The 55,594-nt window shown below is 73.3% G+C and carries 54 protein-coding genes, 1 tRNA gene and 2 pseudogenes (1 of these 57 only partly in view); 33 read left to right on the forward strand and 24 right to left on the reverse strand.

The genetic code is table 11. The annotated features are described in order from the left end of the window. Positions 1 to 91: 91 nt before the first annotated feature. Positions 92 to 574, forward strand: coding sequence for an SRPBCC family protein (locus O7618_RS27990; protein WP_278110179.1), 483 nt, complete (start codon positions 92 to 94; stop codon positions 572 to 574). Positions 575 to 772: 198 nt separating this feature from the next. Continuing rightward, positions 773 to 2,026 (forward strand): PQQ-binding-like beta-propeller repeat protein, encoded by a 1,254-nt coding sequence (locus tag O7618_RS27995; RefSeq protein WP_278109130.1) that lies wholly within the window; start codon positions 773 to 775, stop codon positions 2,024 to 2,026. Between the two features lie 88 nt (positions 2,027 to 2,114). Here O7618_RS27995 and hisC read toward each other — a convergent pair whose 3' ends face one another. The 4 genes from hisC to hppD are packed head-to-tail and all read right to left on the reverse strand — an operon-like array spanning position 2,115 to position 6,138. Then, positions 2,115 to 3,218 carry a histidinol-phosphate transaminase gene (gene hisC, locus O7618_RS28000; RefSeq protein ID WP_278109131.1) on the reverse strand — a complete coding sequence of 368 codons (1,104 nt, stop codon included), beginning with the start codon at positions 3,216 to 3,218 and terminating at the stop codon, positions 2,115 to 2,117. Further along, positions 3,215 to 4,216 carry an RDD family protein gene (locus tag O7618_RS28005; protein ID WP_278109132.1) on the reverse strand — a complete coding sequence of 334 codons (1,002 nt, stop codon included), beginning with the start codon at positions 4,214 to 4,216 and terminating at the stop codon, positions 3,215 to 3,217. The genes hisC and O7618_RS28005 overlap by 4 nt, the downstream gene beginning before the upstream one ends. 22 nt (positions 4,217 to 4,238) lie before the next feature. Beyond that, positions 4,239 to 4,922 (reverse strand): RDD family protein, encoded by a 684-nt coding sequence (locus O7618_RS28010; RefSeq protein WP_278109133.1) that lies wholly within the window; start codon positions 4,920 to 4,922, stop codon positions 4,239 to 4,241. Between the two features lie 10 nt (positions 4,923 to 4,932). Then, complete coding sequence (gene hppD / locus O7618_RS28015) at positions 4,933 to 6,138, reverse strand: 4-hydroxyphenylpyruvate dioxygenase (protein ID WP_278109134.1); 1,206 nt, start codon at positions 6,136 to 6,138, stop codon at positions 4,933 to 4,935. Between the two features lie 138 nt (positions 6,139 to 6,276). Between hppD and O7618_RS28020 the strand changes: the two genes are divergently transcribed. The 5 genes from O7618_RS28020 to O7618_RS28040 all read left to right on the forward strand — a co-directional run bounded on the left by O7618_RS28020 (position 6,277) and on the right by O7618_RS28040 (position 14,698). Then, the gene (locus O7618_RS28020; RefSeq protein WP_278109135.1) at positions 6,277 to 6,765 is read left to right on the forward strand and encodes an Lrp/AsnC ligand binding domain-containing protein; all 489 of its coding nucleotides are present in this window, start codon (positions 6,277 to 6,279) and stop codon (positions 6,763 to 6,765) included. A gap of 171 nt (positions 6,766 to 6,936) precedes the next feature. Continuing rightward, positions 6,937 to 8,319 (forward strand): PQQ-binding-like beta-propeller repeat protein, encoded by a 1,383-nt coding sequence (locus O7618_RS28025; RefSeq protein ID WP_278110180.1) that lies wholly within the window; start codon positions 6,937 to 6,939, stop codon positions 8,317 to 8,319. A gap of 76 nt (positions 8,320 to 8,395) precedes the next feature. Next, complete coding sequence (locus tag O7618_RS28030) at positions 8,396 to 10,063, forward strand: fumarate hydratase (RefSeq protein ID WP_278109136.1); 1,668 nt, start codon at positions 8,396 to 8,398, stop codon at positions 10,061 to 10,063. Positions 10,064 to 10,262: 199 nt separating this feature from the next. Next, entirely contained in the window at positions 10,263 to 13,244 is a 2,982-nt protein-coding gene (locus tag O7618_RS28035) for an AfsR/SARP family transcriptional regulator (RefSeq protein ID WP_278109137.1), read from the forward strand. 44 nt (positions 13,245 to 13,288) lie between these two features. Further along, entirely contained in the window at positions 13,289 to 14,698 is a 1,410-nt protein-coding gene (locus O7618_RS28040; RefSeq protein ID WP_278109138.1) for a class II fumarate hydratase, read from the forward strand. A 1-nt stretch (position 14,699) separates the two neighbouring features. Here O7618_RS28040 and O7618_RS28045 read toward each other — a convergent pair whose 3' ends face one another. Further along, a complete protein-coding gene (locus O7618_RS28045; protein WP_278109139.1) occupies positions 14,700 to 14,963 on the reverse strand; it encodes a hypothetical protein in 264 nt (87 codons plus the stop codon). 257 nt (positions 14,964 to 15,220) lie between these two features. On the opposite strand from O7618_RS28045, the gene O7618_RS28050 reads away from it, so the two are divergent. From O7618_RS28050 to O7618_RS28060, 3 genes and pseudogenes are all read left to right on the forward strand, one after another. Beyond that, on the forward strand, positions 15,221 to 16,033 hold the full coding sequence (locus O7618_RS28050) for a helix-turn-helix transcriptional regulator (protein WP_278110181.1): 813 nt from the start codon (positions 15,221 to 15,223) through the stop codon (positions 16,031 to 16,033). Then, positions 16,024 to 16,209 (forward strand): DUF397 domain-containing protein, encoded by a 186-nt coding sequence (locus tag O7618_RS28055; protein ID WP_278109140.1) that lies wholly within the window; start codon positions 16,024 to 16,026, stop codon positions 16,207 to 16,209. The genes O7618_RS28050 and O7618_RS28055 overlap by 10 nt, the downstream gene beginning before the upstream one ends. A gap of 41 nt (positions 16,210 to 16,250) precedes the next feature. After that, positions 16,251 to 16,846, forward strand: a pseudogene (locus tag O7618_RS28060) (GNAT family N-acetyltransferase). Here O7618_RS28060 and O7618_RS28065 read toward each other — a convergent pair. Further along, entirely contained in the window at positions 16,813 to 17,358 is a 546-nt protein-coding gene (locus O7618_RS28065) for a CGNR zinc finger domain-containing protein (protein WP_278109141.1), read from the reverse strand. The pseudogene O7618_RS28060 and the gene O7618_RS28065 sit on opposite strands and share 34 nt — an antisense overlap. 72 nt (positions 17,359 to 17,430) lie before the next feature. Between O7618_RS28065 and O7618_RS28070 the strand changes: the two genes are divergently transcribed. The 3 genes and pseudogenes from O7618_RS28070 to O7618_RS28080 all read left to right on the forward strand — a co-directional run bounded on the left by O7618_RS28070 (position 17,431) and on the right by O7618_RS28080 (position 20,865). Next, positions 17,431 to 18,393 carry an EamA family transporter gene (locus O7618_RS28070; protein WP_278109142.1) on the forward strand — a complete coding sequence of 321 codons (963 nt, stop codon included), beginning with the start codon at positions 17,431 to 17,433 and terminating at the stop codon, positions 18,391 to 18,393. After that, positions 18,390 to 19,087, forward strand: a pseudogene (locus tag O7618_RS28075) (HAD family hydrolase). Before O7618_RS28070 ends, O7618_RS28075 begins: the two are co-directional and overlap by 4 nt. A gap of 89 nt (positions 19,088 to 19,176) precedes the next feature. Then, entirely contained in the window at positions 19,177 to 20,865 is a 1,689-nt protein-coding gene (locus O7618_RS28080) for a S8 family serine peptidase (protein WP_278109143.1), read from the forward strand. 257 nt (positions 20,866 to 21,122) lie between these two features. Here the strand turns inward: O7618_RS28080 and O7618_RS28085 are convergent, their stop codons facing one another. Further along, a complete protein-coding gene (locus O7618_RS28085; RefSeq protein ID WP_278109144.1) occupies positions 21,123 to 22,277 on the reverse strand; it encodes a hypothetical protein in 1,155 nt (384 codons plus the stop codon). 201 nt (positions 22,278 to 22,478) lie between these two features. Then, a complete protein-coding gene (locus O7618_RS28090) occupies positions 22,479 to 23,126 on the reverse strand; it encodes a helix-turn-helix domain-containing protein (RefSeq protein WP_278109145.1) in 648 nt (215 codons plus the stop codon). Between the two features lie 63 nt (positions 23,127 to 23,189). On the opposite strand from O7618_RS28090, the gene cysS reads away from it, so the two are divergent. Together cysS and rlmB are read left to right on the forward strand one after the other, a co-directional pair. Continuing rightward, entirely contained in the window at positions 23,190 to 24,605 is a 1,416-nt protein-coding gene (gene cysS / locus O7618_RS28095; protein ID WP_278109146.1) for a cysteine--tRNA ligase, read from the forward strand. Continuing rightward, positions 24,605 to 25,729: a 23S rRNA (guanosine(2251)-2'-O)-methyltransferase RlmB gene (rlmB, locus tag O7618_RS28100; RefSeq protein WP_278109147.1), complete on the forward strand. Its 1,125-nt coding sequence runs from the start codon at positions 24,605 to 24,607 to the stop codon at positions 25,727 to 25,729. Before cysS ends, rlmB begins: the two co-directional genes overlap by 1 nt. Before the next feature lie 55 nt (positions 25,730 to 25,784). On the opposite strand, the gene ugpC is transcribed toward rlmB, so the two are convergent. Further along, positions 25,785 to 26,876 (reverse strand): sn-glycerol-3-phosphate ABC transporter ATP-binding protein UgpC, encoded by a 1,092-nt coding sequence (gene ugpC / locus O7618_RS28105; RefSeq protein WP_278109148.1) that lies wholly within the window; start codon positions 26,874 to 26,876, stop codon positions 25,785 to 25,787. A gap of 362 nt (positions 26,877 to 27,238) precedes the next feature. Between ugpC and O7618_RS28110 the strand changes: the two genes are divergently transcribed. Next, positions 27,239 to 27,315 (forward strand) — tRNA-Thr (locus tag O7618_RS28110). A 262-nt stretch (positions 27,316 to 27,577) separates the two neighbouring features. Here the strand turns inward: O7618_RS28110 and O7618_RS32295 are convergent. Both O7618_RS32295 and O7618_RS28115 read right to left on the reverse strand, forming a co-directional pair. After that, positions 27,578 to 27,712: a hypothetical protein gene (locus O7618_RS32295; RefSeq protein ID WP_347405396.1), complete on the reverse strand. Its 135-nt coding sequence runs from the start codon at positions 27,710 to 27,712 to the stop codon at positions 27,578 to 27,580. Beyond that, complete coding sequence (locus O7618_RS28115; RefSeq protein ID WP_278109149.1) at positions 27,676 to 28,230, reverse strand: DUF4386 domain-containing protein; 555 nt, start codon at positions 28,228 to 28,230, stop codon at positions 27,676 to 27,678. Before O7618_RS28115 ends, O7618_RS32295 begins: the two co-directional genes overlap by 37 nt. A 416-nt stretch (positions 28,231 to 28,646) precedes the next feature. Between O7618_RS28115 and O7618_RS28120 the strand changes: the two genes are divergently transcribed. The 3 genes from O7618_RS28120 to O7618_RS28130 all read left to right on the forward strand — a co-directional run bounded on the left by O7618_RS28120 (position 28,647) and on the right by O7618_RS28130 (position 30,167). After that, a complete protein-coding gene (locus tag O7618_RS28120; RefSeq protein WP_347405397.1) occupies positions 28,647 to 29,015 on the forward strand; it encodes a helix-turn-helix transcriptional regulator in 369 nt (122 codons plus the stop codon). Between the two features lie 35 nt (positions 29,016 to 29,050). Then, the gene (locus tag O7618_RS28125) at positions 29,051 to 29,485 is read left to right on the forward strand and encodes a VOC family protein (protein ID WP_278109150.1); all 435 of its coding nucleotides are present in this window, start codon (positions 29,051 to 29,053) and stop codon (positions 29,483 to 29,485) included. A gap of 67 nt (positions 29,486 to 29,552) precedes the next feature. Then, positions 29,553 to 30,167, forward strand: a complete 615-nt coding sequence (locus O7618_RS28130; RefSeq protein WP_278109151.1) for a histidine phosphatase family protein — start codon at positions 29,553 to 29,555, stop codon at positions 30,165 to 30,167. 98 nt (positions 30,168 to 30,265) lie between these two features. Here O7618_RS28130 and O7618_RS28135 read toward each other — a convergent pair whose 3' ends face one another. Beyond that, positions 30,266 to 30,922 (reverse strand): type 1 glutamine amidotransferase domain-containing protein, encoded by a 657-nt coding sequence (locus O7618_RS28135; RefSeq protein ID WP_278109152.1) that lies wholly within the window; start codon positions 30,920 to 30,922, stop codon positions 30,266 to 30,268. 86 nt (positions 30,923 to 31,008) lie between these two features. Here O7618_RS28135 and O7618_RS28140 point away from each other — a divergent pair, with 86 nt between their 5' ends. Further along, the gene (locus O7618_RS28140; protein ID WP_278109153.1) at positions 31,009 to 31,473 is read left to right on the forward strand and encodes a LysR substrate-binding domain-containing protein; all 465 of its coding nucleotides are present in this window, start codon (positions 31,009 to 31,011) and stop codon (positions 31,471 to 31,473) included. Positions 31,474 to 31,483: 10 nt separating this feature from the next. Here O7618_RS28140 and O7618_RS28145 read toward each other — a convergent pair whose 3' ends face one another. Beyond that, positions 31,484 to 31,939 (reverse strand): protealysin inhibitor emfourin, encoded by a 456-nt coding sequence (locus O7618_RS28145; protein ID WP_278109154.1) that lies wholly within the window; start codon positions 31,937 to 31,939, stop codon positions 31,484 to 31,486. 170 nt (positions 31,940 to 32,109) lie between these two features. Between O7618_RS28145 and O7618_RS28150 the strand changes: the two genes are divergently transcribed. From O7618_RS28150 to O7618_RS28160, 3 genes are all read left to right on the forward strand, one after another. Beyond that, positions 32,110 to 34,509, forward strand: a complete 2,400-nt coding sequence (locus tag O7618_RS28150; protein ID WP_278109155.1) for a M4 family metallopeptidase — start codon at positions 32,110 to 32,112, stop codon at positions 34,507 to 34,509. A 77-nt stretch (positions 34,510 to 34,586) separates the two neighbouring features. Further along, a complete protein-coding gene (locus O7618_RS28155; RefSeq protein ID WP_278109156.1) occupies positions 34,587 to 35,354 on the forward strand; it encodes an enoyl-CoA hydratase-related protein in 768 nt (255 codons plus the stop codon). Positions 35,355 to 35,414: 60 nt separating this feature from the next. Further along, entirely contained in the window at positions 35,415 to 36,035 is a 621-nt protein-coding gene (locus O7618_RS28160) for a hypothetical protein (protein ID WP_278109157.1), read from the forward strand. Between the two features lie 142 nt (positions 36,036 to 36,177). Here the strand turns inward: O7618_RS28160 and O7618_RS28165 are convergent, their stop codons facing one another. The 3 genes from O7618_RS28165 to O7618_RS28175 form a co-directional block, all read right to left on the reverse strand. Further along, positions 36,178 to 36,618 carry an HNH endonuclease gene (locus O7618_RS28165; protein WP_278109158.1) on the reverse strand — a complete coding sequence of 147 codons (441 nt, stop codon included), beginning with the start codon at positions 36,616 to 36,618 and terminating at the stop codon, positions 36,178 to 36,180. Between the two features lie 335 nt (positions 36,619 to 36,953). Then, positions 36,954 to 38,495 carry an FAD-dependent oxidoreductase gene (locus tag O7618_RS28170; protein WP_278110182.1) on the reverse strand — a complete coding sequence of 514 codons (1,542 nt, stop codon included), beginning with the start codon at positions 38,493 to 38,495 and terminating at the stop codon, positions 36,954 to 36,956. A 206-nt stretch (positions 38,496 to 38,701) separates the two neighbouring features. Further along, the gene (locus tag O7618_RS28175; RefSeq protein WP_278109159.1) at positions 38,702 to 39,178 is read right to left on the reverse strand and encodes an MSMEG_6728 family protein; all 477 of its coding nucleotides are present in this window, start codon (positions 39,176 to 39,178) and stop codon (positions 38,702 to 38,704) included. An 88-nt stretch (positions 39,179 to 39,266) separates the two neighbouring features. Between O7618_RS28175 and O7618_RS28180 the strand changes: the two genes are divergently transcribed. Continuing rightward, positions 39,267 to 41,039: an NAD-binding protein gene (locus tag O7618_RS28180; RefSeq protein ID WP_278109160.1), complete on the forward strand. Its 1,773-nt coding sequence runs from the start codon at positions 39,267 to 39,269 to the stop codon at positions 41,037 to 41,039. Between the two features lie 6 nt (positions 41,040 to 41,045). Here the strand turns inward: O7618_RS28180 and O7618_RS28185 are convergent, their stop codons facing one another. Both O7618_RS28185 and O7618_RS28190 read right to left on the reverse strand, forming a co-directional pair. After that, a complete protein-coding gene (locus O7618_RS28185; RefSeq protein ID WP_278109161.1) occupies positions 41,046 to 42,251 on the reverse strand; it encodes an APC family permease in 1,206 nt (401 codons plus the stop codon). A gap of 121 nt (positions 42,252 to 42,372) precedes the next feature. Further along, the gene (locus O7618_RS28190; protein WP_347405430.1) at positions 42,373 to 43,110 is read right to left on the reverse strand and encodes a phosphatase PAP2 family protein; all 738 of its coding nucleotides are present in this window, start codon (positions 43,108 to 43,110) and stop codon (positions 42,373 to 42,375) included. Positions 43,111 to 43,240: 130 nt separating this feature from the next. Here O7618_RS28190 and O7618_RS28195 point away from each other — a divergent pair, with 130 nt between their 5' ends. Further along, positions 43,241 to 44,449, forward strand: coding sequence for a DUF4032 domain-containing protein (locus O7618_RS28195; protein WP_278109163.1), 1,209 nt, complete (start codon positions 43,241 to 43,243; stop codon positions 44,447 to 44,449). Between the two features lies 1 nt (position 44,450). Here the strand turns inward: O7618_RS28195 and nagA are convergent, their stop codons facing one another. From nagA to O7618_RS28215, 4 genes are read right to left on the reverse strand one after another with little or no spacing between them, the layout of a single operon-like run. Beyond that, positions 44,451 to 45,560 (reverse strand): N-acetylglucosamine-6-phosphate deacetylase, encoded by a 1,110-nt coding sequence (gene nagA, locus O7618_RS28200; protein ID WP_278109164.1) that lies wholly within the window; start codon positions 45,558 to 45,560, stop codon positions 44,451 to 44,453. Continuing rightward, positions 45,557 to 46,489 carry an ROK family protein gene (locus O7618_RS28205; RefSeq protein ID WP_278109165.1) on the reverse strand — a complete coding sequence of 311 codons (933 nt, stop codon included), beginning with the start codon at positions 46,487 to 46,489 and terminating at the stop codon, positions 45,557 to 45,559. Before O7618_RS28205 ends, nagA begins: the two co-directional genes overlap by 4 nt. Further along, positions 46,486 to 46,614 carry a hypothetical protein gene (locus O7618_RS28210; protein WP_278109166.1) on the reverse strand — a complete coding sequence of 43 codons (129 nt, stop codon included), beginning with the start codon at positions 46,612 to 46,614 and terminating at the stop codon, positions 46,486 to 46,488. The genes O7618_RS28205 and O7618_RS28210 overlap by 4 nt, the downstream gene beginning before the upstream one ends. After that, positions 46,611 to 47,540 carry a sugar isomerase gene (locus tag O7618_RS28215; protein WP_278109167.1) on the reverse strand — a complete coding sequence of 310 codons (930 nt, stop codon included), beginning with the start codon at positions 47,538 to 47,540 and terminating at the stop codon, positions 46,611 to 46,613. Before O7618_RS28215 ends, O7618_RS28210 begins: the two co-directional genes overlap by 4 nt. A 199-nt stretch (positions 47,541 to 47,739) precedes the next feature. Here O7618_RS28215 and O7618_RS28220 point away from each other — a divergent pair, with 199 nt between their 5' ends. The 4 genes from O7618_RS28220 (at position 47,740) to O7618_RS28235 (ending at position 51,293) form a co-directional block, all read left to right on the forward strand. Then, positions 47,740 to 48,525 (forward strand): DeoR/GlpR family DNA-binding transcription regulator, encoded by a 786-nt coding sequence (locus O7618_RS28220; RefSeq protein ID WP_278109168.1) that lies wholly within the window; start codon positions 47,740 to 47,742, stop codon positions 48,523 to 48,525. Between the two features lie 143 nt (positions 48,526 to 48,668). Further along, positions 48,669 to 49,670: an ATP-binding cassette domain-containing protein gene (locus O7618_RS28225; RefSeq protein ID WP_278109169.1), complete on the forward strand. Its 1,002-nt coding sequence runs from the start codon at positions 48,669 to 48,671 to the stop codon at positions 49,668 to 49,670. Then, entirely contained in the window at positions 49,667 to 50,680 is a 1,014-nt protein-coding gene (locus O7618_RS28230; RefSeq protein WP_278109170.1) for an ABC transporter permease subunit, read from the forward strand. Before O7618_RS28225 ends, O7618_RS28230 begins: the two co-directional genes overlap by 4 nt. Positions 50,681 to 50,807: 127 nt before the next feature. Then, entirely contained in the window at positions 50,808 to 51,293 is a 486-nt protein-coding gene (locus O7618_RS28235) for a DUF3263 domain-containing protein (protein ID WP_278109171.1), read from the forward strand. Between the two features lie 6 nt (positions 51,294 to 51,299). Here O7618_RS28235 and O7618_RS28240 read toward each other — a convergent pair whose 3' ends face one another. Continuing rightward, entirely contained in the window at positions 51,300 to 51,512 is a 213-nt protein-coding gene (locus tag O7618_RS28240) for a hypothetical protein (protein WP_181570637.1), read from the reverse strand. 145 nt (positions 51,513 to 51,657) lie between these two features. Between O7618_RS28240 and O7618_RS28245 the strand changes: the two genes are divergently transcribed. The 4 genes from O7618_RS28245 (at position 51,658) to O7618_RS28260 (ending at position 55,056) form a co-directional block, all read left to right on the forward strand. Then, positions 51,658 to 52,605 (forward strand): hypothetical protein, encoded by a 948-nt coding sequence (locus O7618_RS28245; RefSeq protein WP_278109172.1) that lies wholly within the window; start codon positions 51,658 to 51,660, stop codon positions 52,603 to 52,605. Between the two features lie 104 nt (positions 52,606 to 52,709). Further along, a complete protein-coding gene (locus O7618_RS28250; RefSeq protein WP_278109173.1) occupies positions 52,710 to 53,219 on the forward strand; it encodes a GNAT family N-acetyltransferase in 510 nt (169 codons plus the stop codon). Between the two features lie 227 nt (positions 53,220 to 53,446). After that, complete coding sequence (locus tag O7618_RS28255; protein WP_278109174.1) at positions 53,447 to 53,911, forward strand: hypothetical protein; 465 nt, start codon at positions 53,447 to 53,449, stop codon at positions 53,909 to 53,911. A gap of 2 nt (positions 53,912 to 53,913) precedes the next feature. Continuing rightward, positions 53,914 to 55,056: an SRPBCC family protein gene (locus O7618_RS28260; protein ID WP_278109175.1), complete on the forward strand. Its 1,143-nt coding sequence runs from the start codon at positions 53,914 to 53,916 to the stop codon at positions 55,054 to 55,056. 41 nt (positions 55,057 to 55,097) lie between these two features. On the opposite strand, the gene O7618_RS28265 is transcribed toward O7618_RS28260, so the two are convergent. After that, positions 55,098 to 55,594, reverse strand: partial view of a hypothetical protein gene (locus tag O7618_RS28265; protein ID WP_278109176.1) — the 3' portion only. The gene runs 16 nt beyond the window's last position; the window shows 497 of its 513 coding nt (coding positions 17–513); its start codon lies off the right edge, out of view; the stop codon is at positions 55,098 to 55,100.

The following is a 55,594-nucleotide window of genomic DNA, read 5'->3' on the forward strand; positions in this document are numbered from 1 at the left end:
CGCCCCGTACGGGGCGCCGGTGGTGGAAATGTCACTCTGAGGCTCCCCTGGACCGGTGACGGCCCGTACCGTGGACGACACGGGAGGTGCCATGTCGACGGTGACCGTTTCCGCCTTCATCGAAGCGCAGGACGCCGATCTGTGGCGCCTGCTCACCGACCTTCCGGCCCGTGCCGACTGGCTCTCCGCGGTGGGCGAGGTCGAGGTGCTCACCGGCGGCGGGTTCGCCGCCGGCACCTCCTGGCGGGAGACCCGGGTCCGGCCGGACGGCGGGTCCGAGCCGGAACAGTTCGAGGTGATCGAGGCGATCGCCCCGCGCCGGGTGGTGCTCTGCTCGCGCGGTGCCGGCGTCGACTACCGGATCACCTGGGCGCTGCGCACGGTCGAGCGGCGGCGACGCGGCTGCACCGAGGTCACCGTCCGGCAGGAGGCGGTGCCGACCCGACCGTACGGCCGGGTGTTGGCCCTGATCCTCGGCGGCCTGGCCGCACGGGCGGTGGAGGGGGCGCTCCGACGCGACCTGGCCGATCTGGCCCTGGCCGCCGGTCCCGCCCGCTCCACCGAGGCCGCCTGAGCCGGCCCACCGCTTGCCGACGCTGCGCGTCGCCGTGCCGTGCCGGCGTCCCGGTGTCGGGCTCTGGGTGCGTTTGTGGTCGCCGGGGCAACCACGAGCGCACCCAGAGCTTCCGGGAGCCGCCGGCCCGCGGCGGTGAGCGGGCGATCGGCTCGCGCTCCGGCCGGGGCCGGTAGGGTGCCGGGGCGGAGGTGGCGGATGGCGAAGGCCGGCAGGCGGCGGGCCGTGGTGGCGATGGCGGCGGTGCTGGCCGTCGCGGCGTCGGTCGCCGTGGTCGCCCGGGTGTTGGCCCCGGCCGAGGTCGAAACCGTGGCCCGCGAGCCCTACCCGGCGGCGCCCGCGCCGACCGCCGGGGTGATCGGGCGGCTGCCGGTGGCGCCGCTCGTCGTGGACAACCGGCTCCGCGTCTACGCCGGCGCCCGCCAGGTGTACGCGGACCAGCCGGTCACCGGCCGGCACCGGGTCACCCCGTTCTGGTCCTACCGCCGCTGGCCGGCGAAGCTGGTCGGGGTGCTCGCCGAGGGCACCACCGTGGTCAGCCGCTGGTCCGACGGGAAACTGGTGGCGCTGGACGCGCGTACCGGACGGGTGTCCTGGCGCGCCGACGGGCCGCCGCCGGGCTCGGTGCCGAAGCCCCGCCGCACGTTCGCCGCCACGGTCTGGGACCCGGCCGGCCTGCACCTCGCGCGCACCGCCGAGGGTCTCGACGTGCTGCTCGCCGCCGGTCCGGGAGCGGTCGGCGGATACGCCCTGGCCGACGGTCGGCGGCTCTGGCGCGCCGACGTCGAGCGGGACTGCCGGGTCGACGTGGGCAGCACCGCGAGCGGTGAGATGGTCGGGGTGGACACCTGCGCGGGGCCGCCCTCGGTCGAGTTGCGGGACGCGGGGACCGGCGTGGTCCGCACCCGCTGGCGGCCACCGGACGCGCCCGGGCACCTCGTGGTCACTGCGGTCGGCTGCCGCGACGGGCACTCCGGCTGCCGCGGCCTGCGTACCGCCGGGCCGGACGGGGCGAACGGCCGCGGCTGGCTGGTGACCGATCCGGGCGAGCCGACGGCCGCGCCCGGCCTGGACGCAGCGGACGCGGTGCTGGACGGCGAGCGGGTGGTGGAAACCTCCGGCGGTGTGGTGACCGCGCGGTCCGCGCGCACCGGCGAGGAACTGTGGCGGCGGGCGGACATCCACCCGGCGCGGGTGCTCGCCACCGAACCGGGCCGGGTGCACCTGCTGACCGACCGGCGTGAGTTGGTCACGATCGACCCGCTCACCGGCGCGACCCGGTCCGAGTTCGTGTTCACCGCCGGGCGGGACGGGATCGGCTGGCAGCCGGGCCGGGCGTACGCGGTGGGCGGCTACGTCGCGGTGGAGCGCGCCCGGGAGGACGCCACCCCGGACGACGACGACCAGGGCTGGTTCCTGATGGCCGAGCCGGTCCTGCTCGCCGCCACCTGAGCAGCCGGCCGGCGCCGGCCGGTGTCGTTCTGTCGTTCGGTGAGAAGGGGCCCCTTCTCGACGCCAGGCGTTAAGAAGGGGCCCCTCCTTACGCCAGGGCGGCTTCGGCTGCGGCGAGGAACGCGTCGTTCTCGGCCGGGGTGCCGATGGTGACCCGGACGCCGTCGCCCGGGAACGGCCGCACGATCACGCCGCGCGCCTCGCACGCCTTGCCGAACGCCACCGCCCGCTCGCCCAGCGGCAGCCAGACGAAGTTGGCCTGGCTCTCCGGCACGTCCGGCACGAACTTGCGCAGCGCCTCGGTGACCCGGTCCCGCTCGGCCACCACGAGCGCACAGCGCCGCTCCACCTCGTCGGCCTGGGCCAGCGCGGCCAGCGCGCCGGCCTGGGCGGCCGTGCTGGTGGAGAACGGGGTGACCACCTTGCGCACCGCGGCGGCCACCGCCGGCGCGGCGACCAGCCAGCCGATCCGCAGACCGGCCAGGCCCCACGCCTTGGAGAGCGTGCGCAGCACCGCCACGTTCGGCCGGTCCAGGTAGCCGAGGCCGTCGGGCACCTCGGCGTCGGTGACGAACTCCCGGTAGGCCTCGTCGATCACCACGAGCACGTCGTCCGGCATCGCGTCGAGGAAGCGGTCCAGATCGGCCCTGCGCACCGCCGTGCCGGTCGGGTTGTTCGGGTTGCAGACCAGGACCATCCGGGTCCGGTCGGTCACCGCCGCGGCCATCGCGTCGAGGTCGTGCCCGTGGCCGGCGTCGTTGGGCACCCGCACGCTCGTCGCGCCGCTGGTCGCCGCGATGATCGGGTACGCCTCGAAGGAGCGCCACGAATAGATCAGCTCGTCGCCGGGCAGGCAGGTGGCCCGCACCAGGTGCTCGGCCAGCGCCACCGAGCCGCAGCCGGTGGCGATCCGGTCGGCGTCCACGCCGTAGCGTTCGGCGAGGGCCTCGCGCAGCGCCACCACGCCCATGTCGGGGTAGCGGTGCGAACCGGCGACCGCCTCGGCGACCGCCTCCACCACGCCCGGCAGCGGGCCGTACGGCACCTCGTTGCTGGCCAGCTTGATCGCCTCGGGCAGGCCCAGCTCGCGGGCCAGGTCGGCCGGGCTGCGGCCGGGCACGTAGTTGGGCAGCGCGTCCAGGTCGGCGCGGGTGAGCCGCAGCGGAGGCCGGTGACGTCCGGTGTCGGTCATGGGGTGTCTCCCGGGGGGTCGGCGCGGTCGTGCGGGGTGGTGCGGGGGTCGGGGCGGGTGCGGGGGAGCTGGACCACGACGGTCTGCGCCCGCTTGTCGTGCAGCGCCTGGCGCAGCGGCTGGTCGAACAGCGGCGAGACGGCGTCGACGAACTGGAGCACCAGCCCCAGCCCGCAGCAGTACCAGAGCAGCGTGGGCATGCCGAGCGTGCTCCAGCGCCGGAAGGCCCGGCCGAAGCCGAGCGGTTGGTTCGCCTCGACCGGCAGCGCGCGGATGCCGGCCATCCGCTTGCCGAAGGTCTGCCCGCGCGCCGCCATCGACGGCACCTCGTAGGCGAACCAGAGCGCGGTGGCGATCAGCAGGATGACGACCTGCAATCCGCCGGCCTGGTCGTCGATCTGGGGCAGCCCCTCGGTGGAGGTGTCACCGTTCACCGCCCGGCGCATCGTCTCCCGTAGGTAGGGCGAGATCGCCTCGAAGTAGCGCCAGACGAACCACCCGTTGACCAGGGCGTTGAGGAGGAACACCACGCCCAGGTCGATCAGGCGGGCGACCAGCCGCGCGCCGTACGAGGCGAGCGGCAGCCCGTGCGGGCGCGGGATCGGCGGTCGGCCCGGCCACTGCGGGTACGGCCAGCCCGGCGGCGGCCCGTGCTGGCCCTGCTGCCCCGGCTGACCGGGCTGCCCCGGCCACGATCCGGCCTGGCCCGGCTGGTCCGGCCACGATCCGGCCTGGCCCGGCCACGGCCCGGCCTGGTCCGGCCGCCCGGGTGCGCCGGACGTCGAGACCGGCTCGGGCGAGCCGGCCGCGCCCGAGGTCGGCCGGTCGTCGGTCGCACCGGGGGCCGGCGTGGTGGCCGGCTCGGGCTCGGCCGGCGGCGGACCGTCGGGCGGGGTGACGTCGACCGGAATCGGCGCGCCGATCCACCCCTCCCCGTCCCACCAGCGGCGGGTCTCCGGCTCGGCGGGGTCGACGTACCAGCCGGGTTCCAGACTCACGGTCGTGCCTCGCTGCGCTCGCTCACGGTCCAACCTTAACGACGACCGTGTTCGCGAACTTGTCGTGGAGGCACTGCTGCCAGGGCTTGTCCCAGAGCTGCCAGAAGCCGTCGAGGTAGCTGAGGAACGGCACCAGCGACCCGGCGACGAACTCGACGAGGTAGCGCTTGCCGAGCATGCCCCGGGTCAGCGTGGCGCCGGGCCGCGCCGGCACGATCCGTAGCTTCATCACCTTCTTGCCCAGCGTCTGCCCGCTCCGGCGGGCGTACTCCACGTGGTAGAGCCAGTAGAAGACCAGCACCACCAGGAAGAGTCCCAGCTCGGCGGCGAGGAGCGGAAGGAAGATCTCCGTCCAGACCGTGGCCGGATCGGGCCCCTCCGGGCCGGCGGCGCTCAGGTCGTCGACCACCCGGAAGACGATCCACAGGAAGACCGGCAGGAACAGCACCATGGCCACCGCCGAGGCCACCGCGGTGTCGATCAGCCAGGCCAGCAGCCGGTCGCCGAAGCTGGCCAGCGGCCGTCCGTCCGGCGCGACCGGGGGCGGGGCGAGCGGCGGGTACGGCGCGTACCCGGGCGGGGGCGGCGGGTAGCCGGGCACGCCCGCGTACGTCGGCGGGGTGCGCTGCGTGGGCGGCGCGAAGCCGCCGCCCACGGGCGGGGGCCCGGCAGGCGGCGGCGTCGGGTTCGGGGGAGGCTGGGTCACGCGGACAGTGTCACAGATTGCCGCGCTTCTCCTGCTCCCGCTCGATCGCCTCGAACAGGGCCTTGAAGTTGCCCTTGCCGAAGCCGAGGGAGCCGTGCCGCTCGATCAGCTCGAAGAAGACGGTCGGGCGGTCCTGCACCGGCTTGGTGAAGATCTGGAGCAGGTAGCCGTCCTCGTCCCGGTCGACCAGGATCTTGCGGGACTGAAGCTCCTCGATCGGCACCCGCACGTTGCCGATGCGGGCGCGCAGCTCCGGGTCCTGGTAGTAGGAGTCCGGGGTGTCGAGGAACTCGACGCCGGCCGCCCGCATGGCGTCGACGCTGGCCAGGATGTCGTTGGTGGCCACCGCGACGTGCTGGGCGCCGGGGCCCCGGTAGAACTCCAGGTATTCGTCGATCTGCGACTTCTTGCGGGCCACCGCCGGCTCGTTGAGCGGGAACTTCACCTTCCGGGTGCCGCTGGCGACCACCTTGCTCATCAGCGCGGAGTAGTCGGTCGCGATGTCGTCGCCGACGAACTCGGCCATGTTGGTGAAGCCCATGACCCGCTTGTAGAACTCGACCCACTCGTCCATCCGGCCCAGCTCCACGTTGCCGACCACGTGGTCGACGGCCTGGAAGAAGCGCTTCGGCTGGAGGCCGGCGTCGATCATCGGCTGCCGGTCCACGATCGGGCCCCGGGCGACGAAGCCGGGCAGGAACACGCCGGTGTAGCGGGACCGGTCGACGAGCGTGTGCCGGGTGTCCCCGTACGCGGCGATGGACGCCATCCGGACCGTGCCGTGCTCGTCGCTGACGTCGTGCGGCTCGACCAGGCCGGTCGCGCCCTGCGCGGTGGCGTGCGCGTACGCGGCGTCCACGTCCGGCACCTCCAGCGCGATGTCGGAGATGCCGTCGCTGTGCTTGGCCACGTGCTCCGCGCCGTCGGCGTCCGGGCGGACCACGCCGGTCAGCACGAACCGGGCCGAGCCGCTGGTCAGCACGTACTGCGCGTGGTCCCGGTAGCCCTGCTCCGGGCCCCGGTAGGCCACGCAGGTCATGCCGTAGGCGGTGGAGTAGTAGTGCGCCGCCTGCTTGGCGTTGCCGACCAGGAAGTGCAGGTGGTCGAGGCCCTTGACCGGGAAGGGGTCCCGGCTGATGTCGTGGTCGACGACGCCGACGAGAACGTCGGCGTCGGCCTCGTCGGTGGACTGGGGTCGGTCGATCGCCTGGGTCATGGTGGCCTCCCTCGCGTACCGGCCGGCCTCGTGGGCCGCCGTGGATGTGCTTCCGGCGAGCATCTCCGGACCGCCTCGGGTTGGGCAATAGTTGGCGAAATTCCTGGTCAGGTTGCGCATTCGGTACGGTGGATCACCATGAACACTGGTCAGGATGCACAGCTGGACGAGCTGGACGCCCGCTTGATCGAACTCCTCGCCGAGGAACCCCGAATCGGCGTGCTGGAGTGTTCGCGGCGGCTCGGGGTGGCCCGGGGCACGGTCCAGGCGCGGCTCGACAAGCTCGTCGGGCGCGGCGTGGTGGGCGGGTTCGGGCCGCAGATCTCCCCGGCCGCGATCGGCTTCGGGGTGACCAGCTTCGTCACCCTGGAGATCAGCCAGCGACACGGCCACGACCAGGTGACCGCGCACCTGGCCGCCATCCCGGAGGTGCTGGAGGCGCACACCATCACCGGCTCCAGCGACCTGCTCTGCCGCATCGTGGCCCGCTCGAACACCGACCTCCAGCGCGTCATCGACCAGATCGTCGCCTCGGAGGGCATCCGGCGCGCCTCGACCATCATCGCGCTGGCGGAGCAGATCCCCTACCGCACGTCGCCGCTGGTCCGCTCCGCGGCCCAGCGGTAAGGAGGGGCCCCCGCTTAACGCATTCGGCAGAGCAGGGGCCCCCTCTTAACATTCGAGCCCGGGCAAGAAGGGGCGCGACACGCCCCGCGTGGAGCCCGAGGGAACGGTGATCGTCGCTACCGTGTCGGTGTGAAGGGCCTAGGCGTACGCGGCTGGTTGCTGCTCGGGCTCATCACCGTGGTCGTGCTCGCCGCCACCGGCGTGTGGAATCCGTTCCCCCGCCTGTGGGACTGGGTCGACCGGAGCGAGCCGATCTCCGAGCCGGACGTGGCCTGGCAGCAGCGCGTCGGCGGCACCCCGCGCAGCGTCACGATCGCCGGCGACACCGTGATCGTCGAGCAGCGCACCCGGATCGAGTCGCGCAAGCTCGCCGACGGCAGCCAGCTCTGGGAACGCAAGGCCGACTGGTCGGCGGTGGCCGGCAGCGGCCGGGAGTCGGTCGTCGCCGTGGGCAAGCTGCTGGACAAGGGGTACGAGGTGCTCGACCCGGCGTCCGGCGTCACCCGTCGGCGCGACGATCGCGCGATAGCCGTCTGGACCTACCGCAACCTGCTGCTCGACGCCTACTGCGTGCAGCCCACCGACTGCACGTTGCGGGCCTGGGAGCCGCGTGGCACCACCCCGTTGTGGAGCGCGTTCCTGCCCGGCGTACACAGCGGCGTGCTGGCCGACAACCCGGAGCTGCTCGGCACCCGGCGGCTGGGCGCGACCCGGATCGACGGCGGGGTGGCCGGGCCGGAGTCGGTCCCGCCGCTGCTCGGCTTCCCGGTCGACGGCCGGGTGCACGTGGTGGACACCGCGACCGGTCGGGTGTTGCAGAACGTCCAGCCCGGGCGGGACGAGCGGCTCGCGGTGGTCGGCGGCCGGCTGCTCCGGATCGCGGCCACCTCCCGCGACGGGAGCTGCTACTTCGTCATCATCGCCGTCGACCCGGCCACCGGGCAGCAGGTGTGGCGCCGGGCCGGGATCAACCTGCGCACCGCGGACTCCGCCGGCTGCGTGCAGCGGGAGGACCCGCAGGGCGCCCGGAACGTCCTCATCGGGGTGGCCCCGGACGGCCGTGAGGCGGTCCTCGACGGCTACGACGGCCGGCTGCTCCAGGTCGGCGCGGACGGGGAGAAGCTGCTCGCGGTCGACGACCGCTACGCGGTGGTGCGCAGCGCCGACAAGGACTCGCTGTTCGGCCGCGAGCTGTCCGCCGACCGGACCCGGTGGACCCGCCCGGCCGGCGGCAAGACCGGCGCGGCGCTCACCCCGTACGCGGCGGTGATCACCGAGGAGAAGCCGTCCCGGCTGGTCGCGGTCGAGCCGCGCGGCGGCCGGGTGCTGGTCGAGCTGCGCACCGCGGCGAACGCGCTCGCGGTCGGCCCGAACGGCATGATCATCGGCGAGGGTCGGGAGATCGGGTACGTCCGCTGGGGCGCCGCCGACGCCGGCGTGCCCCCGCCGGACCAGGGCGCGGTGCCGGTGCCCGATCCGGCCGACACCTGGCGTCCCCCGAGCGACCAGGGCAGTTGCGGGCCGAAGAAGGAGCTCTGCGCCGACGGGAAGTGACGCCCGGTGAGATCGGCGTCCCACGACCCACCGGCGGGTGTCACCGATCGACCGCTCTGCCCTAGGCTTTTCGGTCATGAGCAGTGCCGCCGCCTTCTCGTACGCACCCCTGCTGCCGACCGGTCCCGACCAGACGGAATACCGCCTGGTCACCGACGAGGGCGTGGACGTCGTCAACGGCCCGGGTGACCGCCGGTTCCTCACCGTGGAGCCGGCCGCGCTGACCGCGTTGACCGCCGAGGCCATGCACGACATCGCCCACTTCCTGCGCCCGGCGCACCTGGCCCAGCTCCGGTCGATCATCGACGACCCGGCGGCCTCGCCGAACGACCGGTTCGTCGCGCTCGACCTGCTGCGCAACGCCAACATCGCGGCCGGTGGGGTGCTGCCGATGTGTCAGGACACCGGCACCGCGATCGTGATGGGCAAGCGTGGCCGGCACGTGCTCACCGACGGCACCGACGCCGAGGCGATCTCGCGCGGCGTCTACCAGGCATACACCCGGCTCAACCTGCGCTACTCGCAGCTCGCGCCGTTGACCATGTGGGACGAGCGCAACACCGGCAGCAACCTGCCGGCGCAGGTGGAGCTCTACGCCGAGGATCCGGACGGCCACCCCGACGCCTACAAGTTCCTGTTCATGGCCAAGGGCGGGGGCTCGGCCAACAAGTCCTACCTCTACCAGGAGACCAAGGCGCTGTTGAATCCGACACGGATGATGCAGTTCCTGGAGGAGAAGCTGCGGTTGATCGGCACCGCCGCCTGCCCGCCCTACCACCTGGCGATCGTCATCGGCGGCACCTCCGCGGAGTACGCGTTGAAGACCGCCAAGTACGCCTCGGCGAAATATCTGGACGCGTTGCCGACGCAGGGCTCGATGAGCGCGCACGGCTTCCGTGACCTGGAGTTGGAGGCCGAGGTGCTGGAGTTGACCCGCAACTTCGGCATCGGGGCGCAGTTCGGCGGCCGCTACTTCTGCCACGACGTGCGGGTGGTCCGGCTGCCCCGGCACGGCGCCTCCTGCCCGGTGGCGATCGCGGTGTCCTGCTCGGCCGACCGGCAGGCGGTCGCCAAGATCACCCCGTCGGGCGTCTGGCTGGAGCGACTCGAGACCGACCCGGCGCGGTTCCTGCCCGATGTCACCGACGAGACGCTGGACACCGAGGAGGTGGTCCGCGTCGACCTGAACCGGCCGATGGCCGAGATCCGCGCCGAGCTGTCGAAATACCCGGTGAAGACGCGCCTGTCGTTGACCGGTCCGCTGGTCGTGGCGCGCGACATCGCGCACGCGAAGATCGCCGAGCGGCTGGACGCCGGTGAGCCGATGCCGCAATACCTGCGCGACCACGCGGTCTACTACGCCGGCCCGGCCAAGACCCCCGAGGGTTACGCGTCCGGGTCGTTCGGCCCCACCACGGCCGGTCGGATGGACGCCTACGTGGAGAAGTTCCAGGCCGCCGGCGGCTCGATGGTGATGCTGGCCAAGGGCAACCGGTCCACCCAGGTCACCCGTTCCTGCGGCGCCCACGGCGGGTTCTACCTCGGCTCGATCGGCGGCCCGGCCGCGCGGCTCGCCCAGGACTGCATCAAGCACGTCGAGGTGCTCGAATATCCCGAGCTGGGGATGGAGGCGGTCTGGAAGATCGAGGTGGAGGACTTCCCGGCCTTCATCGTGGTCGACGACAAGGGCAACGACTTCTTCGCCGAGGTCACCAAGCCGGTGCTCACGGTCGGCCGCCGCTGAGCGACATCGGTGCGCTCGCCCGGCCTCGCGGCCCGACGAGCGCACCGCCCCCGTCGGATGCCGTCACCGACGGCAACCCGGGACGAGTGTGGACGCCGCCGCTCTCGATCGTCTATCAGATCTCTATCACCACCGCGCGGCGTTCGGTGACCGCCGCGTTACGCTCCAGGAAGTGCACAAAGGGCGTACGGGGGCGCGCATGCGGTTCGGGATCCTGGGACCACTGCGGGTGGGCGGCGGCGAAGCCACCGTCACCGCAGGTCGGGACCGGACCGTGCTCGCCCTGTTGCTGCTGCGCGCCGGCCGGGTGGTGCCGTTCGACGAGCTGATCGACGCGGTCTGGGAGGAACGCCCGCCGGCCACGGCCCGGGCCCAGTTGCACATCTGCGTCTCGCGGTTGCGGCACCGGTTCGTGGTGCTGGGGCTGCCCGCCGAGACCATCGTCACCGATCCGGCCGGCTACGGCATCCGGGTCGAGCCGGACGACCTGGACGCCGAGGTGTTCGCCCGGACCGTGGAGGCCGCCCGCGCGCAGGTGGTCGCCGGCCAGGTGGGCGAGGCGTGCCAGCGCTACCGGTCCGCGCTGGCGCTCTGGCGCGGTCCCGCGCTCGCCGGCATCCCCGCCCGGAGTGTGCGGCGGCGGGCGCAGACCCTCGACGAGCAACGGCTCGCGGTGCTGGAGGAGTGCGTCGACGTCGAGCTGCGGCTGCGCCGGGCGGCCGAACTGATCGACGAGCTCACCGACGCCGTCGAACGCAACCCGCTGCGCGAACGGCTGCGGGGGCAGTTGATGCTGGCCCTGTCCGCGGTCGGCCGCCAGGCCGACGCGCTCGCCGTCTACCGCGAGGGCCGGCGCATCTACGCCGACGAGTTGGGCATCGAACCGGGTACGGCGTTGCAGGAGCTGCACCAGCGGGTGCTCGCCGGTGACCTGGCGCTGGGCGGGACGGAGAGCCGGGCCACCGGCCCGGTGCGGGCGCTGCCCCGGGCGATCAGCGACTTCACCGGGCGGCAGCAGACCGTGGCACGGCTGGTCAAGGAGATCGAGCAGGACGGGGTCCGGGTCCAGTTGGTCGACGGCATGGCGGGCAGCGGCAAGACCACGCTCGCCGTCCAGGTGGCGACCGCCCTGAGTGACCGGTTCCCGGACGCGCAGCTCTTCGTCGACCTGCACGGGCACAGCGAGCGCAGCCCGCTGACCACCGCCGCGGCGGCGGCGACCCTGCTGCGGCAGCTCGGCGTGCCGGCCGAACGGGTGCCGGTGGACCCCGCCGACCGGTTGGCGATGTGGCGCTCCGAGCTGGCCGAGCGGCGGGCGGTCGTGGTGTTGGACAACGCGGCGGACGCGGCTCAGGTCGCGCCGCTGCTGCCGAACGGCCCGGACTGCCTGGTGCTGATCACCAGCCGCCGGCGCCTGATCGGTCTGGACGAGGGTCGGCCGTCGTCGCTGCCGCTGCTCGACCTGGACGAGGCGGTCGAGTTGCTGGCCCGGGTGGCCGGCGGGGAGCGGATCACGGCCGAGCCGGCGGCGGCCGCGGAGGTGGCCCGCCGGTGTGGCCTTCTCCCGCTCGCGTTGCGGCTGGCCGGGGCGCGGCTGGCGCACCGACCGCGGTGGCGGGTGGCCGACCTGGCCGAGCGGCTGAGCAGCGCGGCAGACCCGCTGGCCGAGCTGGCCGCCGGGGAACGGTCGGTGGCCCAGGCGTTCGCCCTGTCGTACGAGCAGGTGTCGCCGGCCGCCCAGCGGGTTTTCGCGTTGCTCGGCCTGCACCCGGGGGCCCGTGCCGACAACCGCGTCGCGGCGGTGCTCGCCGATCTCCCGCTCGCCGACGCGCAGGACGCGCTCGACGAGCTTGTCGACGCGCACCTGGTCGAGGAGGTGGAACCGGGTCGTTACGGCCTGCACGACCTGATCCGGGAGTACGCCCGTACCCTCGGCGCGGAGCGCGAGACGGCCGCGGGGCGGCAGGCGGCGCTGGCCCGGCTCCTCGACCATCACCTCCAGGTCGCCGCGACCATCGCGTTGTCGCTGGAACTCGCCGTGCCGCGCGATCTGTTCGCGCTGGCGGACCCACTGCGGCCCGACCTGGTGGCGGCCACGGTCGGGCTGGGCCGCACCTGGATCGAGGAGAACCGGGCGACGCTGGCCGCGCTGGTGCGGTTGGCCGAGGCGGAGGGCTTCCTGCAGCAGAGCTGGCAGCTCGCCCGCGCCGGGTGGGCGGTCAACTTCGACGGCGGTCACCTGGACGACCTGATCGAGACGCACCGGGTCGGCCTGCGGGCCGCCGAGCGGCTGGGTGACGACAAGGCCGTGGCGACCATGCACAACTATCTCGCCTCGGCCAACTACCGGCGGGCGCGCTTCGCCGAGGCGATCCGGCAGATGGAGGTGGCGGTCGGGATCTACCGGCGGCTCGGCCTGACGGGGGAGCTGCGGGGCGCGGTGGCCAACCTCGGCACGGCGTACGCGGTGGGTCTGCAGTTCCGGCGGGCGATCGAGACGTTCGAGGCGTCCCGGGAGTTCTTCCGGGAGTCGGACGGCCCGGCGCCCCTGGCCAATCTGCTCAACAATCTCTCGCTCACCCTGCTGTGGAGCGGGCGCACCGACGAGGCCGTCCGGATGTGCCGCCACCACCTGGGCGTCGCCCGGCAGAGCGGCGACCTGCGCCAGATCGGAAACGCCATCGGCCATCTCGGCATGGCCCGGCGCCAGCGCGGGGAACGGGAGCCGGCGCGGCGGCTGCTGCGGGCCGGGCTGACCGTGAAGCGCCGGACCGGCAACCGGTTCGGCGAGGGTGAGCTGCTCAACGAGCTGGGCGTGATCGAGCGCGAGGAGGGCCGGCCCGACCTGGCCGCGGCCCTGCACCGGCAGGCGCTGGTCGCCATCAACGACGCCGGTGACCTGGTCGGGCAGTGCGCCTCCCGGAACCTGCTCGCCCGGGCGATCCTCGACCAGGGCGACGAGGCGAGCGCGCTGGACCTGCACCGCCGGGTGCTCACCGACGCGACCCGGCTCGGCGCCCGCTACGAGCAGGCCCGGGCGCTGGACGGCATGGCCCGCTGCCTGCGGTGGACGGACCCGGAGCAGGCGCACCGGTACGCCAGCCGGGCGCTGGCGCTGTTCGTCCAGATCGAGTCGCCGGACCGGCGGGCCACCGCGGAGTTGCTGACCGAGCTGGGCTGAGACCGGCGCGCGTTCCGCTGCACGTCGGCGGGCGGCGCGGCAGGATGGGATGCGTGACGACTCCAGAGGCGACCGGCTACCGGATCGAACGCGACTCGATGGGCGAGGTGGAGGTGCCCGCCGAGGCGCTGTGGCGGGCGCAGACGCAGCGCGCGGTGCAGAACTTCCCGATCTCCGGGCGCGGGCTCGAACCGGCCCAGATCAAGGCGCTGGCGCAGATCAAGGGTGCGGCGGCTGAGGTCAACGGCGAGCTGGGGGTGATCGACGCGGACGTGGCCGAGGCGATCACGACGGCCGCGGCGCACGTCGTCGCCGGCGGCTACGACGACCAGTTCCCGGTGGACGTGTTCCAGACCGGGTCCGGCACGTCGTCCAACATGAACACCAACGAGGTGATCGCCTCGCTGGCGAGCCGTGAGCTGGGCCGGGACGTCCACCCCAACGACCACGTCAACGCGTCGCAGTCCAGCAACGACGTGTTCCCCACCTCGATCCACCTGGCCGCCACCCAGTTCGTGGTGGAGGATCTGCTGCCCTCGTTGACGCAGCTCGCCATGGCGTTGGAGGCGAAGGCAGCCGAGTTCGAGACCGTGGTCAAGTCTGGCCGGACGCACCTGATGGACGCCACCCCGGTGACGCTGGGGCAGGAGTTCGGCGGCTACGCCGCGCAGGTCCGCTACGGCGTGGAGCGGCTGGAGATGGCGTTGCCCCGGCTGGCCGAGCTGCCGCTGGGCGGCACCGCGGTGGGCACCGGTATCAACACACCGCTCGGCTTCGCGGGCAAGGTGATCGGGCGACTGCGCGACTCGACCGGCCTGCCGTTGTCCGAGGCGCGTAACCACTTCGAGGCGCAGGGCGCGCGGGACGCGCTGGTGGAGACGTCGGGTCAGCTCCGCACCGTCGCGGTCGGCCTCTACAAGATCGCCAACGACGTACGCTGGATGGGGTCCGGCCCTCGTGCGGGCCTGCGCGAGCTGCGCATCCCCGATCTCCAGCCGGGTTCGTCGATCATGCCCGGCAAGGTCAACCCGGTGGTGGCCGAGGCGATGCGCCAGGTCTGCGCCCAGGTGATCGGCAACGACGCGGCGGTGGCCTTCGCCGGCTCGCAGGGCGACTTCGAGCTGAACGTGATGCTCCCGGTCATGGGCCGCAACCTGCTGGAGTCGATCAAGCTGATCGCCGCGTCCAGCCGGCTCTTCGCCGAACGCCTGGTGGCCGGCCTGGTCGCGGACGCCGAGGTCTGCCTGGCGTACGCGGAGGGCTCGCCGTCGATCGTCACCCCGCTCAACCGCCACCTCGGCTACGACGAGGCCGCCTCGATCGCCAAGGAGGCGCTGGCCAAGCAGGTGTCCATCCGCGAGGTGGTGATCTCCCGTGGCCACGTCGACTCGGGCAAGCTCACCGAGACCCAGTTGGACGAGGCGTTGGACCTGCTGCGGATGACGCACCCCTGAGTCAGGGCGTCGCCCGCCGCCGGGCCCAGCCGAGGAAGCGGTCGAACAGGGCGGCCGGGTCGAGCCGGTGGTCGGGGTGGAGGCGGTGCAGGTCGGCGGTCGCCTCGTGGAGCACGCCGCAGAGGTAGACGCTCAGCCCGACGGGGTCGGTGGCGTACTCACCGACCAGGGTGAGGCGTGCCTGCGGGCACGGCCAAGGGGTGCCGCAGGTTCGGCAGAGCCAGAGCGGGCGTAACGCCAGGTGCGGCCGGTCGGGTGGGGGCATGCCAGTCCCTTTCGAGCTGAGTCGTTGGTGATGTCGCCGCCCCGGCGGGTGTGGGACCGCCCGGCCGGGGGAGCGGGCGGTCCCACCGCGACACCGTGCCCGGGGATCGGAGCACCGGACGTCGCGCTTCACAGTCTGCTGACGACGCGACTACGCTCGGAAGGCTTTGCGCGCGCTGCGCGAGGCACGCTGCGGTGCGCCGCCCGGTCGGTGGCGCACCGTCGGAGTTGACCGACCCGGCGTTGGAGGGCGACTGGATGGCGGACGGGCAGATGACGGCGGCGGCGTTCCTGGTCGCCGAGCTGCGCCGAGCCCGGGTTCGACGCGGCTTGAGCCAGGAGGAGCTGGCCCGGGCGGTCAACTATTCGGCGTCGATGGTGAGTGCGGTGGAGCTGGGTCACCAGCCGCCGACCGCGAAGTACGTGGAGCTGGTCGATGAGGCCCTCGACACCGGCGGTCTCTTCGGCCGCATGCTCACCGAGCTGGTCAGCCTGGACCGCGCCCAGCCCTGGTTACGCGGATGGCGGGCGATCCTGGCGCAGTCATGGGCCATGCGGTGGTTCGAGCCGCTGCACGTTCCGGGTCTGCTCCAGACCGAGGCTTATGCCCGGGCGGTGTTCGAGTCCGATCCCTTGCTCGATCCGGATGAGGTGGAGCGCCGGCTCAGCGACCGGATGGACAGTCAGAAGGTGCTCTACGCCGAACGTCCACTCCGACTCGTGGCCGTGGTGGATGAAGCCGCGCTGCATCGACGGGTGGGCGGGCGAACGGTGATGTCCGACCAGGCGCTGCACCTTGCCCGTATGACATCCGAGCACCCGCACGTCCGAGTGCAGGTTGTACCCAGTGCCGCAGAGGAGTACCCGGGTCTGAACGGCCCCTTCATCCTTGCCAGCATCGTGGACGGCAACGAACTGGCGTTTCTCGGAGGCCAGGTCGGCGGGCAGGAGCTGGATCGACCGTCCGATCTGATCCGATTGCAGCGGACCTGGGAGGCTACCCTCGCCGTGGCGCTGCCACCACCGGAGTCGCTGGAACGGTTGAGGGGATTGGCGGAGTCATGGAGTTGATTGGTGCTCGCTGGCGCAAGAGTCGCCGGAGTGGTTCCAATGATCAGTGTGTCGAGGTCGCCGTGAACCTGCCGGGCGTGGTCGGGGTGCGGGACAGCAAGGACCCGGCCGGACCGGTGCTCACCTTCGACGCGTACCCCTGGCGGGTTTTCGTCGCCGCGCCACCGCGGCGGTAAATGCCTCGCTCGGGCGCCGGGGACGGCGGGATGATCCGACCGTGGCTGACGACGACGGGGTGTTGCTGGAGACCGCGCGGCTGACGCTGCGCCGGTTCACCGCCGACGACGTGGACCTGTTGGGCGAGCTGGACGCCGACCCGGAGGTGATGCGGTTCCTCACCAACGGCGCGGCGACGCCGGTCGAGACGATCCGGGGCGAGATGCTGCCCCGGCTGCTCGCGCGGTACGACCGCCATCCCGGTCTCGGCTGCTGGGCCACGCTCGACCGGTTCACCGGGGAGTTCCTCGGTTGGCATGCGCTCGACCCGTCCGAGGACGGCGCCGAGGGGGAGTTGGGCTACCGGCTGCGTCGCGCGGCCTGGGGGCACGGGCTGGCCACCGAGGGGCGCGGGCGCTGGTGCGGCACGCGTTCGACACGGTCGGGGTGCGGCGGGTGTGGGCGCAGACGATGGCGGTGAACGACAGGTCCCGCGCGGTGCTGGCCCGGGCCGGGTTGCGCTACGTCCGCACGTTCCACCTGACGTTCGACGACCCGATCCCGGGTACGGAGCACGGCGAGGTGGAGTACGAGCTGGCCCGGTCGGACTGGCCGGGGGTGCGTCAGGAGTGGGACGCGGCCCTGCGTGCCCGGTAGGCGCTGACCGCGGCCCGGTTGCCGCAGCCACCGTCACAGAACCGGCGGGACCGGTTCTTCGACAGGTCGACCAGCACGTCGTCGCAGTCCGGGTGGTCGCAGTGGCGCAGCCGGGTCAGCTCGCCGGACCGGACCAGGTCGGCCACGGCCATCGCGGCCTCGACCGCCATCCGGGCGGCCAGCGGCGCGTCGCGGGGCACGGCGTGCAGATGGTACGGCTCGTCGTCGTGCCGGATGAGCTGCGGCAGCGCGCGGGACTCGCGGAGCAGCGCGTTGACGATCTCCACCACCTCGTCGGTGCCGGCTTCCCAGATCCGGCGCAGCCGGGGTCGTAGCGCGCGGACCTGACGCAGCTCGGCGTCGGTGTGCTCGTGCCGGCCGCTCCAGCCGTAGGCGGTGAAGAACGCGTCGAGCGCGGCCACGTCGGGCAGGCCCTCCCGGCCCGGGCCGGCGGTGTTCACCAGCGCGGCGGCGGCGACCAGCCCGCACTCGGTGTCATGAGCGAAAAGCAACTTGACTCCTGTCGGACGCTGCCCCTAGCGTCATCAGCGTAACGCCTATTCACCCATGACCAGGAGTTGCCGATGCGTGAACGGTCCGGTGTCGGGCTCGGCCTGGCCCTGCTCTCCGCGCTCACGTTCGCCACCTCGGGCACGTTCGCCCGTCCGTTGATCACGGGAGAGTGGTCGGCCGTGGCGGTGGTGATCGCCCGGGTCGGCATCGCCGCCCTGGTGCTGGCCGTGCCCGCCCTGCTGGCGCTGCGCGGCCGGTGGCCGGTGCTGCGCCGCAACGCGTTCACGGTGACCCTGTTCGGGCTGCTCGGCGTGGCCATGGCCCAGGCGTGCTTCTTCAACGCCGTCCGCTACCTGCCGGTCGGCGTCGCGCTCCTGCTGGAATACCTCGGCATCGTGCTGGTCGTCGGGTGGACGTGGCTGGTCCACGGCCAGCGCCCCCGCCGGTTGACCGTGGCCGGCTCGCTCACCGCCCTGGTGGGCCTGGTGTTCGTCCTCGACCTCACCGGCGCCGGCCGCCTCGACCCGGTGGGCGTGCTCTGGGGGCTCGGCGCCGCGGTGGGGCTGGCCGGCTACTTCGTCATCGCCGGCCGCCTCGACGACGAGCTGCCGTCGGTCGTGATGGCCAGCGGCGGCATGGCCGTCGGCGCCCTGGTGCTGCTGCTGCTCGGTGCCGTCGGGGCGCTTCCGCTGGCCGCCGGCACCGCCGACGTCAGCTTCGCCGGCCACCGGGTGAGCTGGCTGGTGCCGATCGCCGGGCTGTCGCTGATCGCCGCCGTGGTCGCCTATCTGTCCGGGGTGGCCGGCACGCGGCTGCTCGGCGCCCGGCTCTCCTCGTTCGTGGGGCTGACCGAGGTGATGTTCGCGGTGCTGATCGCCTGGCTGGTGCTGAACGAGCTGCCCACCCTGGTCCAACTGGCCGGCGGGGTGCTCATCGTCGGTGGCGTCGCGCTGGTCCGGGTGGACGAGCTACGGTCCGCCCCGGCTCCGGTCGCGCCGGTCCTGGCGGAGCCGGCGCTGAGCGGCGACCGATGAGCGGCCACCGCACCGCGGTCGTCTTCGACGCCGACGAGACGCTCGTCGACCTGCGCCCGGCGGTCACCGGCGCGCTGGCGGCCGTACTCGAGGAGATGCGGCGGCGGACCCCGGTGGCGGCCGAGGTCTCGCTCGCGGACCTGGAGGGCGACTGGGGTTCGGTCTTCGGCGCGCTCAGCGCGGCCCCGGTGCAGGAGATCCGGCGGGCCGCGCTGGCCCGGTCGCTGGAGCGGGCCGGGCTCGGCGCCCACCTCGACGAGTTCGCCGCGCTCTTCTTCGCCCGCCGGTATGCCCTGAGCCGGCCGTTCCCGGACGCGTTGCCGGCCCTGGCCGCCCTGCGCCCACACCACCTGCTGGGCTTCGCCACCAACGGCAACAGCCGCGCCGAACGCTGCGGCCTCGCCGGCCAGTTCGCCTTCGCGTTGTACGCCCACGAGGGCGGCCTGCCGAAGAAGCCGGCACCCGGTTCTTCGCCGCCGTGGTGGCGGCCGCCGGGTTGCCCGCCGGCCGGATCGTGCACGTGGGCGACTCGCCGGAACACGACGTGGTCGCCGCCCAGCGAGCCGGCCTGCGGGCCGTCTGGCTCAACCGGGGCGGACTGCCGCGCCCGCCCGGCCTCGAACCCGACGCGGAGGTGTCCACGTTGACCGACCTGCCGGCTGTACTCGTCGATATGACGGACGCGAATGCCTGATTGGGTGCTATTCCGGACGGGCCCCTGGCGAAACCCGCGTCCATGTTGTGGGATGACTGCCACGTCCCTCAACGAGAGGATCTGATGTGGTGAGCAAGCGCTTCACCGCCGGCGCGGTCGCGGTCGCGGCTTCGCTGGCACTCACGGTGACCGGCCTGGGTGTCCCGGCGACCGCCGCGCCGTCGCAGACCCGGACCTTCACCGTGCTGGCCGAGAACGGTGTCTCCACCGACGCCGCGATCGCCGCGATCAAGGCGGCCGGCGGCACGGTCGTCTCCCGCACCGACGACGTCGGCCTCTTCCAGGTGACCAGCGACCGGGCGGACTTCGCCAGCCGTGCCAACGCCGCCGGGGCGCTGGTCGGCGCCGCACAGGAGAAGGCGATCGGCCGCAAGCCGAAGCTGGACCGGGTCGAGCAGGAACACCTGCTGGCCGCCGCCGCAGCCAAGGGCAAGGCGGCCAAGGGCAAGGCCAAGAAGATGGACCCGCTGGACGACAAGCTCTGGGGTCTGGACATGATCCGGGCCGACCAGGCCCGCAAGATCGAGCCGGGTGACCGTCGGGTGACCGTCGGCGTGCTGGACACCGGCGTCGACGCCAGCCAGCCGGACCTGGCCCCGAACTTCAACTGGGCGCTGTCGCGCAACTTCGCGACGGACATCCCCGACGTCGACGGGCCCTGCGAGGTGGCGAGCTGCCTCGACCCGGTGGGCACCGACGACGGCGGGCACGGCACCCACGTGGCCGGCACGATCGGCGCCGCCGCCAACGGCTTCGGCCTCTCCGGCGTGGCCCCGAAGATCTCCCTGGTCGAGCTGAAGGGTGGCCAGGACAGCGGCTACTTCTTCCTCAACCCGGTGGTCAACGCGCTGGTGCACGCCGGTCGCTCCGGGCTGGACGTGGTCAACATGTCCTTCTACGTCGACCCGTGGCTCTACAACTGCGCCGCCAACCCGGCCGACTCGCCGGAAGCGCAGGCCGAGCAGCGGACCATCATCGAGGCCATGAAGCGGGCGCTGACCTTCGCCCACCGCAAGGGCGTCACGCTCGTCGGCGCGCTCGGCAACAACCACGAGGACCTGGGCGACCCCCGCACCGACGTGAGCAGCCCCGACTACGGCGCCGACCCCTACCCGCGGCCGATCGACAACGCGAGCTGCTGGGACCTGCCCACCGAGGGCCCGCACGTGATCAGCGTGTCGGCGGTCGGGCCGTCCGGTAAGAAGGCCGACTACTCGAACTACGGCACCGAGCAGACCGCGGTGGCGGCTCCGGGCGGCTGGTTCCGGGACGGCTTCGGCACCGACACCTACCGGGCCGACGCCAACATGATCCTCTCCACGTACCCGAAGAAGGTGCTCCAGGAGGAGGGGTCGGTCGACGAGAACGGCAACATCGTGGCCGGCTTCGAGAACTCGGTGTTCAAGCAGTGCACGGCCAAGGGTGAGTGTGGCTACTACACCTACCTCCAGGGCACCTCGATGGCGTCCCCGCACGCCGCCGGCGTGGCCGCGCTGATCGTCAGCAAGTTCGGCAAGAAGCAGGGCCGGGACGGCTACGGCATGGCGCCGGACCTGGTCGAGCAGCACCTCTACCGGACGGCGGCCGAGCACGCCTGCCCGGAGTCGCGGCTGCAGACCTACACCAACGAGGGCCGGAGCGACGAGTTCAACGCTTACTGCGCGGGCTCGCTGAACTTCAACGGCTTCTACGGCTACGGCATCGTCGACGCCTACGCGGCGGTGAAGACCCCGCTGAAGCCCAACGCGCGGCCGTAACACCCCGCACCACCGGGAAGCCCGGGCGACGCGTGTCGCCCGGGCTTCTCCGCGTCGGCGAATGCGTACGGTGGCCTTCCCGCCGGACGCTGCCCGGTTGGCGTGAGCTGGCATTTGCACAGCTCGAAACCGTTTCGATGAATGGCCGCGAGAGGGTTGCATCCGGTCCGGCACTCCGGTGATCGCCGCCCAGTCGGACGAGACCCGGCCGGGGCACGCCGCCCGCGGTCGGCCCCGAACGGGCCGGGCCGGGCAGGTCATGGGCGCCACCCCCGGGCCACCAGGGCGGCCCGGATCTCGCGGACCAGAGCGGGAAACTCCTGCCGCAGGCGGCGCCCGGTCACGTGCAGCACGAGCCAGCCGGCCTCGACGAGCTGATTGAGCCCCCGCCTGTCGAGGTGCATCCGGTCGGGATCGGCGTGCCACTGACCGTCGTACTCCACGGCGACCCGAAAATCCGGCCAGGCCAGATCGGGGTGCAGAAGGAGGCCGGTGGACACGCGTATCGGATGCTGCGCCACCGGACGCGGCAGCCCGGCGAACATGAGCCGAACCCGCAGGTGGGACTCGGGTGGCGACTGGGCGCAGCCGTCGGTCAGGCCGAACACCCAGGACGCCCGCCGGCCGCCCGGTCGACCGGCGTTGCGAGCCGCCTCCGCGGCCAGCCCGGACCGGCTGACCGCCCCGATCCGCAGCAGCCCGTCGACGATGCCCACCGCCCTGACCGGATCCGACCAGACTGCGGTCTCCCAGGCACAGGCGGCCGGTCCGGTGCGGGGTGGCGGCCCGGGCGGACGGGTCGGTTCGGGCGGGAGCGGCGCGCCGGCGAGGCCGGACGGACGGCGCGGATCTGGCGTCCGGGTCAGAGTCGCCTTGTCCGACGGACCGACCGCCAGTGGCGCCCCGCCGACGTCCGTCGACAGCAAGGTGGTGGCGGTCGGGGAGGCACCGGAACGGGCCGGTCCGAGCCCGCCTGCTTCGGGACCGCGACCGACGGGAGCGCCTGCGCGGGGACCGCCGGCCGTGGCAGCGCCGGCGGGGACCGGCAAACCACGCGAGAAGTCGGCAATCGGGGCGTGGTGCACCCGGACGCCCGGCTGGGAGTCGGCCCGAATCGTGGCCGGAAGCAGGACGTGCACGTCATCGGTGAAGTCGGCGGCGTGCTCGACACCGTGCAGGTAGGCCGCGGACGGCCCGGCGATCAGGGTGCCGGGCGGCATCCGGAGCAGCACGGCCCGGCAGGCCAGCGCATGATCGCGGTCGAGGCGCGCGTCGGCGTAGACGTCCTGCCGGAGCCGGACCCAGGACGCGCCACGGAGATGGTGCCGGGACAGCAATCCGCGCCGGACCGCGTCCGAGCCGCGGAAGACCTGCCCGGCCAACTGCTGCGGACGATGTGGATGAGGTGGCATGTGCCAAGCGTGAGGTGACGCCGCGACCGTAGGACAGCCCTGTGGACAACCGCTGCCGGCCCCGACCGCCGCGCCCTGTGGACAACCACCACACCACCCTCTGGTGTGCTACGTGCGCTCGCCCGGCGCCGATGCCGCCACGTCCCCGAACTGGCGGCGGCCACCTCGGGCACCCCCCGGCACCCGGGCGCACGGGCCACCTCAGGCGAGCGCGGCGGTGACCGCCTCGGCGGCGGCGGTGACCTGGGCGCCGACCTCGGCCACGTCCAGCGGGGTCAGCGACACCACGCCGACGCTCCCCTCCAGCCCGGGCACCCCGAGCACCGGCGCGGCCACCCCGTACGCGCCGGACTGCAGCTCGCCGCTGGTGCTGACCGGCCCGGCGTCGCCGGCGCGTCCGGCCAGCACGGCCCGGCCCGCCGCGCCCCGCTCCAACGGATGCCGGGAGCCGGTCCGGTAGGCCACGTGGAAGGCGGTCCAACTCGGCTCGACCACCGCCAGCGCGACCCCCTCGCCGCCCTCGACCACGGTCAGGTGCGCGGTCGCCCCGGTCCGCTCGGCGAGCCGGCGCAACGCGGGCAGCGCCCCCTCGGCGAGCAGCGGTTGGGCTCGCCGGGCCAGGTGTAGCACGCCGACGCCGATCCGCAGCCGACCCGCGCCGTCGCGCCGCAGCATGCCGTGCCCGGCGAGCGCGCCGACCAGCCGGTAGACGGCCGCGCGGCCGATGCCCAGCCGGTGCGCCGCCTCGGTGACGGTCAGCCCGCCCGGGGCGTCCGCGACGAGGTGCAACAGGCGTAGACCCCGGTCCAGGGTCTGCGCGGTCTCTGGAGGGCGTGCCGCCGTGTCCACAGCACGCAGCGTACGACCCGGCTCCGGCCAACCTCGAAATGTGCGGACGGCTACCCTTGTGAGGTGACGCTACGCCTGTATGACACCGCCACCCGATCGGTGCGGGACTTCGTCCCGCGGGAAGCCGGCAAGGTGGGGGTCTACCTGTGTGGTCTCACGCTCCAGGCGCCCCCGCACATCGGCCACCTTCGCTCCGGCGTCAACTACGACGTGCTGCGCCGCTGGCTGGTGCGCCACGGGTTCGAGGTCACGTTCATCCGCAACCTGACCGACATCGACGACAAGGTCCTCGCCAAGGCCATGGAGCAGGGCCGGCCGTTCTGGTCGATCGCGTACGCCAACGAGCAGATCCTCACCGCCTCCTACCGCGCGCTGAACGTGCTCCCGCCGACCTACGAGCCGCGGGCCACCGGGCACGTCCCGGAGATGCACGAGCTGATCGCCCGCCTGATCGAGACCGGGCACGCCTACCCGGCCGGCGACGACTCCGGCGACGTCTACTTCGACGTGGCCTCCTGGCCGGCCTACGGCTCACTGTCCGGGCAAGCCCCGGCCGACATGCAACCCGCCGGGGACGCCCCCGACCGGGGCAAGAAGGACCCGCGTGACTTCGCGCTCTGGAAGGGCGCCAAGCCGGACGAACCGGCCGACGCCTCCTGGCCGTCGCCGTGGGGTCGCGGCCGACCCGGCTGGCACATCGAGTGCTCCGCGATGTGCTGGCGTTACCTGGGCGTCGAGTTCGACATCCACGGCGGCGGGCTCGACCTGACGTTCCCGCACCACGAGAACGAGATCGCCCAGTCGCAGGCCGCCGACCTGCCGTTCGCCCGCTACTGGGTGCACCACGGCCTGCTCGGCATCGGCGGCACCAAGATGGGCAAGTCGCTGGGCAACACGCTCGACCTCGACTACGTTGCCTCGCTCGGGGTGCGCCCGGTGGAGCTGCGCTACTACTACGCCGCCGCGCACTACCGGTCCCACATCGACTACTCCGAGGACGCGCTGCGCGAGGCCGCGGTCGCGTACCGGAGGATCGAGGGCTTCGTGCAGCGAGCGGCCGAGCGGGTCGGCGCGGGCCGACCCGACGGGCTGCCGGAGGGCTTCGCGGCGGCGATGGACGACGACCTCAACACCTCGGCGGCGCTCGCCGTGCTGCACGAGGTGGTGCGCGACGGCAACACGGCGTTGAGTGGCGGCGACGATGTGACCGTCCGCACGACGCTCGCCGCCGCCCGAGCGATGCTGGATATCCTCGGCGTCGACCCCCTGGATCCGGCCTGGACCGGCGGCGACCGCGCGGGCGACCTGCGCGGCGTGGTGGACTCCCTGATCGCGCTGGCCCTGGAGCAGCGCGCCCAGGCTCGCGGCCGCAAGGACTGGGCCGCCGCCGACGCCGTACGCGACCAGCTCAAGCAGGCCGGCGTGGTCGTCGAGGACACCCCCCAGGGCCCGCGTTGGACTATTGGAGAGCAGGACTGATGGCCGGCAACTCGCAGCGCCGTGGCCGGCGACTGACGCCGAAGGCGGGCGCCCCCAAGGGCACCGGTGGCAAGAACAAGGACTCCCTCGCCGGGCGGGGCCGCACCCTGCCCGCGGACGAGCGGCCCTGGCACAAGGCCTACTCGGGCACCGAGAAGCTGCCCCAGCGCACCGCCTGGAAGCAGGACAAGGAGCGCCGGGCCGCCGCCGAGGAGGGCCGCGCGCCCAAGATCGGTCAGCCGGGCACCAAGGACACCACCTGGGGCAAGGGCGGCGGTCGGGGCGTGCCCACCGCCGCCAAGGGCCGGGGCGGCAAGCCCACCGCCGGCCGGTCCGGGCCGCGGGTCTCCCCGGGCCGCAAGTCGAACCCGGCGAAGGACAGCCCCGAGCTGCTCGTCGGGCGGAACCCGGTGCTGGAGTCGCTGCGCGCGCAGGTGCCGGCGACGGCGCTCTACACGGCGCAGGGCATCGACGTCGACGACCGGGTCAAGGAGATCGTCCGCACCGCCGCCGACCGGGGCATCGCGATCCTGGAGGTCGGCCGCGCGGAGCTGGACCGGATGACCGGCGGGGTGCTGCACCAGGGCGTCGGGCTCCAGGTGCCGCCGTTCGCCTACGAGCCGTTCGAGGACCTGGTCACCGCCGCGCTGGAGCAGGCCGCCCCGCTGCTGGTCGCGCTGGACGGGGTCACCGACCCGCGCAACCTCGGGGCGGTGATCCGGTCCGCCGCCGCGTTCGGCGCGCAGGGTGTCTTCGTACCCGAGCGGCGTGCCGCCGGGATCACCGCGACCGCCTGGCGGACCAGCGCCGGCGCGGCCGCGCGCGTCCCGGTCGCCCAGGTCACCAACCTGACCCGGTCGCTCAAGGCGTGCAAGGAGGCCGGCTTCGTCGTGGTCGGCCTGGACGCCGACGGGCAGACCGACCTCTACGACCTGGAGGCCGCGGTCGGTCCGCTGGTCGTGGTGGTCGGCTCGGAGGGGCGGGGCCTGTCCCGCCTGGTCGGCGAGACCTGCGACCTGACCGTCAGCATCCCGATGGTCTCCGACGTGGAGTCGCTCAACGCCAGCGTCGCCGCCGCGGTCACGCTCGCCGAGGTCGCCCGCCGCCGGGCCGTCGAGGTCTGACCCCGCGCACGAAAAGGGGCGGTCCGCCGTGGCGGGCCGCCCCTTTTCGCGTACGTCAGATTCGCTTGCCGGTGGCGGCGTTGAAGACGTGGTTGCGGCCGGCACGCGGCTTGACGAACACGGTGTCACCCATGTTCGGCATGGTGCGCCGGTCGGTGCGGACCACGAACCGCTCGTTGTGGCCCTCGAGCGCGGCGTGGCCGTAGATGTTGGCGTCGGAGCCGAGGTCCTCGACCAGCTCCACCACGACCGGCATGCCGCCCTCGGACGGGCTGACGAGGTCGCAGTCCTCCGGCCGGAAGCCGACGGTGACCTTGCCGTCGCCACCCTCGGCGCGGGCCGCCGCGATCTGCTCCCGGGTCAGGGGGATGGTCATCTCGGCGAACGCGCCGCCCTGCTCGGTCAGCGGCACCGTCTTGATGTTCATGGCGGGGGAGCCCATGAAGCCGGCGACGAAGACGTTGGCCGGGGTGTCGTAGAGCGCCCGCGGGGTGTCCACCTGCTGGAGCACGCCGTCCAGCATGACCGCCACCCGGTGACCCATGGTCATGGCCTCGACCTGGTCGTGGGTGACGTAGACCGTGGTGACGCCGAGCTTCGCCTGGAGCGAGGCGATCTGCGTACGGGTCTGGACGCGGAGCTTGGCGTCGAGGTTCGACAGCGGCTCGTCCATGAGGAAGACCTGCGGCTCGCGGACGATCGCACGGCCCATGGCGACACGCTGGCGCTGACCGCCGGAGAGCGCCTTCGGCTTGCGGCTGAGGAACTCCTCCAACTGGAGGAGGTTGGCCGCCTCCTTGACCCGCCGGTCGATCTCCGACTTCGAGGTCTTGCGGAGCTTGAGGGCGAACGCCATGTTCTCGTACACCGTCATGTGCGGGTAGAGGGCGTAGTTCTGGAAGACCATCGCGATGTCGCGAGCCTTCGGCGGGAGGTGCGTGACGTCCCGGTCGTCGATGTAGATCGCGCCGTCGTCGACGTCCTCCAGGCCGGCGAGCATCCGCAGGCTGGTGGACTTGCCGCAGCCGGACGGGCCGACCAGGACGAGGAACTCCCCGTCACCGATCTGGAGGTCGAGCTGGTTGACGGCGGGGCGCTCGGTGCCCGGATAGATCCGGGACGCCTTCGCGTAGGTGACCGTAGCCATGATGGAGCGCTTCCTTTCACCGGCAGGAACGTGCCGGACGATCCGAGTGAAGGAGCGACCGGCACCCGAGGTGCCGGCCCACGGGCGTCATCCGGGCAGCCGAGGCGGGTCGGAGTGTCGTCCGTGTCACTGCACCGTAAACGGCTTTCACGATCGTGCCAAGGCGGGGGGCAACGGGTGGGACGGACGGCATAGACATTTCGGTCACCCGGGCACGGCGAGGCATCAATCTCCCGGCCGTGAGCGCGAATCGGCGACGATCCGTCGGCCGGGCCGGTCGGGAAACTGACGTTTTCCGTGGTCGGGAGCGCTGCCAGGCGGGATTTCCGGAACCCAGTCGCTATGCTGAGCCCGTCACACGCGCCCCTGTAGCTCAGCTGGCCAGAGCACTCGCCTTGTAAGCGAGATGTCGCCGGTTCGATCCCGGCCGGGGGCTCCAATTCCACAAGGCGCTTCGGATCGAGTGTCGAGATCAGCGGTCGACCGCCAGCGTCGTGAGTGCCGTCCTAGCTCGTGAGGACCACGCCGGTCACGATGGTGGCAGGGCCGCCAGGTTCAGGCGGTGGCGAGGCCACGTCCACGCCATGGCCGCCCCGGCCACGCCTTCCGGGCCTGGCGAGCGCGCCCATCGTGGCAGAGGTGAGCGGCTCGCCGCTGCCCCTTCTCCGCCGCCGGTGGCCCGACCCGCGACGGGTCGACGATCAGACGGCGAGCTCGGGTGCGGGTCGGAGACCCCTGACGATCAGATAGACGCCCAGCGCGAACTCCCACACCGCGATAGGGAGCGCCCCGACCGCGGTCACCGGCGACAACCGGTCCCAGACACCGAACAGCACGCCCGCGTCGGAGGCGACCAACAGGGGTGCGCCGACCAGCCCGAGCAGCGCGGGACGAGGCGCGACTGGTACAGCAGGGAGCCCAGCAGCAGCGCGTTCACGGCCGGGATGAGGCTCTGGCTGAGCAGGAGCATCGAGTCGTAGAGGGCGACCAGTGCCTGACCGATGGACGGCGCGTCCGCTCCGGCTCCGGCCCGCCGCAGGCCGACAATCGTCAGGAGGCTCGCGACGCCGACGAAGATTCCGGCGGCCTCCAGTACCCGAGCGGCGACGAAGCCCGTTGCGCGGGCCTCGCCGTGCCGCTTGAGCACCGGGAACAGTGCGACGGCGGTGCCGATGCAGGCGAGGGCGACGATCACCTCGAGGACGCCGCCGACGACCACCGGGGTCTCCGAGGTGGTGCCCACGACGAAGTCCGCGTCGCGTACCGGGCGGTACAGGGCGACGGTCGGGATCGAGGCGAAGGTGAGCACGTAGGCCCCGCCGGCGACCAGCGAGGTCCTCCGCAGTGGGCCCATCCGGGCTCCTCCCGTGGCGGTCGTTCGATCGACGGCGGTCCTGCCGCTACCCTGCTCCGCATCCGGGCGGCGGCGAATCGGCCGCTCGGGCAGTCCTCGGTGACGACGGAAGCGGGCGAAGGAGGGAGGAGCGGCGTGGGCGCGAAGACAGCGCTGCTGGCGTTCGCTGACGGTGACATCCGTCCAGCACTGCGAGGCGCCGCACGGTCGGAGCGGGCCGGAGCCCAGGCGGCCCGGCAGGCCGCTGACGCGCAGGCGCTGTCAGCCATGGGGCCGCCTCGGCGATACCGGATGGAACCGGACGGCGTGATGCGCGAGGTGACGGGGTGTTAACCGGGGGCCCTTCCTATACCGGAGGCGTTAACAAGGGGCCCCGCCTTTCATGAGTCGGGCGGTGGAGGAGTCCAACCGGGCCCATGCTGCGGGCCCGGGACGCGATGGACCGCGCGTACGCGCAGCCGCTGGACATTCCCGTGCTGGCCCGGATCGCGCACGTGTCCGAGGCGCACTTCATCCGCACCTTCCGGGCCACGTTCGGCGAGACGCCGCACCGCTACCTGCAGCGCAGGCGCGTCGAGCGGGCCATGTCGCTGCTGCGGGAGACCGACCGGGACGTCACCGACATCTGCCTCGCCGTCGGCTTCACCAGCCTCGGCACGTTCAGCCGGACGTTCCGGGAGATCGTCGGCGAGTCGCCGCGTGACTTCCGGCGGCACCGCAGCGCCGTCGCGAACGTGCCGAGCTGCTTCGCCAAGTCCTGGACCAGACCGAGCAGTTTTGGATAAGCACCAGGTCAGGGCGTTGCTCTAGCGTCGACGGCATGACGATGACTTCGATTTCCCGCTCCCAGATCTACGTCCTCGACCAGGACGAGGCACTCGACTTCTATGTCGGCAAGCTGGGCATGGAGGTCAACACCGACCAGGATCTCGGCTTCATGCGCTGGCTCACGGTCAACGTGCCGGGCGACGCGCAGCGGGAGATCCTGCTGGAGAAGCCGGGCCCGCCCGCGCTCGACCCGAAGACGGCCGAGCAGGTCCGGGAGCTGCTCACCAAGGGCGCCGCCGGCGGCTTCCTGTTCCTCACCACCGACGACGCGCACAAGACGTACGCGGATCTGGTGGCCAAGGGCGTGGAGATCACCGACGAGCCGACCGACCGGCCGTACGGGATCGACTTCGGCATCCGCGACCCGTTCGGCAACCGGATCCGGATCGGCCAGATGCACCCGCGCGAGCAGTGGGCGAACGGCTGAGCGCGGGGCTGCGGGTCGCGGCGGAGGCGGGTTAGGGTCGGCCTTCCCGATCTTGGTGAGGTGACCGGTGGCGACCCGACTGCTGTTCCTGGCCCGGCACGGCGAGCAGGAGGAGACCGCGACGGAGGCGCCGGAGGTCGGCCTCTCCGCCCGGGGTCGGCGGCAGGCGACGCTGCTCGGCGAGCGGCTGCGGGGCGCGCGGCTCGACGCGGTGCACCACGGGCCGCTGGCCCGGGCGGCGGAGACCGCCGCGCTGGTCGCCGCCGCGTTGCCCGGTGTTTCGGTTCATCAGGACGATCGGGCCGGCGACCACATGCCGCACGACACCGACCCGACCGGCCTGCCCGAGCGCCACGCCGCGTTCCTGGCCGAGTTCACCGACGCGGAGCGGCAGGAGGGGCCGGTGGTGACGGCGGAGGCGGTGGCCCGGTTCGCCACCGCTCCCGCCTCCGGCGACGTCCGTGAGCTGGTCGTCACCCACAACTTCCTGGTCGCCTGGCTGGTGCGCCACGCGCTGGAGGCGCCGGAGCGCCGCTGGATCGGGCTCAACCACGCCAACTGCGCGCTGACCGTGATCCGCTACAGCGACGCTGGCCCGCCCGCGCTGATCGCCCTGAACGACGCCGCCCATCTGCCGCCCGACCTGCGCGCCACCGGCTTCCCGGACGACTACCGCTTCTGACGCCCGAGCCTCGGTGGAAGCGGGCGGCGTTCAAGGAGCTCGGGTCGCCACCGAGAGCGGCTCCGACGCGAACTCCTTGATCACGTCTGCGGAGGGGGTCAGCCGCGCAGCTTGACCACGGCGTCGGCCACCGCGCGGGCGGACTGCGGGTTCTGGCCGGTGACCAGGTTGCCGTCGACCACCACGTGCTCGGTGAAGTTCGGCGCGGGGACGTGCTGCGCGCCGGCCTCGGCGAGCTTGTCCGCGAGCAGGAACGGCACCACCTCGGTCAGGCCGACGGCGGCCTCCTCGTCGTTGGTGAAGCCGGCCACCCGCTTGCCGGCGATCAGGCGCGAGCCGTCGGATCCGGTGAGGTTGACCAGCGCCGAGGGGCCGTGGCAGACGGCGGCGACCACGCCGCCGCGCTCGTGGACCGAGCGGGCGATCCGGGCCAGGTCCTCATCGTCGGGGAAGTCCCACATGGTGCCGTGGCCGCCGGCGAAGAGGATCACGTCGTAGCCGGCCGGGTCGACGTCGGCCGCCTTCGGGGTGTCGGTCACCCCGGCGGTGGCGAGGAAGTCGTTCTGGGTCTTGTCGTCGGCGTCCCGGCCGTCGGTCGGCGGCTCGCCGCCGGCCACCGACACCAGGTCGACGTCGTAGCCGGCGGCCCGGAAGACCTCCCACGGCTCGGCGGCCTCGCCGACGTAGTAGCCGGTCTTGCGGCCGGTGTCGCCGAGTTCGGAATGGCTGGTCAGGGCGATGAGTGCACGAGTCATGTCTTCCATGCTGGCGCGCCGGGCCATAGCTGACCAATAGGCGAGAGTCACGTCGGCGATAGGTTTACCGATGTGAAGACGTCGCTTTGACCGGCTGCCCCGGGGCGTCACGCCGACCGCCGCCGGGGACGAGCTGGCCCGCCGGGTGGCCGAGCCGCTGGACCGGCTCGCCGTCCTGGGCCGAGCGGCTGGCCGGCCCGGTGACCCCGTCGGCGCTTTGCGACGTGCCGCTGGTCGCCTGGGGCGAGGAGGCGCCGCTTCTGCGCCGCTGCTGGCGCACCGTCTTCGACACCCGGCTCACCCGCACGCCCAGCCTGGTGGTGGCGGACCTGCGGGCGGTCCGGTCGGCGGTGGCGGCCGGCGCGGGGGCGAGCGTGCTGCCCGCGTACCTCTGCCGGGGTGAGTTGGCCTCCGGCGCGTTGCGGGCGTTGCTCGCGCCGCCGGTGCCGCCGCTCAACACGCTCTTCCTCGCGGTCCGGCCGGGTGCGGCCGGACGGCGCGAGGTGCAGGCCGTGCGACGGGCGCTGCTGGCGGCGGCCCCCGGCTGGTGAGCGGCCCTCCTCAGCCGGTCGCGCGGGTGAGGAGGCCGACCACCTCGGCGGTGGCGGCCGGCGGGGTGGCCTGCGGCGGGCAGTCCACGTAGGAGCTGGTGGTCGGGCCGATGGTGAGGCGGTAGCTGAACGCGTCGGCGCACATGGTCGCCGGCGTGGTGGCTGCCGCCTCGGTGGCCAGCCGCGGGTCGGCGGCGAGCTTCCGCAGCCGGTTGAGGTCGGCGTCGCTGAGTCGGCCGTCGCGGGCGGCGCCGGCCCGGTCGGTCTTCGTCCAACTGCCGTCGGGTCGCACGGTGATGGTGTCGGTCAGGCCGGCGATGCCGCCCGAGTGAACGAGCGTCACCTCGACTCCGGGCAGTCCGGTGACGGCCGGGCCGGCCGGTGCCGGGGTGTCGGCGCGGGCGCAGCCGGCGAGCGGGGCGAGGGCGGCGGCGAGGGTGACCGCCACGGCGTGGGCAGCTCTCATGCCGATCGGACGCACGACGGGGCCACCCGGTTCCGGTCCACGTCGCCTCCTCATCCGTTCGGTCAGTGTCTGGGACGGGAAACCGTCGCCCTATTTCATGGCTGTCGATGTCTCAGCTATATCTACAGCAGTGACTACCCCCGTCACAACTTCTCCTTGCAGGAGGGCACGTGAAAAGAACCGTCGCCGCCGTCAGCGCAGCGCTGCTCACCAGCGGCGTGCTGGCCTGCGTCACCACCACGGCGCAAGCGGCCGCGCCCAGCGCCCCCAACCCGGAGTCCGCCGCCGCGGCCCGGGCCGACAGCCTGATCCGTACCAACCCGGGTGCCGTCCAGGGCGCCGGCGGGGAGGCGTACCGGGCCGTCCGTACCAAGGTCGACCCCTCCGGGGCGGCGCACACCCGCTACACCCGGACCTACCAGGGCCTGCGGGTATACGGCGGTGACTTCGTCGTCCACACCGCGCCGAACGGCACCATGACCGGCACCTCGGTCGGCCTGTCCGCCCCGCTCACCCTCGGCACCACCGCCAAGGTCGGTGTGGCCGCGGCCAAGGCCAGCGCGCGCAAGACGTTCACCGGCAGCCTCACCTCCGTCGGCGCGCCCGAGTTGTTCGTCGACGCCAGCAGCGGCAAGGGCCGGCTGGCCTGGGAGACCGTCGCCACCGGCTGGAAGGCGGACAAGCAGACGCCGTCGAAGCTGCACGTCGTCACCGACGCCACCACCGGCAAGGTGATCGGCTCGTACGACGAGATCGAGTCGGTGGTCGGCAGCGGCCAGGGCATCTACACCGGCACGGTCAGCATCGACACGACACTCTCCGGCAGCACCTACCAGATGATCGACCCGTCGCACGGCAACGGTCGTACCTGCGACATGAACAACGGCACCTCCACCTGCACCACCTTCACCGACGCCGACAACGTGTGGGGCAACGGCACCAACTCCAACCGGCAGTCGGCCGGCGTGGACGCCCACTTCGGCGCCGCGAAGACGTTCGACTACTACAAGAACGTCCACGGCCGCAACGGCATCTTCGGCAACGGGCAGGGCGTGCCGAGCCGGGTGCACTACGGCAACAACTACGTCAACGCCTTCTGGGACGGGTCCCAGATGACCTACGGCGACGGCTCCGGCAACGCCCGGCCGCTGGTGTCGCTGGACGTGGCCGGGCACGAGATGAGCCACGGCGTCACCGAGGCGCTGGCCGGGCTGGTCTACTCAGGCGAGTCCGGTGGTCTGAACGAGTCCACCAGCGACATCTTCGGCAACATGGTGGAGTTCTACGCCGCCGCGCCGAGCGACCCGGGTGACTACCAGGTCGGTGAGAAGATCAACATCAACGGCAACGGTACGCCGCTGCGCTACATGTACAACCCGTCGCTGGACGGCTCGTCCGACTCCTGCTGGTCCACCAGCACGAAGAACAAGGACGTGCACTACTCCTCCGGCGTTGGCAACCACTTCTACTTCAACCTCGCCGAGGGCACCGGCGCCACCGCGTACGGCACCTCGCCGGTCTGCGGCTCGGCCCCGGCGGTCACCGGCATCGGCCGGGCCAAGGCGGAGAAGATCTGGTACCGGGCGCTCGACGTGTACTTCACCTCCAGCACCCAGTACGTGAGCACCAGCAACCCGGCGAACACCGCCCGGGCGTACACCCTCAAGGCGGCGACCGACCTGTACGGCAACTGCTCCACCGAGTACAAGGTCGTCCAGGCGGCGTGGACCGCGGTGAACGTGGCCGGCAGCGACGCGCCGTGCAGCTCCACCGGCAACAACTTCTCCGTCTCGGTCTCGCCGACCGCCGGGTCGGTGACCGCGGGTGGTTCGGTGTCCACCACCGTCGCCACGGCCACCACCAGCGGGAGCGCGCAGACCGTCACGTTCTCCGCGTCCGGCCTGCCCAGCGGCGCCACCGCGTCGTTCAGCCCGTCGTCGGTGACCTCTGGCGCGTCGTCCACGCTGACCATCGCCACCAGCTCCGGCACCCCGTCCGGCACCTACTCGGTGACGGTCACCGGCAGCGCCACGTCCGGCACGAAGACCGCCACCTACACGCTGACCGTCACCGGCAGCGGCGGCGGCTGCACCAGCCCCGGCCAGAAGCTCGGCAACCCGGGCTTCGAGTCCGGCAACACCGTCTGGTCGGCCACCTCCGGGGTGATCGGGCAGTACGGCTCGCAGGGCCAGCCGACCCACGGCGGCACCTGGAACGCCTGGCTGGACGGCTACGGCAGCACCCACACCGACACGCTGGCCCAGTCGGTGAGCCTGCCGTCGGGCTGCTCGACCTACAACTTCAGCTTCTGGCTGCACATCGACTCGTCGGAGACCACGTCGAGCGTGCAGTACGACAAGCTGAACGTGCAGGTGCTCAACTCGTCCGGCACCGTGCTGGCGACGCTGGCGACCTACTCGAACCTGAACAAGGCCACCGGCTACACCCAGCGGTCGTTCTCCCTGGCCGCGTACGCCGGGCAGACCGTCACGCTGAAGTTCACCGGGACCGAGGACGCCTCGCTGCAGACGTCGTTCGTCATCGACGACACCGCGGTCAACGTCTCCTGACCTGACCGCCCGACCCCGGGGCCCGGCGGCCACCCCACGCGGGTGGTCACCGGGCCCCGCCCGTTACGGTCAGGCCCATGTCCGACGCGGAGTTGACCGTCACGGTGACCGGCCCGGTGGCGACCGTGGTGATCCACAACCCGGCCCGCCGCAACGCCATGACCCCGACCATGTGGCGCCGGCTCCCGGTGCTGCTCGACGGCCTGGAGGCCGACCCGGCGGTGCGGGTGCTGGTGCTCACCGGCGCCGGCGGCACGTTCTGCGCCGGCGCCGATCTCGGTGACCTGGACGAACTCCTGGCCGCCGGCGACGGCAGCATCGCGGTCGCCGCCGAGGAGCGGCTCGCCGCGTTCGGCCGCCCCACCGTCGCCGCGATCGAGGGCGCCTGCGTGGGCGGCGGCTGCCAGCTCGCCGTCGCCTGCGACCTGCGCCTCGCCGCGGCGGACGCCCGCTTCGGCGTACCCCCGGCCCGGCTCGGCCTGGTCTATCCGGTGCCCACCACGCGGCGGCTGGTCGGGCTGGTCGGGCCGTCCGCCGCCAAGCACCTGCTCTTCACCGGCGACCTGGTCGACGCCGACCGGGCGCTGCGGATCGGCCTGGTCGACGAGGTGCTTCCGGCCGCCGCGCTGGCCGAGCGGGTGGCGGCGCTGACCGCCACCATCGCCGAGCGGTCCCGGCTCACCGTGACCGCCGCCAAGGAGATCGTCGACGGGCGCGCCGGCGCCGACCGGATCGCCTGGTGGCACGCCCAGGTGCGGGACAGCGGCGAGGCCCGCGAGGGGGTGGCGGCGGTCAACGAGCGCCGGCCGCCGCGCTTCGACTGGACCCCGCCGGCGTACGACTGACCGCCGTTTGCCCGCCGCACCCCCGGGGTACGACCCAGGCGGCGGACGGGGGAGGCCATGATGGACGGTCGCGACGACGAAGCACGCCTGATCCGGCGGGGCAGGCGCCGGACCGGTGGGCTGATGCTCGGCCTGGCGCTGGTGTTCGGGGTGCTCGGCGGGCTCGGAGTCCTGCTCGCCCGCAATCTGTTCGGCTCGGGCTGGTCGAGCTGGTGGGAGGGAGACGCCCCGGAGGCGGCACAGATCGCCGGCGTGGTCCTCGTCGTGCTCGGCCTGGTGGTCGAGGTCGGCGCCGTCGGGTGGGCCGTCCGCCGTGGGCGGTACCGGTCCAGCCGGGAGTCCCCGATGTGGGCCATGCCGATGCGCCGGCGATCCCGTTTGATCAAGCAGGTGCGGCGCGGCACCGCGGGCCCCGACGCCGACCTGCCGACGCTCACTCTCGTCGCGCGTCAGATGGTGGAGAGCGGATGGTGGGTCGTCCTGGCGGCCGGGCTGGTGGCGGTGAACCTCGGTCAGATGCTGATCCGCGTCACCTCTCCGGCGTTCGTGGCCCTCTTCGGACTGGTGGCGGTGATGTTCGCGCTGGCCGGCTGGCAGGTCCACCACAACGCCCGCCGGGCGGCCGAGTTCCTGCGTCACCACGCTGCCGGGCCGCCCGCGGCCACTCCCACGAATGTCTGAGAAGCACGCGCTGCGCTAGATCTTGGAAGATGTCGGCCCCTCCGAGGGCCATTTCCTTCCAAGATCTCAGCTGGTCGGGGCCGGCGGGCGCCGCGCCGGGGGTTTACCCCCGACACCGCCCCCTGTGCCCGCCGGCCGTCCGTCACCGCGCCAGCGACGCCCAGTTCGGGGTCGTCGGCTCCCGCCGCAGCGGCATGCCCGCCTCGGCTGGGGTCCGGTCGCCCTTGCGCTGGTTGCACGCGTAGCAGGCGGCGGTGGTGTTCCCCCAGGTGTTCCGGCCGCCCCGCGAGCGGGGCAGGACGTGGTCGATCGTGCCGGCCGGGCCGTCACAGTAGGCGCACCGCCGGCCGTCACGCGCCAGCACTCCGGCCCGGGACCAGGCCGGGCCGGCGCGGAACCGCCAGCGGGTCACCACGTACCGGACGAGGCGGACCACCCGCGGCAGCGGGAAGACGCCGATCAGCCGGTCCGGATCGGCCTCGTGGATCTCGGCGACCCGCCGGCAGAGCATCCGGATCGCGTGCTGGACGGTGACCCGGTGCAGCGGGCCGAGGTCGGCGTTGATGACGAGGACGGCGTCCACCGGGTTCTCCCTTCCGATCGGTGGTACGAAAAAGCCGCCCGGTCCAGGGGGACCGGGCGGCGCGACGGGACGCGCGGGCGCGCGCGTCAGTCGAGCCGTCCGGACCATGGGCAGCCGTCACCGAGCGGCCACGACGGCATCGTGGTGGCGGATCGCAGCGACATGGACGGCTCCCGGAACGGTGGTTGACCTTGCGCGTTCACGGTAGATCGACGCCGGAAACGCGGGCAACGTATTTCGATCCGCCCTCGGACGGTGGCCCGGCCGACCGCGCCGGCCCAGGCAGACAGCGAGCGGCGCGCACCGCCGCCGAGTACGGGGGCAGGACGCTGGTTTTACGATCGTTTGTCGGCGGTTCGCGCCAGCAGCCCCCGGGGACGGATCGAGCGGACCGGCTCCGCCGCCGCGCCCTCGGCCCGCAGGATGTGGTTCGCCGCGATGATCCCGGTCGCCGCCGAACGCTCCATCAACGCGCTCGGGAACTCGGTCCGGATCCCGTCCCCGGCCAGATAGAGCCCCTCGGCGTCGGTGCGTACCCCGGGACGGCCGGCGTGGCTGCCCGGCGTGAACGCCGGCGCCTGCGCCTCGACCCGGGCGCGCAGCTCGCGGACCCGCAGGTCGGCCACCTCCGGCCAGAGCGCGGTCAGCTCCCGCAGCATCCGCGCGGCCAGCTCGTCCGCCGGCACGTCCGGCTCGCAGGCGTACGCGTGCAGCTCCACCACCGAGCCGCCGGTGCGCTCCGCCCAGCGGCGCGGCTCCGCCTCCAGCCGGTGGTAGAGCGTCACCGAGTCCAGCGTGGGCTGGCGGGAGACGCCGCTGAACACCGCTCGGTCCGGGCGGACGTCCCCGTCCATCCAGTAGCGCGCCACCGCGTACGGCGGACCGGGCCGGCCGAACGCGGGCATCCGGGCCACCAGCTCGGGCGCCACCGCGGCCAGGCCGGGCGAGGCGGTGACCAGCGCGGCGAGCGCCGGTGGGTCGACGGCGAGCACCACGTGCCCGGCCGCCCAGGTGTCGCCGTTCGCGCCGGTCACCCGCCAGCCCTCCGGCGTCCGGTCCAGCCGGGCCGCCGGAGCGCCGGTCAGCACCCGGCCGCCGTGTTTCTCCACGTGCCGGGTCAGCGGCTCCCAGATCGCCGTCGCATAGTCCTGGTCCGGGCAGTCGAACGCCAGCCCCTCCGGATTGCCGAGCAGATAGAAGTGGAACTGCGCGATCATCTCGGCGGCCGACATCTCCGCCTCGTGGTTGAAGAACGAGTGCGAGAAGACCTCGAACAGCATCGCCCGGGCCCGGTCCGGCAGGCGCAACGAGGTGAGCAACTCGTCGGCGGTGCGCTCGTCGAACTCCGCGTAGGTGCGCACCGGGTCGTAGGTGAGCAGCGGCAGCGCCGCGTCCCGGTCCATCGACCGCAGGTCGGCCAGGCGCAGGCTGGGGCTGCGCAGCAGCAGGGCCAGCAGGTTGGCCGGCGGGGCCGGCGGCAGCTTGCCGAACTCCTCGGTCGGCCACTGCGCGGAGAGGATCGGATAGCCCGGGATCGGCTTGAGGAAGCCCAGCGTCGGGTCGGCCCGGCGCAGGATCGAGCGCCAGTTCCAGTACTGCCGGAAGAACGCGTGGAATCCGTGCTCGTTCTGCTGGGCGCCGTCGGGAAGCTCCTCCGGCCAGGCGCCGAGCCGGCCACCCAGGTGCGGCGCGGCCTCCAACACGGTCACCGCCACCCCGCGCTCGGCCAGCACCACCGCCGCCGACATGCCGGCGATGCCGCCACCGACCACAAGCGCCGACGTCGACCGGGGCACGCGGGGCGCGCCACCGCCGCCCGGGTCCACCATGTGCTCCCGTACGCCGATGAGCCGACCAACCCTTTGCGACAGCCCCACGCCCCACCCCTCCAACTCAACAGTGCTCCCCATCCTGCCTGAGGTTGAAGGAAGGGCCCCTTGTTAACGCCTCCGGTATAGAAGGGCACCCCTCTCACCGGGCGCGATGACGGCGCGCGCACCCGACGCCGTGGCGTGTCGTGCCGGCTGCGGTGTCAAGCGGGGCGCGTTCCTATACCTGAGGCGTTAACAAGGGGCCCCTCCTTTCACGCTCGGCGGGGGCGGTCGGAAGGGGGCCAGACGTAGTCCAGGTCGAGCGGGGTGTCGGCGGGGAAGAGCGGGGTGTAGTGGGTGGGGTCCTTGCGCAGCAGCGACGAACGGTGACTGCGATGCAGGTCTTCGCGGCCCAACCAGGGCGGGACGTCCCCGGTGGCGGCCAGCTCGTCCTGGCGGCGGACGGTGGTGACGCCGCAGGCGGCGGCGAGGTCGGTGGCGAGCGTGGCGGCGCAGGTGTCCGCCCGGCCGGGCTCGCACCACACCGCGCACATGTCGAGCCCGTAGCGGGTCAGCGCCTCCTCGTACCCGGCCCACATCTTCACCGCCGGGTGGTTGCGCCACCCGTAGTCGGGTCGGGTCAGCCCGCGCAGCACCTGGATGGCCTCCACGCGCTGCTTGCCCAGCCGCTTCTGGTCCAGCGTCCGGGCGCTGGCCAGGAAGTCCGGATACGGCAGGAACGTCTGCATGCCGGTGCTCTACCCGCACCCGGCGACCCCATGCGCGCAAGATCGATGGGGGATGCGCCCACCGCGAGCGGCTGACTACGATCCGGGCATGGCCGAGCCCCTGCGCGACCGCGCGCGCCGTGCGACCGGGTGGCGGTTCCGGCCGAACGGGGACGAACGACCCCATTACGTGGTCTGCGGCTCCGATCCGTTGGCCTACTGGGTGGTCCGGGCGTTGCTCGCCACCGACCCGGCCGCCGGCCAGGTCCGGGTCACGCTCGTGGTGCCGGAGCGCCGCCGCTCCGACGGCCCGGACGGGCGGGACGTGCCGGGCGTGCGCGTCGTCCTGGCGGACCGGCTCGACGAGGCCGCGTTCCGTCGGGCCGGGTTGGCCGGCGCGGCGGGGTTGGCCCTGCTGCACCAGGACGACGTGGGCAACATGCACGCGGCGCTCTGCGCGCAGGAGGTCGAGCCGCGACTGCGCCTGGTGGTGCGGATGTACAACACCAACCTGGCGGACGGGCTGCGGCAGCTCTTCCCCGACTCGGCGATCATCTCCGACGCCTCGATGGCCGCGCCCGCGTTCGTCGCCGCCGCGTTGGGCGAGGTGGCACCCACCCATTTCCGGCACGCCGGCCGCACCCTCTACGTGGCCCGCCGCGCCGACGTACGCCCGCGGGACGTGGTGTGCGGGCTGGCCGTCACCACCGACCCGGAGCTGGTCCGGGTGCTGCCCGCCGACGAGGCGGCGGCCGACGTGGTGCTGGCCGAGGCGACCGGCCAGCCGCCCGGCACCGAGCTGGCCGCCCGCCGGCTGGTGCGGGCCCGGCGGCGCCGGCAGCCGGTGGAGGTGCTGCTGCGCGCCGTGCGCAGCTTCGCCACCCGCAAGATCGGCATGGCGGTGCTGGTGCTGCTCGGGGTGATCGCGGTGCTGGGCTGGCTGAACGCCCGCGCCGCCGACGTCACGTGGAGTGAGGCGCTCTATCTCACCCTGGTCACCACGCTCAGCGGCCAGGACCCGGACGTCAACAAGCCGGTCGCCGCCCAGGTGATGCAGGTGGTGCTCAACCTGGCCGGGTTGGCGCTGATCCCGCTGATCACGGCCGCGGTGGTCGACGGCATCGTCAACGCCCGGCTGGCCCTGCACGCCGGCCGGATCCAGCCCGACCGTTCCGGTCACGTGGTGGTCGTCGGGTTGGGCAACATCGGCACCCGGGTGATGGCCCAGTTGCACGACTTCGGCGTCGAGGTGGTGGCGATCGACAAGAATCCCGACGCGCGCGGCGCCGCGTTGGCGCACCGGCTGGGCGTGCCGGTGATCGTCGGGGACGCCGGCCTGGAGGAGACGCTCCGGTCCGCCTCGGTCGACACCAGCCAGGCGCTGGTGGTGGTCTCCACCGACGACGGGGCGAACCTGCGGGCCGCGCTGATCGCCCGTTCCCTCGACCCCGACCTGCGGGTGGTGCTGCGGCTGTTCGACGGCGACTTCGCCGAGCGGATCCAGCAGGCGTTCGGCATCGGCATCTCGCGCAGCGTCTCCTACCTGGCCGCGCCGTCGTTCGCGGCGGCCCTGCTGGACCGCGCGGTGATCGCCACCATCCCGGTGGACCGGCACGCGCTGCTGGTCACCGAGGTGCCCGTGGTGGCCGGCTCCCCACTGGACGGCCGCCCGCTCGGCGCGGTCGCCCGCCCCGGCGAGGTGCGCCTGCTCGCGCACACCCGCACCGGGCAGAAGGCCGACTGGTCGGTCGACCCGCGCGTGGTGCTGGGCGCCGGGGACCGGTTGACCGTGGTGGCCCGGCGGGCCGGGCTGACCGCCCTGCTGCGGGAGACCACGCCCGCGCCGGCCGCGCCCCCCACCCCGCGCGAGCCGGCGGAGTGACGCCGCTCAGCGGCGGCGGATGGCGTACACGAGCGCGCCGAGGGCGAGCACGCCGAACCCGGCGAGCACGCTCGGCAACGGCAGGCTGACCGCGAGCACCAGGCAGCCGACCAGCCCCAGCGCGGCGAGCAGCGACCTGCCGAGCGTCAGCGCCGCCGCGTTGGTGATCGCGTAGTAGACCAGCACGGTGCAGCTGGAAAAGCCGATCGCGCCACGGACGTCGCCGAGCGCCACCACCACGATCACCACGGCGGCCACCGCCAGCTCGGCCCGGTGCGGCACCCGGTGGCGTGGGTGCACGGCGGCCAGCGCGCCCGGCAGGTCGCCGCGGCGGGCCATCGCCAGCGTGGTGCGGCCGACGCCGGCGAGCAGGGAGAGCAGCACGCCGGTCACCGCCCCGGCGGCCCCGGCGCGCACCAGCCAGGCCAGCCCGGGCCGGCCGGCCGCGGTCACCACGTCGACCAGCGGTGCCGCCGAGACGGCGAGCCGGTCGGCACCGAGCACGCCGAGCGCGACCACGGCAAGCGTCAGGTAGAGCGCCAGCACCGCGCCGAGCGCCAGCGGCACCGCGCGCGGGATGGTGCGTGCCGGGTCGCGGACCTCCTCGCCCAGCGTGGCGATCCGCGCGTACCCGGCGAAGGCGAAGAAGAGCAGGCCGGCGGCGGTGAGCACACCGTGTGTCCCGGCGTCGGCGAGCCCGGTGAGGCGGTCGCCGGCCACCCGCGGCGCGCCGGTCACCGCCACCACCGCCAGCACGGTGAGCACCACCGCGACCAACGCCCGGGTGACGGCGGCGGTCTTGCCGATGCCGCGCAGGTTCACCGCGGTCACCGCCACCACCGCGAGGACCGCGAGGAGCCGCGCCCGGCCCGGCCACAGGTAGGCGCCGATGGTCAGCGCCATCGCCGCGCAGCTCGCCGTCTTGCCGACCACGAAACCCCACCCGGCGACGAAACCGGCGAACGGGTGCAGCCGTTCCCGGCCGTAGACGTAGGTGCCGCCGGACTCGGGGTGGAGCGCGGCGAGCCGCGCCGAGCTGGTGGCGTTGCAGAACGCGACGAAGCCGGCCAGCGCGAGCGCGACGAGCAGCCCGGCGCCACCGGCCGCCGACGCGGCCGGGGCGAAGACCACGAAGACGCCCGCGCCGAGCATCGCGCCCAGACCGATGACGACCGCATCGGGTACGCCGAGTCGCCGCGCCAGCCGTTCCACGCCGGCAGCCTAGAGCGCCGGGGTTAATGGCGGGTGCCGCCGACGGGATCGGGTCGACGGCGCCGAATGAGGTTGAGCGGGCCACCGCCGGGGACGCGGTCGGCAGACCGGCGGCGGACGCTCAGTCGAGCCCGTCGGCCGCCCGGGCCCAGGCCCCGAGGCGCGCCGGCAGGGGCAGGGCGTTCCAGGGCACCCGGCGCAGCAGCCGGTCCAGCAGCAGCCCGAGCAGCAGCCCGGCCACCGAGTCGGTGAGCCAGTGCCAGCCCAGGTAGACGGTGGTGCAGAAGACGATCGCCGGCGGCATGACCCGGACCACGGTGACCAGCCGGGGCGGCACGACGCGGCCGACCGTGCGCAGCAGCGGCGCCAGCAGCAGGGCGAGCACGCCGTACCAGACGATCGCGTTGGCGACGTGCCCCGACGGGTACGACTGGGCGAAGCGCACCGGCAGCTCGTGCTGGAACAGTGGCAACGTCTGCTCGGGCGGCAGGAACGGCTCCTTCACGCTCGCGCTCGGCGCCGGGCGGGCGGTCCACACCTTCAGCGGGCCGATCGTGAAGAACGTCAACACGAACGCGGTCACCGGCGGCAGCACCGCCCGCACCGAGCGCACCCGCAGCGCCAGCAGCACACCCAGCCCGGCCGCCAGCAGCGTCAGCGGGGTGCCCTGACCGAGCAGGTTGAGCGCCATCGCGACCCAGCGGGCGGCGGTCGGCCGGTGCGCGGCCGACCAGTCGGCGACCGCCCGGTCGAGCCCGAACAGGTGACCCGAGGCGAGCGTCACGGTCAGCGCCACCAGCGCGGTGAGCAGCAGCCCGTCGAACCACCACCCGGCCGGCCGGACGGGCCGCAGGCGCAGGTCCCGGCGTACCCCTGAGGTCTGGCGCACGCGCCTACGCTACCGGCCGACCAGCCCGACCCGGTCGGTGGCTGTGTGCCGAACCACGAAGGGAAGCGCTGCCCGGGGGTCAGCGGTCACACTGGTTGCCGTGCGGATCACCTCGGCCCTCGTCGACCCGGCGCTTCTCGACCTCCCCTGGTCGACCCCGCTCGAGCAGTGGCCTGCCGAACACCTGGTGGCGCTGCCCCAGGGCATCTCCCGGCACATCGTGCGATTCGTCCGCCTCGGCGGCTACGTCTATGCGGTGAAGGAGACCGGCGAGCGGGTCGCCGAGCGCGAGTACGACCTGCTGCGGGCGCTGGAGCGGATCGACTTCCCGTCGGTCGAGGCGATCGCCATCGTGGCCGACCGGCAGACCGACGACGGTGAGCCGCTCGACCCGGTGCTGATCACCCGGCATCTCCAGTTCTCCCTGCCCTACCGGGCGCTGTTCTCCAACACGTTGCGCCCGGAGACGATGAACCGGCTGCTGGACGCGTTGGCCGCGCTGATCGTCCGGATGCACCTGACCGGGTTCTTCTGGGGCGACTGCTCGCTGTCCAACACGCTGTTCCGCCGGGACGCGGGCGCGTTCGCCGCCTACCTGGTGGACGCCGAGACCGGCGCGCTGCATCCGTCGCTCTCCAACGGCCAGCGCGGCGAGGACCTGGAGATCGCCCGGGTCAACATCTTCGGCGAGGCGCTCGACCTCCGAGCCGCCGGCCTGCTGCACGAGTCGATCGACCCGGAGGTGGTCAGCGAGGAGGTCGTGCAGCGGTACGAGCGGCTCTGGCACGAGATCACCTACGAGCAGCAGGTCGAGCGCGCCGCGCGGCACGACATCGAGGGTCGCATCCGGCGCCTCAACGAGCTGGGCTTCGACGTCGCCGAGGTGGCCATGTCGACCGTCGACAACGGGCGCTACCTGGTGCGGCCCAAGGTGGTCGACGCCGGCTACCACACCCGGCGGCTGCTGCGCCTCACCGGCCTGGACGCCGAGGAGAACCAGGCCCGCAAGCTCCTCAACGACCTGGACGCCTACCGGGTGGAGAGCGACCTGACCGACGAGCAGCAGGCGGCGCACCGCTGGCTCACCGAGGTCTTCGAGCCGGTGGTCCGGGCGGTGCCCGGGCACCTGCGGCGCAAGCTGGAGCCGCAGGAGCTGTTCGCCCAGATCATCGAGCACAAGTGGTTGCTCTCCGAGCAGGCCGGTCGCGACGTCGGGATGCGCCGGGCGGTGCACTCCTACCTGGCCGACGTGCTGGTGCACCGCCCGGACGAGCAGGCCGTGCTCGGCGTCGAGGTCCCGACCGCCTGACTCAGTCCACCCAGTCGCCGCCGCGCATCACCCGCACCACGTTCAGGTCGTCGTCGAGCACCACCAGGTCGGCGCGCAGGCCGGTTCGCAGCGCCCCGACCCGGTCGCCCAGGCCGAGGGCCCGCGCCGGGGTGGTGGCGACCATACGGCAGGCGTCGGGAAGCGCGACACCCGCGCCGACCGCATGCCGCAGCGCGGCGTCCATGGTGAGCGTGCTGCCCGCGATCGCGCCGCCGTCGCTGAGCCGGGCCACGCCGTCGGCCACGGTCACCGCCTGGCCGCCCAACTCGTAGTCGCCGTCGGGCATCCCGGCGGCGGCCATCGCGTCGGTGATCAGCGCGGCCCGATCCGGGCCGGCCACCGAGGCGGCGAAGCCGAGCATGCCGTCGTGCAGGTGCACGCCGTCGGCGACCAGTTCGCAGACCACTCCCGGGGCCTCCAGCAGCGCCACCACCGGGCCGGGCTCGCGGTGGTGCACCGGGCGCATCCCGTTGAACAGGTGGGTGCCGACGCTCGCGCCGGCGGCCACCGCCGCGCGGGTCTGCTCCCAGGTCGCGTCCGTGTGACCGACCGCCGCCACCACGCCGTTCGCCACCAGCAGCTCGATCGCACCGGTCGCGCCGGCGCGTTCGGGGGCCAGCGTGACCATCCGCACCGTGCCGCCGCCCAGCCCGATCAGCTCGGTCAGCTCCTCGGTGGACGGGTCGCGCAGGAACTCCGGGTTCTGCGCGCCGCAGCGGTCGGTGGACAGGTAGGGGCCCTCGAAGTGCAGGCCGGCGAGCACGCCCGATTCGACGAGCGGGCGGAACGCGACGGTGGCGTCGCGCATCAGCGCGAACGGCGAACTGACCAGGCTGGCGAGCAGCGTGGTGGTGCCGTGTCCGAGGTGGAACGCCGCGGCCTGCCGGGCGGACTCCGGGTCGCCGGTGGTGAACGTGTGCCCACCGCCGCCGTGGGTGTGCATGTCCACGAAACCGGGCACGATCCAGTGGCCGTCGCGCACCGAGGGATATTCGGCCACGGCGGTGATCCGGCCGTCGGCGATCTCCACGCAGCCCTGCCGGACGACGCCGGTCGGGGTCACCACCTTGCCGGTCACGCGCCGGGTCATCGACTCTCCTTCGCCATGGTGTCCAGGGCCAGCAGGGCGGCGCCGAGGCAGCCGGCCTCGTCGCCGAGGGCGGCCGCGACCAGTCGCGGCTCGCGGTGGAAGGTCAGCCGCTCGCGCAGCGCGGCGCGCAGCGGGTCGAACAGTCGGGGCCCGGCCTGGGCGAGGCCGCCGCCGAGCACCACGGTCGCGACGTCGAACAGCGCCTGCCCGGTGGCGAGGCCGTCGGCGAGCGCCTCGACCGCCTCCCGCCAGACGTCGGCGGCGAGCCGCTCGCCGGCGGCCGTGCGGTCGGCCACCTCGGCCGCCGTCGCCGGCGTGCCGGCCAGCTCCGTGTACCGGCGACCGATCGCCGACGCCGAGGCCACCGCCTCCAGGCAGCCGGCGCGGCCGCAGCCGCAGTGCGGGCCGCCGGGGCGTACCAGAATGTGGCCGATCTCCCCGGCGGCGCCGTGCGCGCCGGTGGCGGCCGACCCGGCGACCACGTGCGCGGCGGCGATGCCGGTGCCGATCGCGACGAAGAGCACGTGGCCGGCGTCCCGGCCGGCGCCGAGCCGGGCCTCGGCCAGGCCGCCCACCCGCACGTCGTGACCGAGCGCCGCGGGCAGGCCCAGGCGGCCGCCCGCCAGGTCGCGCAGCGGTACGTCCCGGAAGCCCACGTTCGCCGACCAGACCGCCACCCCGCGCGTCTCGTCGACCACGCCGGGCACGGCGATGCCGCAGGCCACCGGCGTGTGCCCGGCGGCGCGGGCGGTGTCGGCCAGTCCCTCGGCCACGTCCAGGATCGTGCCGACCACGGCGTCCGGCCCGCGCCCCGCGTCGGTGGCGTGCCGTTCGGTGTGCACCGTCGTGCCGTCCGGGCGGACCAGGGCGCACTTCATTCCGGTGCCGCCCACGTCCAGCGCGACGACGACCTCGTCGCGCGAGGTCATGGTGCGAGCCGGCTGGGCATGCGCTCGTGGCCCTCGTGGCCCTCGCTGCGCTCGGTGCGCTCGCTCATGCCGTGCCGGCCGGGCATGCGCTCGTGGCCCTCGCTGCGCTCGGTGCGCTCGCTCATGCCAGCACCACGGACCGGGTCAGGTGCCGGGGCGCGTCGGGGTCGAGGCCACGGCTGGTGGCCAGCGCGACGGCGAACCGCTGGGCCAGGATCAGGTCGGCCATCGGGTCGACCGGGGTGCGGCCGGCCGCCCAGCTGGTCAGCACCGTGCGGCAGCCGTGGGTGCGGCTGTGCGCGAACGCCGCGCCGGTGGCCGCCACGTCTTCCGCCAGCCCGTCCGGGATGTCGCCGAACGCCCAGACCAGCCGACCCGGGGCGGCGATCGAGATGGGGCCGTGCCGGTAGTCCATGGCCGGGTATGCCTCGGCCCAGAACGTGGCGGCCTCGCGGCACTTCAGCGCGGCCTCCTGGGCCAGCCCCACGGTCCAGCCCCGGCCGAGGAAGGTGACCTGCTCGATGCCGGCCGGATCGATCGGCAGCGGCGCCCGGACTGCCACCTCCGCGTCGGCGGCCAGCCGGCCGAGGTCCTCGCCGAGGTGGGCGCGGAGCAGCGCGAGCGCGGTGGTGGCGAAGCGGGTCTGCACGACCGAGCGCTCGTCGGCGAAGGGCAGCGCGACGGCGGCGTCGGCCAGCGCGACGGCGGGCGAGCCCGGGTCGCCGACCAGGACCGTGGTGGGGATCCGCCCGCGCAGCGTGGCGAGCAGGTCGAGCACCTCGGTGGTGGTGCCGGATCGGGTGATCGCGATCAGTCGGTCGTAGCGGCGGCCGGTGGGGAACTCGCTGGCCTGGTACGCGTCGGTCTCGCCCTGGCCGGCGGCCTCGCGCAGCCCGGCGTACGCCGCCGCCATGAACCACGACGTGCCGCAGCCGACCACGGCGACCCGCTCGCCGGGGCGCGGCAGGTGCTCGGCGGCGGTCGGCGCGAGCCGGGCCGCCGCACGCCAGCAGTCGGGCTGGCTCGCGATCTCCGCGTGCACGTACGCCATGACAACTCCTCGCCGGGGGAGACCCTGCGCAATACGGCGCGATAGGGCCTTCTTTCGCGCGTCATTCTGCGCGAAGCGAGGTGGGCGTGGCAACCGTCTCCCGATTCGCGCAGGGCGGGGTTTTGCGCAGACGTAGTTTCGCGCACTACTGTGCACGCAATCAATCACCGTACGTGCAGAGTCAGGGGAGGCCCCCGCGGTGGACCGCTACGCGCGTTGGAACGCGCTGCTCGAGATGCTGACCGACAGCGGCCGGGTCAGCGTCGAGGAGGCGGCCGAGCGGCTCGAGGTTTCCCAGGCCACCATCCGGCGGGACTTCGACCAGCTCGCCCAGCAGCAGATGATCACGCGGACCCGGGGCGGCGCGGTCGCCAACGGCGTCTCCTACGACCTGCCGCTGCGCTACAAGACCGCCAAGCACTCGGCGGAGAAGCAGCGGATCGGTGCGGCCGCCGCCGCGCTGGTCTCCCCGGGCACCGTGGTCGGCCTCAACGGCGGCACCACGAGCACCGAGGTGGCCCGGGCCCTGGCGGTCCGCCCCGACCTGAACACCAGCGCCGAGGGTGCCCAGCTCACCGTGGTCACCAACGCGCTGAACATCGCCAACGAGCTGCTGGTGCGCTCGCGGATGAAGGTGGTGGTGGCCGGCGGCGTGGTCCGGCCGAAGTCGTTCGAGCTGGTCGGCCCGCTCGGCGGGGCGCTGCTGCGGGAGGTGACGCTCGACGTCGCGCTGCTCGGTGTGGACGCGATAGACCCCCAGCTCGGCGCCGCCGCGCACCACGAGGGTGAGGCGGCCATGAACAGCCTGATGGTGGCGCGCGCCAAGCGGGTCGTGGTGATCGCCGACTCGTCCAAGTTGGGCGGGCACGCGTTCGCCCGGATCTGCCCGGTCGACCGGATCGAGACGCTGGTGACCGACTCCGGGGCCGCCCCCGCGACGGTGCAGGCGTTCCGCGACGCCGGCGTGCACGTCGTCTGCGCCTGAGGTGTAAGGAGGGGGCCCCGCTCAACGCCTCCGGTACAGGCGGGGCCCCCGCTGAACACGCCGACACTGCATACCGGGTATTGCCTTCCGATGCATACCGCGTATGGTGTCGCTGTCGCCTAACTCATCGGGGGAGGTCAGCTGTGTCGGCTGTCCTGGAGATCGAAGGTCTCCGCAAGACGTACCGGAGCCGGAAACGCGGGGTCCGCCACGCGCTCGACGGCTTCGACATGCGGGTCGAGGCCGGCCAGGTGCACGGCTTCCTCGGCCCCAACGGATCGGGCAAGACCACCACGTTGCGTACGCTGCTCGGGCTGATCCGGCCCAACGGCGGCCGGATGGCCATCCTCGGCCAGGAGCTGCCGCGGGCGCTGCCGGCGGTCGCCGGGCAGGTCGGCGCCATCGTGGAGAGTCCGCAGTTCTTCCCGCACTTCACCGCGCGGGACACCCTCGGCCTGCTCGCCCAGGCCGGCGAGCTGCCGCGCCGACGGGTCGACGAGGTGCTGGAGCAGGTCGGGCTGCGGGACCGGGCGGGGGAGCGGGTGAAGACCTACTCGCTCGGCATGAAGCAGCGGCTCGCCGTCGCGTCCGCGCTGCTCAAGGACCCGAAGCTGCTGATCCTGGACGAGCCGGCCAACGGCCTCGACCCGGGCGGCATCCGGGAGATGCGCCGGCTCATGCGCGAGCTGGCCGAATCTGGGATGACAGTGGTGCTCTCCAGCCACATCCTCGGCGAGATCCAGCTCATCTGCGACTCGGTCACCATCATCTCGCTGGGCCGGCGGGTCGCGTTCGGACCTGTCGAGCAGGTGCTCGCGACGCACTCCGAGAGCAGCGTGCGGGTCCGCCTGGAAGCGGTCACCGACCTGCCGCTGGCGGCGGAGACGCTGACCCGCTCCGGGATCCGCGTCGCCGCCACCGAGCCCGACCACCTGATGCTGGCCGGCGTCGACAAGCCGGCCGCGGTCAGCCGGATCCTCGCCGAGCAGGGCCTCTACGTCAGCGAACTCACCCCGGTCGCGGTCGACCTGGAGAGCGTGTTCCTCGAACTGACCGCCACCGCGCCGGTCCCCGGCCAGAACCGTCAGGTCGATCAGTCCGCCAAGGTCGACCAGACCGGCACCGCAGGAGGTTGGGGCGCATGAGCCTGTTCGTCACCGAGCTGCGCCGGCTCGCCAAACGCCGGCTCACCCGGCTCATGCTCGTCCTGTTGGTGCTCGGGCTCGCCACCGTGGCCACCGCGTTCAGTTTCTCCAGCCACAAGCTCTCGCCCGAGGTGGTGGCCGCCGCGCGGGCCGAGTCCGACGCCCAGTACAAGCGGTCGGTCCAGGAGTGGCAGCGCACCGTGACCGAGTGCGAGGCCGCTCAGGCCAAGGGCGAGCAGACCGAGGAACGGTACGGCCCGAACTGCGGCCGGGACTACCAGCCGCAGCCGGAGATGTTCGACCCGAAGTGGAACCTGCCCTACCAGTTCGACTTCCGGGCCGAGTTCGGGATGTTCATCGCCGTGTTCGCCGGCGCGGTGGCGCTCTTCGCGTTCATCGTCGGCGCGTCCTTCGTGGGCGCCGAGTGGAACACCGGCGGGATGATGAACCTGTTGCTCTGGCGGCCGAAACGGTTGGCTGTGCTGGGCACCAAGGTGGGCGCCCTGCTCACCACCGTGCTCGGCCTGAGCGTCGTGCTGGGCGCGCTGTGGACGGTGGCCTTCTGGCTGATCGGCACGTCCCGGGGCACCACCGCGAAGATGACCCCGGGGGTGTGGCGCTCGATCGGGCTGGACGGGCTGCGGGCGGTGGCGCTGATCCTGGTCGTCGGCGCGGTCGCCTTCGCGCTCGCCTCGCTCGGCCGGCACACGGCGATGGCGCTGGGTGCGGCGGTGGCGCTGTTCGCGATCAGCGAGATCGGCATCCGGATCGCCGTCAGCGTGCTGTCGGTGCCGTTCGGCGAGCGCTACGTGCTCTCCACCTACGCCCAGTCGTGGTTCATGAAGCAGGCGGAGCTGTTCGACTACGACACCTGCCAGTTCGCCAAGGGCGCCTGCGAGCCGGCCAGGTACGTGGTCACCTGGGAGCAGTCGGCGGTGGTGTTCGGCGTCGGCGCGGTCGCGGCCCTGGCCGCCGCGTTCTGGACGATGCGCCGGCGGGACATCGCCTGACCGAGGCCCGCGCCGCCGGCCGCGCGGACCACGCGTCCGGTGCGGCCGGCGGCGGCCCTGGTTACCCTGGGGTTCCCCGGCCGGCGCGTCTCCTCGCGCCGGTCACCCGCCGTCGGAGAGGAGCGCCGTGTCCGCCGACGCCACCGACCGGGCCGCCGTCGACGAGTCGGCCACGACCAGGGGTACGCGCCGCGGCGCCGGCGTCCCCGTGCCCCCGCCCCGCCCCGCCCCGCCGGTCGAGTCCGCGCCTGCGGTCGAGGCCGAGCCCCCGTCGACGGCCGAAGCCGCGGCGCTCGCCGAGCCGGCCACTGTTGCTGACGAGGCCGAGGAGGCTCGGCTCGACACCGACGAGCCCCGACCCGCCGCCGACGCCGGACCGGCCGGTGGGCTCACCGAACGGGAGCGGCGGATCCTCGACTTCGAGTCGCAGTGGTGGAAGCACGCCGGCGCCAAGGAGCAGGCCGTCCGGGACACGTTCGGGCTCTCCGCGACGCGGTACTACCAGCTGCTCAACGCGTTGCTGGACCATCCGGCCGCGCTGGCCGCCGAGCCGCTGCTCATCGGCCGGCTGCGCCGGCTCCGCTCGTCGCGGGCCCGCAACCGGCGACGCTGACCGGCCTCACTTCTCGTAGGTGCGTAGCCCGTTGCCGATGGCGAAGAAGGTCGGAGCCCACTCGCCGATGAAGATGCCCCAGCGGTCCGCCCGGTCCACGCCGGCGCGTTCCAGGCTCTTGGAGAGGAACCAACTGGTGAACGAGAGTCCGATGCTGACGAATCCGGCGAGGTAGGCGTGCTCCGCGCGGATTCCCGACTCGTGCAGACGCTCCAACATGTGCGATCCCCCTGTCGCTGGTTCGAGCTGACCGCACCTGACGCTACCGGTTGCTCCGGACCGGTGACGCGGAGTTCCCGGGATGCGCGGCATGGGGGCACCCCCTGCGGGTAAGGCGGCGGGCGGCGACGGAGGGAGCGGATCGATGGGGGCACCGGACCGCCGGTACGCGACCGGCAGCGCGACGACCCGGCCGCTCGGCGAGGCGCCGACGATGCGGGTCCGTACCGCGTCCGAGCCGGCGCCGGGCCGGCCGGAGAACGAGGACCTGGTGTTCCGGTTCGGCCCCCTCGTCGGCGTCCTCGACGGCGCCACCGTGCCGGAGGGCTTCGACACCGGCTGCGTGCACGGCCCGGCCTGGTACGTCCGGCACCTGGCCGCCCGGATCGCCCTGGCGGTCGCCGCCCGGCCCGCGGCCACGCTGATGAGCAGCCTGGCGGCGGCGATCCTGGCCGTGCGGGCGGACCACGGCGGCGCCTGCGACCTCGACCACCCCGGCACCCCCTCGTCCACCGTGTGCCTGCTGCGGGAGGGCGGTGACCGGGTCGACCACCTGGTGCTCTGTGACAGCCCGCTGGTGCTGGACACCGGCGACCGGATCGAGGTGGTCTCCGACGACCGGTTGGAGACCGCGCTGGCCGACCTGCGCCGCACCGCGGCCGCGCTGCCGGACGGCGAGGCCGACCCGTCCACCCGGTTCCGGCGGGCCGTGACCGTGCAGCGGACCCGGATGAACCGTACCCACGGCTACTGGGCGGCGGCCGCCGACCCGGACGCGGCGTACCACGCGGTGACCGGGTCGACGCCGCTGCGCGGGCCGGGGGCGCTGCGCCGGGCGGTGCTGCTCAGCGACGGCGCGTCGTGCGCGGTCGAGCAGTTCGGTCTCTTCGACTGGGCCGGGCTGCTGGAGGTGGTGACCGGGGAGGGTCCGGAGGGCCTGATCGGCCGGGTGCGGGTGGCCGAGCGGGATCACCCGGACCGGTTGCGCCGACGCAAGCGGACCGACGACGCCTCGGTCGCGCTCTGCGAGTTCGCCTCGCGCGTGAGCACCCTCACCCCCGGAACGGACCGGTCGGATGACAACGCAGCGTGAGGCGGAACACCCCGGGGGTACGACCGGCCGCCCCGCTCCGCCGTACCGGCAATGAGTCGCCAAAGGGGTGGACGAGCGCTGCACCGGCCGGCAGACTCCGGCTCGTGACAGGTGCGGTGAAGCTGGAGTCGGTGGACGAGCGAAACCTGGAGCCGTTGCTCTCCGTAGCGGCGGCGGAGGCCGAGCCGGAGGACGTGATGCCTCCGGTGGACGCGCCGGCCGGGTGGTCGCTGGCTCGCCGGGACGCCTTCCGCGAGTTCCACCGGGCCAGCTTCGCCGGGTTGGACGGCCCGACCGGCACCCAGATGTTCGCGATCGTGTCCGGCGGTGAGGTGGTCGGCATGGTGCGGATGACTCGCCGCGACGAGCCGGGGACGGTGGAGACCGGGATGTGGCTGGGCCGGTCCGCGCGGGGCCGCGGCCTGGGCGCAGCCGCGCTGCGGGAGCTGCTGCACGCGGCCGCGGCCGCCGGCATGCACACGGTCGTCGCCGACACCACGCCGGACAATGCGGGTGCCATTTCGGTGCTTCGTAAATGCGGTGCGGAGTTGCGCGAAGAAGGCGGAAAGACCTACGCCCGAATGTGTCTGGATTCGGCCCTCCCGACCCACTGAGGTCGTTGCTTGCTGTTCCGCAATTTTACGTGTCCTCCCTGCTCATGGCGGCATTGGTGCGAAGTTTCGCGCCTATCGCGATGCCTTTCTGGATGTTTTGCGAATCGGCTGACGGGTACTGCCAGCCGGGTCCGCTAATGCGGCGCACCGGTGTGCAGGCTCCTTTCGCCATCCCCGGCAGTCGTGCCGGCGGGCCTGCTCCGTCGCTGGGCAGCGAAGGAGAACCGATGAAGAGCGGAGCTCGGATCGCCCTGGCGGTCGGTTTCGGATATGTCCTGGGCCGCCGGCGGAAGCTGCGGACGGCACTCACCCTGGCCGCCGCCGTGGCGGCCGGGCGGGCCAGCCAGAACCCCGCCGGCCTCAAGCAGATGGCCACCGGCCTGCTCGGGTCGAACCCGCAGTTGGGCAACCTGACCAGGCTCGGCGCGCCACTGGTCACCGCCGGCCGGGCCGCGGCGACCGCCGCCGCCGGCAGCGGCATCGAAGCGGTCAGTGGCCGGCTGCGCGGCGGCGCGGACGCGTTGCGCCGCCGCTCCGGCGCGCCGGCGGAGGACGGGCAGCGGTCCGCTCCGGACGAGGAGCAGGAACTCGACGACCAGCCGGACGCCGACTACGACGAGGCCGACGACCAGTTCGACGACGAGGATCGCGCCGAGCGGCCGGCCCCCGTGCGTCGGCGTCGGGGGCGGTGACCATGCCCGCCAACAACCTGACCGAACGGGCCCGTGACCAGATCGGCGGCGAACTGCGCAACCTCGCCGCCGCGATCGGCGAACGCGCCGTGCAGGTGGTGACCGAGCGGGTCACCGGCGCCACCGGCCGGCTCAGCGAGTACGCGAAGCAGGGCGGTGGCCCCGGCCTGGTCGCCGCGGCCACCGGCGCGCAGAAGCTCGCCGACGGCCACTCCCCGCTGAAGGCCATGGTCCATGCCGGCCTGGTCGGCGGTAAGGAGAAGCTGATGTCGGCGTTCGGCGGCGGCAAGGGTGGCAAGGGCGGTGGCAAGAAGCTCAAGGTCACCAACATCGTCGAGACCATCGAGGTCGGCGTGCCGGTGCGGGTGGCCTACAACCAGTGGACCACCTTCGGCGACTTCCCGAGCTTCATGAAGAAGGTCGAGCAGGCCGACAACGACGAAGACGAGAAGATGACCTGGAAGGCGCAGGTCCTCTGGTCGCACCGCACCTGGGAGTCCACGATCGTCCGGCAGATCCCGGACCGGCTCATCCACTGGCGGTCCAAGGGTGACAAGGGTTCGGTCGACGGCACGGTCAGCTTCCACGAGGTCGGCCCGGAGCTGACCCGCATCCTGGTCGTGCTGGAGTACCACCCGCAGGGCCTCTTCGAGCACACCGGCAATCTCTGGCGGGCCCAGGGCCGGCGGGTGCGGCTGGAGCTGAAGCACTTCGTCCGGCACGTGATGACCGAGACCGTGCTCGACCCGGACCTGGTCGAGGGCTGGCGGGGCGAGATCCGGGACTGCCAGGTGGTCAAGGACCACGAGACCGCGCTCCGCGAGGAGCAGGAGGGCGGCGGGGAGCCGGGCCGCGACGAGGAACGTCGACCCGCCGAGCGCGGTCGCGGCCGGCCGCCCCGGCGCCGCCGCCCCACCGAGGAGGAGCAGGAGTACGACTACTACGACGCCGGCGACGACTTCGACGACGACGAGTACGACGAGGAACTGGCGGAGGAGCAGCCACCGCCGCTCCGCCGCCAGCCCGAGCAGGTCCGCCGCCCGCAGCGCGAGGAGCGCGCGCCCCGCGAGGAGCGGGCGCGCCGCGCGCCCGAGGAGCCCCGCCGGCCGGGGGTCCGGCGTCGCCGTGCGGAGCGGGGCGAATGAGCGGGGCGACGGCCGACCCCCGCCCCACGCCGCCGCCCGGGTCAGCGCGGGGGCGGGTCCTCCAGCAACGACGGGTCACGCCGGATCATCTCGGCGAGCCGGGCCGCCGGATCGGTCTCCAACGGATCGTTGCCGGGCGCGACCACCGTCTTCACCGACATCGGCCAGGCCGGGGGCGGCGTCGGCGCGGGCACCGGACCCACCGTGACCGCCGGCCCCGCCCAGGAGACCCGCAGCTGGTATCCCTGATCGCCCAGCTCCACCCGCAGCGTCACGGCCAGGCCGGGGTGTTCGGCGACCACCCGACGCACCGCCTCGGCGACCTCCTCGACCGGGTCCCGGCGCAGCGGCGCCGCACCGCCCCGCAGTGCCGCACCGCCCCGCAGCCGGTACGCGCCGTGCCCGGCCCGGTGTTCCGTCGGCTCGACCGGTTCCGGGTCGCCGGCGGGCGTCGCCCGGTCGACCTCCGGTTCGTCCGGCAGCGGCTCCCGGCGGCGCTGCGCCTCCTCGCGTCGCGCCAGCCGGGCCAGTGTCTCGT

Source organism: Micromonospora sp. WMMD980 (genome assembly GCF_029626035.1).
In the GTDB taxonomy this organism is placed as follows: domain Bacteria; phylum Actinomycetota; class Actinomycetes; order Mycobacteriales; family Micromonosporaceae; genus Micromonospora.

Coding starts and splice junctions, on each gene's coding strand:
- O7618_RS27990 (WP_278110179.1), top strand. CDS start 92: ATGTCGACGGTGACCGTTTCCGCCTTCATCGAAGCGCAGGACGCCGAT.
- O7618_RS27995 (WP_278109130.1), top strand. CDS start 773: ATGGCGAAGGCCGGCAGGCGGCGGGCCGTGGTGGCGATGGCGGCGGTG.
- hisC (WP_278109131.1), bottom strand. CDS start 3,218: ATGACCGACACCGGACGTCACCGGCCTCCGCTGCGGCTCACCCGCGCC.
- hppD (WP_278109134.1), bottom strand. CDS start 6,138: ATGACCCAGGCGATCGACCGACCCCAGTCCACCGACGAGGCCGACGCC.
- O7618_RS28020 (WP_278109135.1), top strand. CDS start 6,277: ATGAACACTGGTCAGGATGCACAGCTGGACGAGCTGGACGCCCGCTTG.
- O7618_RS28030 (WP_278109136.1), top strand. CDS start 8,396: ATGAGCAGTGCCGCCGCCTTCTCGTACGCACCCCTGCTGCCGACCGGT.
- O7618_RS28035 (WP_278109137.1), top strand. CDS start 10,263: ATGCGGTTCGGGATCCTGGGACCACTGCGGGTGGGCGGCGGCGAAGCC.
- O7618_RS28040 (WP_278109138.1), top strand. CDS start 13,289: ATGGGATGCGTGACGACTCCAGAGGCGACCGGCTACCGGATCGAACGC.
- O7618_RS28045 (WP_278109139.1), bottom strand. CDS start 14,963: ATGCCCCCACCCGACCGGCCGCACCTGGCGTTACGCCCGCTCTGGCTC.
- O7618_RS28050 (WP_278110181.1), top strand. CDS start 15,221: ATGGCGGACGGGCAGATGACGGCGGCGGCGTTCCTGGTCGCCGAGCTG.
- O7618_RS28055 (WP_278109140.1), top strand. CDS start 16,024: ATGGAGTTGATTGGTGCTCGCTGGCGCAAGAGTCGCCGGAGTGGTTCC.
- O7618_RS28070 (WP_278109142.1), top strand. CDS start 17,431: ATGCGTGAACGGTCCGGTGTCGGGCTCGGCCTGGCCCTGCTCTCCGCG.
- O7618_RS28085 (WP_278109144.1), bottom strand. CDS start 22,277: ATGCCACCTCATCCACATCGTCCGCAGCAGTTGGCCGGGCAGGTCTTC.
- rlmB (WP_278109147.1), top strand. CDS start 24,605: ATGGCCGGCAACTCGCAGCGCCGTGGCCGGCGACTGACGCCGAAGGCG.
- ugpC (WP_278109148.1), bottom strand. CDS start 26,876: ATGGCTACGGTCACCTACGCGAAGGCGTCCCGGATCTATCCGGGCACC.
- O7618_RS28115 (WP_278109149.1), bottom strand. CDS start 28,230: ATGGGCCCACTGCGGAGGACCTCGCTGGTCGCCGGCGGGGCCTACGTG.
- O7618_RS28120 (WP_347405397.1), top strand. CDS start 28,647: ATGCTGCGGGCCCGGGACGCGATGGACCGCGCGTACGCGCAGCCGCTG.
- O7618_RS28125 (WP_278109150.1), top strand. CDS start 29,051: ATGACGATGACTTCGATTTCCCGCTCCCAGATCTACGTCCTCGACCAG.
- O7618_RS28135 (WP_278109152.1), bottom strand. CDS start 30,922: ATGACTCGTGCACTCATCGCCCTGACCAGCCATTCCGAACTCGGCGAC.
- O7618_RS28145 (WP_278109154.1), bottom strand. CDS start 31,939: ATGAGAGCTGCCCACGCCGTGGCGGTCACCCTCGCCGCCGCCCTCGCC.
- O7618_RS28155 (WP_278109156.1), top strand. CDS start 34,587: ATGTCCGACGCGGAGTTGACCGTCACGGTGACCGGCCCGGTGGCGACC.
- O7618_RS28160 (WP_278109157.1), top strand. CDS start 35,415: ATGGACGGTCGCGACGACGAAGCACGCCTGATCCGGCGGGGCAGGCGC.
- O7618_RS28175 (WP_278109159.1), bottom strand. CDS start 39,178: ATGCAGACGTTCCTGCCGTATCCGGACTTCCTGGCCAGCGCCCGGACG.
- O7618_RS28180 (WP_278109160.1), top strand. CDS start 39,267: ATGGCCGAGCCCCTGCGCGACCGCGCGCGCCGTGCGACCGGGTGGCGG.
- nagA (WP_278109164.1), bottom strand. CDS start 45,560: ATGACCCGGCGCGTGACCGGCAAGGTGGTGACCCCGACCGGCGTCGTC.
- O7618_RS28205 (WP_278109165.1), bottom strand. CDS start 46,489: ATGACCTCGCGCGACGAGGTCGTCGTCGCGCTGGACGTGGGCGGCACC.
- O7618_RS28210 (WP_278109166.1), bottom strand. CDS start 46,614: ATGAGCGAGCGCACCGAGCGCAGCGAGGGCCACGAGCGCATGCCCGGC.
- O7618_RS28215 (WP_278109167.1), bottom strand. CDS start 47,540: ATGGCGTACGTGCACGCGGAGATCGCGAGCCAGCCCGACTGCTGGCGT.
- O7618_RS28230 (WP_278109170.1), top strand. CDS start 49,667: ATGAGCCTGTTCGTCACCGAGCTGCGCCGGCTCGCCAAACGCCGGCTC.
- O7618_RS28240 (WP_181570637.1), bottom strand. CDS start 51,512: ATGTTGGAGCGTCTGCACGAGTCGGGAATCCGCGCGGAGCACGCCTAC.
- O7618_RS28245 (WP_278109172.1), top strand. CDS start 51,658: ATGGGGGCACCGGACCGCCGGTACGCGACCGGCAGCGCGACGACCCGG.
- O7618_RS28255 (WP_278109174.1), top strand. CDS start 53,447: ATGAAGAGCGGAGCTCGGATCGCCCTGGCGGTCGGTTTCGGATATGTC.
- O7618_RS28260 (WP_278109175.1), top strand. CDS start 53,914: ATGCCCGCCAACAACCTGACCGAACGGGCCCGTGACCAGATCGGCGGC.